This window comes from Marinigracilibium pacificum (assembly GCF_012926615.1).
GTDB classification, from domain to species: domain Bacteria; phylum Bacteroidota; class Bacteroidia; order Cytophagales; family Cyclobacteriaceae; genus Mangrovivirga; species Mangrovivirga pacifica.
Window position 1 is genome coordinate 230,687 of sequence record NZ_JABBNU010000007.1, and the last position, 57,671, is coordinate 288,357.

Sequence of the window (57,671 nt, forward strand, 5' to 3'; positions counted from 1 at the left end):
ATGATTCCTGGTGGGGAAGGATTGTATATTGGGTGAGCATTATTTCAATCAGAATTTTTGTGATATTCTTCTTTATTAAATTCTATAAGTATTTAATGCTGATTCTTTATGCGCCTATTTTAGTATGGTTGAGTGATTCATTTCAAGAATACATGACCGGTTATAAGAAGCCTTTTTCTTGGAATGTGTTTTTTTCAGATGTATGGCGAGGAATTAGTATAGCTTTTGTAAACCTTCTTATTGAATTTGGCCTTTATTTTATTTTGTTTTTTATAACGATATTGTTTCCAATATTATCAGTTATCACACCCGTACTATCATTTTTAATTAGTTCCTATTTTTTGGCATTTGCTTTTATAGACTACCGAAATGAATACTTTGACGTTTCAGCTAAGCAAAGCAGAAGGTTCGTCTGGACAAACAACATATTTGCACTTGGTATAGGTCTGGTATTCAATTTAATGTTATTTGTGCCAGTTATCGGTATAATGACAGCCCCTTCGGTATCTTTAGTTGCTTCCGGTTATGGTGCTAATCTAATTGATAGAAGGACTAGATATATCCAGTTAAAGAATATGCGAGGTAGCCAACCCATTCTTTAATAAGTTTACTCCATAAATAAAGACTATCAACACTTGGGATGATAAGATCATCCGGGTTCCAACCATTTTCACCTGTGTAGTAATCAACAGGGAAAATTGCTATATCAGGAGCTCCTGCTTTATTAAAACAGGCTTTTGCTCTTCTCATATGAAAAGCAGAAGTTATAAGGATTGAATTAGAATCTTTAATGTTATGCTTTTGAATAAATGAGACTGAGTTTATAGCATTTTCAGCTGTGTTGGCTGAAAGAGTATCAGTATAAATATGTGAATCTTCTATTCCGCAGTAAATCAGTACTTCTTTAAGTTTTGTTGCCTCTGGAATTTTACCACTTTCCAGACTACCAGCTCCTCCTGAAATTAGGATGTTTTTGATGATGCCTTTTTTATAAAGTTGAACCGTGTGTAACAATCTGTCCGCTCCTTTGTTAAAATATACTCGGTCTTCTGTATAGGTGTCATATTGGGTGATCCCTGTTAGTAAAATACCTACTTCGTATTGTTTTTCTATATCACTAAATTTTACAGGTGGAATTTCCCAGGCACTAAAGGTTGTATTAGCTAAAAAAGGGTTAGTAAATATTAAAAAAAGTGAAGAAAACGCAATGATCAACACCTTTTTGAGTTTCGCCCGTTTAACAACAAAAGAAGAAACTACGAAAATAGCCATAATTGTTACTGGCATTATGATGTAATAGAAAAGTTTGGAAAGTATGAAAAACATTCTTTCAATTAATTATCTTTAAAGAATAAGTTTTGCCGAAAAAACAAAGATGGTATATTTTTTGAATTGTTAAAATTGAAACAATAATTATAGTATGCGTGAGCTGAATAGATTGAAGAATTTTACAGTATTTATTTTAGTTGTCCTGCTGACAATTTCTACCGATCTGTATGCCGGAGGAATTAATGCTACGGATACTCTAACTAATATTGAGCCATCAAAAGATCAGTCTGAAGAAATTCAAATAATGACTGCCCTTTTGTTGCGTCACCATTATAGAAAAGAGCAATTAAATGATTCTCTTTCTTTGGAAATATATGAGAACTACCTGAACTCTTTAGATCCCAACAGACTTTATTTTACTGAAGCTGATCTGGAACCGTACAATTTATTCAGATTTAGTTTTGATGATTTTGTGATGCAAGGAAACCTGAACATGCCTTTTCAAATGTTTAATATGTTTAGAGAAAAGCTAGTTATTAGGGTTGATAAGAACATTGAAACTATTAGTAACGGATTTGATTTTAGCAAAGAGGAATATTACGATTCTGATAGAGAAAATGCTAAATGGGCGACATCCGAGACTGAACTTGATGAAAGTTGGAGGAAGTTGCTTAAAAGCCAGTATTTAAGTTTGAAGCTGGCAGAAAGTAATTCTCCTGACTCAATATTAATAAGCAGATACCAGCGATTAAAGAATATTTTCGTAAGGTATGACGGGCAGGATGTATTTCAGTATTTCGCTAATGCTTTTACTTCAACATTTGATCCACATACAAACTACTTTTCGCCAAGAGCTAAAGAGAATTTCGATATTGAAATGAGTCGAAGTCTTGAAGGAATCGGAGCTACCTTGGCTACAATTAATGATTACACAACTGTTATGTCAATAGTGCCTGGTGGTCCTGCGGATAAATCAGATGAGTTATATGCTAATGATAGAATTATTGCTGTCGGCCAGGGCAAATCAAAACCTTTTGTTGATGTTGTAGGATGGAGAGTTGAAGAAGTAGTCAAGTTGATAAGAGGGCCTAAAGGAACTCATGTTAGATTAAAAGTACTACCTGCCTCAGAAGGTGCTAATGCAATAGCCAAAACTATTGTAATTGAAAGAGACAAGGTTAAGCTGAAAGATCAATCAGCTAAATTGGAAATGATACCTTATAAGGTGAATGGTAAAAGCTATAACTACGCATTGATTGATATTCCAGCTTTTTATTTTGACTTCAAAGCATATCAAAATAATGAAAAGGACGTAAGTAGTACAACCAATGATGTTAAGAAGCTGATTTTGGAAGCCAAGAGTAAAAACGTTGATGGTATTGTAATTGATCTTCGAAGAAATGGAGGAGGAGCATTACAAGAAGCAATTAATCTGACAGGCTTATTTATTGATAAAGGACCAGTTGTTCAGGTTAAAAACAGCTATGGCTCTATTGAAGTAGGAATGGATACCGATGAAGAGTTGGTTTATGATGGTCCATTAGCAGTTCTTACAAGCAGAGAAAGTGCTTCTGCTTCTGAAATCTTTGCTGGAGCAATTCAGGACTACAAAAGAGGAGCCATAATCGGAGAGGTGACTTATGGAAAAGGTACCGTTCAGAGTGTAGTAGACCTGGCTAGATTTATTAAAAACCCTGATGGTAAGTTAGGAGAGTTGAAATTAACTCAAGCTAAGTATTATAGAATTTCCGGAAACAGTACTCAAAACAAGGGTGTTATTCCTGATATTGAATTCCCTAGTGTTTATGATTATTCTAAATTCGGGGAAAGTTCATTGGATAATTCATTGCCTTGGGATGAAATTAAATCTGCTGACTATAATCAGGTGTCGATGATTAATGATGAGTTTTTGAAAAAATACCGATCTGATTTTAAATCAAGATTATCTACAGAATCAAATCTTAAAAATTATGTAGATGATGTAAATGAGGCACGAAATATTAGAAGTAGTACAACAATTTCTTTAAATGAAGCAGAAAGGTTAAAAGAAATTGAGGAACATGATAAGAAACGAGCTAAGTCAGATAACTTAGATCAGAAGTTAGAAGCAGATGAGGTTAAAACTGGGAAAGACGAAACTGAGATTGATGATGTCATGGTAGATGAGGCATTCAAATTTATTTCAGCATATATTACTGCTAAACTAGGTTGATATAACTTTAAAATAAGATCATAATGAAAGAGGCTACATCCATAAAGGGTGTAGCCTCTTTCTATTAGTAGCAGAACAATAAGATAACTATTTAATTTGGTTGAAATGTTAATTCATGACCTTACTAAAGTACAGGTTTGCACTAAAGGATGTCAAATTTTACTTTGTACCATAATCAAGACAAGTTCATTTTTGTCCCTGCATCAATTATGTTTAGTTAAAAATCAATACATCGTAAATAATGGTACTAATAAATCCTGATGATATTTAGGATGTATAATTTCATTTAGCTATACAATGGAAAAGGTATTGAACATAAAAAAAGCTGTCTCATCTGAAACAGCTTTATAGATATGAAAATATTCTTATTATTTACATGGTCTCTGAAACCATGATATCTCCTAGTAAAACATCCCAAAAACTAACAATATCACCACCAATTTGTGTTTCTTTTTTCTTTACATAGACAGTGATATCCTTTTTAGTTGTATCCTTATAGACAATATTATCACCTGAGATACCTTCAAACTTTTGATAAATAGTAATTACACCAACGTATTCACCATTTGGAAGTGGTTGAAGATCAGATATATATTGTATATCATACCAAGAGATATTTACCTGATCATAATTTAATGCCATTAATCTTCCAAAATACTCTTTTATAGCATAGTAGATAGTTTCATCACTATTTACAGAACTTACACCAACTTCACTACCTTCTGCGAATAATTCTAAAGCTCTATCAATTACCCTGTTTGCTTCACTAAATGGGGTGGCTTTACTTCCTATAATGGAAATATATTTACTAAGATCTCTGATTTTTTCAAGAGCAAGTGAGTCAATTGCCTCTAGATTATCGTCATCAGGACCTCCCTGTGCATTTGCATTAAAGGATACTGATGTAAATAGAATAAATAGTATGATTATATAATTTTTCAGCATTTTCTCTTTATTATTTGGATAACACAAGTTTAGTTATCTTACCATCTTTATTTACTGTGATCTCATAAATACTAAGATTGAAAACCTTTTTATCTTTAAGGTAATTCAAATATTGATCGATGGTCATTGGCCTGTCAAAAATAGGGCGCTCGCCCGAAAAACTCACAACAGTTAAAACAGGTGTATTTTTACTTTCATAGTAAGAAAAAATCTCATCTATTTTATCATTAATTTTATCGTAATAAAAGGTCTTACTTAGCTCAGCAAGTTCGTTAAAATCCTTTTTAACTTTGGTGTAAGTTTCTTTAGGAACTACAAAGGTTTCTTCCACAACTGCATTATTCTCTTCAGGTTCGGTAGAATTAGTCATCTCAATATCTTCCTCGACCTGAGTAGTAGAGGCAACTGTTTGTCCTGATTTACAAGAAGAAAATGAAATTGTTATGAAACCAATCATTAACAATAGTAATCCTGAGGTCCTTTTCACGATAAAAAAATCTAAAATGAAAAAATATAACTGCTTTTATCTGACATCAAATATCAATATTAAAAATTATTTTTTACAATTAAAATCACAAAATTTCATTTGATGTGATATTTGTGTTCAAATTGTAACTTCAAAAACTTTGCCAATTCAATTCAGGGCTAAACTTACAAGCTGAAAGTGATGCAATTTTTAATAATATTTGAACTTTTATACTTATTTATATAATTTAGTCGAATTATTTTTAGAATAAATGTTTTTTAACTTATTAATTGTTCATTTAAAGGACTTGCAAATTTTTTAAGAACGATTAATAACCAGCTATCATCAAATACTTTCGGAAGTATGGGGAATGCCACGAGGCTATTTATTTTTGTGCTAATATTTTTGAGTCTGCCTAGTTTTGAAGCAGCAGCCCAGCGAGTGCCTGCATGGTCTAACTTTTATATGAATCCATATATGGTTAATCCGGCGATGGGGGGTATTTATGGCAGAGGGGTTGTTTCTGCAAATTATAAACGACAGTGGGTCAAAGTAAATGAAGCACCAGCCATTGCTAATATTGCCGTTCAGTTACCTTTTGAAAATAGGGTGACTTTTGGCATGAACATCTATAACAAGAAATATAGTTTGTTCAGTAACACATCTGTTAACATGTCAATGGGGTATACTGTACCTTTTGAAAGAGATCACTATGTGAGCTTTGGATTGGGTGCAGGGGCAAATTTTAATAGTGTTGATTTTAGTTCATTGGATGATGCTCAGTTGGCTGATCCAATGTTAGCTTCATTAGGTGAAAATGGAGTTTCGTTCCAGGCACAATTTGGAGTACACTATTATATTAAAGGGTTAAATCTTTCATTAACACTTCCCGGGCTCTTTCAAGATAATCAATTCAATAGTGAAAATGTTGATCAATTTAATTTACAACCTGTAGATAGACTTCATGGTATGGCATACTATAATTTTAAATTGCCTGCTAATGATATTACTATTACTCCTTATGCTATTTATCGATATGGATATACCGGACAAAGTTATTATGAAGGTGCACTGATTGTTGATTTAAGAGAGATCTTGTGGTTTGGGGGTAGTTACAGACAAGATTATGGCCCTTCATTACTTTTGGGGTTTGGGCAACCTGATAAATTTAAAATTGGGTATGCATATGAATTTGCAGGAGAGCTCGGAGTAGGTATTCCGGGAGGAACTCATGAAATTCAAATTCAACTTCTTTTTGGAAATAATATTGATATTTTCAAAGGAATGGCTAAAAAAGACAAGCAAAAGAGAAATGATAAGCCTCAATCTGATTGGTTGAATGAATATTATACTAAGAGAAATGATGTTCAGACTAAGTCAAATCAGGCACCAATAGTCAAAGTCGAACCAGAACCAGAGCCTGTTCAGCCAACACCTGAACCAGAACCGGAGCCAGTTATACCTACTCCTGAACCGGAGCCTGTGGTAGAGCCGGAGCCAGAACCAGTTGTAGTTACTCCGGAACCGGAGCCAGTGGTTGCAGTGGTAGAACCAGAGCCAGAACCTGTAGTTGTTGAACCAGAGCCAGAACCTGTTGTTCCTGAACCAGAACCTGAGCCTGTGTTACCAGAACCTGAGCCAGAGCCAATAGCTCCTGAGCCTGAGCCTGAACCAACAGTAGCTGTTGAAGCACCTAAAGTTCAGCCTGATAAGGTGTACAAGGAGAGTGATTCTCCGAACGGTCTTAAGCCAGGGCACTATGTGGTAGTTGCTCAGTATGAAAGTGAAGCAGAAGTAGAAGCTTATATTGAAAAAATGAGGCAAAGAGGGTTTTATGGCCAATATGGCTATAGTTCTACTTTGAAGAAGTATGTCATTTACACATTTAAGACAGAAAGTTCAGATGATGTATTGACCGAAAAAGACAGGGTTAAGCGTATCAGTTATTATAAAGATGCTTATTATCTATACGTTGAATAATTGAGCAGATGAAAAAGATTCAGATATTAATATTATTGTTTATTATTTCAGGAATTAGCATTTATGCTCAAATTCCAGTTATTAATACTATTTCTCCAACTGATACTACCGTAAATGGAGTGGTAACTATTCAGGGATCAGGATTTGGAAATTCAGCTGGTGACCTTGAAGTTTCGTTTGGAGGAGTAAACGGAAACATTGTTGATGTAACAGAAAATGTTATCAGAGTTAAGGTTCCGGCAGGAGCTCATCATGCGCCCATTTCAGTATTAAGGCAATCAAGTTCAAATATTGCCTACTCAAAGGAATATTTTCTTTTAAGTTATTCAGGTGTTCCATTGTCTGCAGCAAGTTTTACTGCAGTTACTAATGTGCCTGCTTTGGGGCCTCAAAATGATATTTTGTCTGCGGATTTTAATAATGATGGTTATAATGATGTTTTTGTTCTTTATGGAGATACTGAAACTAGATTTTCGATTTTCTTGAATAATGGTTCTGGTAGTTTTACCAAAACGGATGTTACTGTACCAGCGGCAATAAAATTTGCAGAGAAAGGTGATTTTAATGGTGATGGAAATATTGATTTAGCTATTTCTGAGAGTACTAATGGGGGAAACAAGGTTTTCATTATGAAAAATAATGGAGCTGGTGGCTTTACATTAACTCAAACACTAAATATAGCAGGTACAAACCCTAACAGAGTTAGAGCTGCAGATCTTGATAACGATGGTAGAATTGATTTAGCTGTTGTTAATAATACAAATTCTACCCTTGTAAGTATTTTTAGAAATTTGAGTTCCGGAGGGAATATTCAATTTGATAATTCACCTTCAACTTTCCCTATATCTATTGATAATGCACGTGGTTTAGTAATTGCTGATTTCAATAAAGATGGAAAAAATGACCTTGCGGCTAATGCTAATTTAGGTTCGGAGGTTTTTGTAATTAAAAATAATAGTACTCCTGGGAACTTTTCTTTTGGAGCTCTTCAAACATTTGTTATTGGTGGTGACCTTACTTCATTAGTTGTGGGTGATTATGATATTGATGGACTTGAAGATATAGCCGTAGCTAAAAACCAAAATGAAATTTCTGTATTGCGTAATACTTCGTCTATTGGTGGAAATATTAATTTTGCATCTCAGGTATCGTTTACGTCAATGGGAAGATCTTTTGATATTGGATCAGGTGATATTAATGGTGATGGAAAATCGGATTTATTTGTTAATACCGCAGTAAATGGACAGATAAGAATTTTTACAAATACAAGTACGCCTGGAACTTTATCTTTTACTTACTATGATTTAACTGCACCCTCAGGAGGTATTGGTATTAAGGCAGCAGACCTAACAAATAATGCAAAGCCTGACATATTTTTTACTTCACGTACTTTAAATACATGGTCTTATTTTAAGAATATTAATTGTATTCTTCCGGAAACCAGCCCAGCACCTGTTATGTCGATATGCCTGGGTGATGTGCGAAGGGTTTATGCTACTCCAACAATAACAGGACAATATGCCTGGTATAAAGATAATGTGCTTCAAAAGCAAGGGACTGATAATTTTATAGATGTCTCTTTGGGAGGAAATTATACAGTTAGGCATATAGAGGGGAGTTGTAATACTTCCTCACAGGTATTAGGCGTTGTTTTAAATAATTCAACTTCACCTGGAGAACCTGCAGCTTCAAGTAATGGGCCTGTTTGTCCTGATGGTTCTTTAACATTATCAGCAGGTACAGTTTCAGGAGCAACATATCATTGGACAGGACCAAATGGTTTTGAATCAAATGTTCAAAACCCTGTTATTTCCCCATTCAGTGTTGATAATGCGGGTTACTATTATGTTAAAACTGTTTCAGGAAGTTGTGAAAGTAAACCTGTTGAGGTATATGCCGGTTTGGCCACAATTCCGTCTTCTTCTATTATACCTGATGGACCTACCACATTTTGTGAAGGCAATGACGTTGTATTAGAAGTTCCTGCATCTGCAGAAATAACTGGATATACCTGGAAAAAAGGAGGGACAGTAATTTCTGGTGCCTCAACTGGAAGTTTGACTGTATCTGAATCAGGTTCTTACTCTGTTGTAGTTGAAAATACTGCTGGGTGTACTCAGGAGTCTGATGCAGTTTCGGTTAGCGTTTCTGCAGCTCCTCAGGCAGGATTTGCGATTAGTGGGAATTTATGTCGTGGTTCTCAGCTTTCTGTTGATAATACTTCAACAGTGGATGGAAGCCAATCTGTTTCCTATTTATGGAATTTTGGTGATGGCAATTCTTCAACCCAGTTTGAGCCAACAAAATCATATAATACAGCGGGGACATATAATGTAAGCTTAACCGTATCATATGGTCCGGCATGTCAGGATGTAACTACGCAGTCTATTGTTGTAGAGGATGCACCAGTTGCTAATATAGAAATCATTTCGGGTTCAATGCCTTTCTGTGAAGGAGATTCAATTCTATTACAGACTGTAGATACTTATAGTTCATATGACTGGTCTAATGGAACAACAGGAAGACAAGCATATTATACATCAGGCACACAAGCTACTGTTTCTGTTAGCAGTGGGGCAGGTTGTCCGGGAAGTGGTAGTTTAACACTAAATACATTATCAAAACCAGTAATAGATATTTTTGCAGATCAAACAGAAATATCAAGAGGGGATACCATAGAAATTTCTGCTAGTGGTGGGTTAACTTATTATTGGCAACCAGAAGAATTTGTGGATTATCCTGATATTTCCAGTCCATTTGTATTTCCAACCGAAACAACAACATTTACAGTGACAGCTACCGGATCTAATGGATGTGTTAGTCAAGCAGAAATTACCATATCAGTAGATGGTGAGTTTGAATTTAGAAGTAATAAAATCATTTCACCAAACGGCGATGGAATAAATGATACCTGGGTGATTCAGAGTATTGATCAGTTTGCAGGGTGTGGAGTGAAGATATTTGATGAATTAGGAAGGATGTTATATGAAGCAAATCCATATAATAATGACTGGGATGGTACATATAATGGTGATTATCTAAATAAAGGAGCTTATTACTATGTTATTGAATGTGAGGATGATAACATAGGAGGAAGTGGTAGCATCGTAATAGTTCGATAATTGAATTATTTTAATTTTATATAGAATTATTGGTTACCTTTGCTAGATAAACCGGATATATTAGTGGATTAATATCTGGAATTTTTAGATAAAAGACTTTTTGACATTAACTATATTTTTACTCCTATGAATAGACACTTGCAACCAAAAGGAGATTTATTTCGAACCGGAGACATAAAAAAGCTATTTGCTTTAGTTGTCTTATTGTTCATATCATTTAATACTTATGCTCAATTTGATACCAAATTATGGTTTCCACCAGTATGGAATGCCGACAGGAATAATCTGAATGCACGATCAGAGTTTTTAATTACTACTAAATTTCCTGTAGCGAATGTCAGAGTATATACAGTTGATGGTGCCGTAGACCAAAATTTTGTTGTTCGACGTGGGGAACCGGCAAACATGCCTTTAAGTACGACTTTGGGGATGACTCTGAATTTCAATCAAAAGGAAACTTCAAAGGGGTTAATTGTTGAATCTGATTATCCTGTTCAGGTTACTTACAGGCTTGCTGCTGTAAATAATCAGAATATTGTAACACTTAAAGGTAAGCAAGCTTTAGGTACTTTATTCTATGCCGGGTCTCAAACCAGAAATAAGGATGCACAATATTATCCTGGTAAAGAAAACCATTTCATCTCTGTTATGGCAACAGAAAATAATACAGTGGTTAATTTTGAAATGCCAGCATCCTATACATATGGTTTTGATGGATTAGGAACAAAGAATCATTCAGTTACTCTTAATGAGGGGGAAACTTACCTTGTTAAATGTCAGGGGCCATTAGAGCATATTACAGGTACAAAAATATCCACAAATGGTAAAAATATAGTAGTTAATTCCGGTTCACAGCATACTAGAATTGAAGGAGCTTCAGCTTCTTCTGCAGAAGGTGGAGCGGATCAGTTAGTTCCGATTGGTAGAATAGGAAGTGACTATATAGTTATGAGAGGTGAAAATGATAATGGCTTTGAATATAGCATTATTGTTGCAACCGAAGATAATACTAATGTTTACGTTGATGGTGCCACTACTCCTGTAGCTACCTTAAATGAAGGAGAGTTTTATAACTTTATGCTGCCAGGTGCCTATACAGATGTTGGACGTGGTCATTATATTACTTCAGATAACCCGATATATGTTTATCAGGTTAGTGGATCTGATCCAGGAGGAATTAAAGATGAAGTTGGGATGGCAATTGTTCCTCCATTATACTGTGCGGGAAGTAAATATATTGAGTTTGTACCATTTAAGAACTACTCTCAAAAGCAACGTATAAACATTGTATTACCGCAAGAGGGTTTGGCTTCATTAAGGTATAATAATTTACCATATACAAGTTATTCAGGAGTTTCAATCTTCCCTGTAAATGGTAGACCAGATTATTATGCTGTATCTTTCCCTACTGAACATGTTAGAAATCAGGATAACCTGGTAATTACTTCCGAGGAATTTTTACAAGTTGGTTATATGACTGGAGCCAGTGGTACTGGTACTTATGGATTCTTGTCAGGATTTGGAAGTAAAATTGAGCCACTTGATCCTTATCACTATGCAAATACTGGTGAAAAGATTTATACTACAATTTATGATTTTGATTCTGATTTAGGTACCCCAGGATATCAAGGCGTTGTTCAGGGAAGTACTGTTGATCTTTGTATTTGGGGAGAAAGTTGTGCTCCGCCAAACCTGGTAAATAATGTAATTACTTCAGGAAATGGAGAGGAAGTTCAATATACTCCAAAATCAGACTCATGTTTTTCTTATACTGCTTCTAAGACATATTATGGTAAAGATACTGTTGAGATACAGATTATAAATGAATATGATGCTGTAGAAACAGTTTTTATCATCGTAGATGTTATTACTGCACTTGACCTGGCAATTGATGAAAGTTCAATTGTTTATAACGCACCAACATGTCCTGAAACAGATTTTACAGTTTCTTTTGATGTTACTAACTTATCTGATATTGTTTTTAATGATAATCTAAATATAACCTTTTACGATGGAGACCCCGGGACAACATCTGCCCGGCGTTTAAATACGATATCGGTACCAATAAATAATTTGGGTAATAACGATGTCTTTAGTGTTAATAATGCCCTGGTTGAAGGTACGGGAGAAGCTATAGTTGACTTACATATAGCAATTAACGATAATGGCACTAGTGGAATACCTATTGTATTTCCTTCAACAATCATTTTAGAAACTGACTATACTAATAATATTGGTGCGACTCCTGTTCAAGCGTTACCATTTCCATTAGAAGCTGAAAAGCTAAGAGATAATATAAATTGTGATCCTGCATATCCTGATAATGGAGCAGCAAGAGCAAATGTAATTATTAATGGAAATGTTCAAACTACAGGTTATAGCTACCGTTGGTATGATTCTCCAACTCCTGTAACAGGAAATGCAGACTTTACTCAAAGAACATATCCAGGACTTGCAGAAGGTACTTATAGTGTATATGCTATAAATGATCGCTTTGGATGTTTTTCTGATACCGTTGAAGTTCAGATTAATAGACAAACGGAATATTTTTCTGCTGAAATTGAAGAGATTTCACCACTTACCAGCTGTTTAACACCAAATGGTGCTTTAAGAGCTACTGTTCCTACTGCTGACGATAATGATTTCTATTTCTACTGGTATAATGATGAGTTTGTACAGGATAACTCAACTTTTGTTGGGATTGGACAACTTTTAGAAAATATCGATGAAAGTCAGTATACAGTTAAAGTTATTAGTAAAACTTCAGGCTGTTATGAGATTACTAGTGCATCAGTGTCTGATTTAAGAAGAGACCCAATTTTGACTTTGGATTCTTCACCTCAAACAAGATGTGAGCCAGCTGATGGAAGGCTAATAGCTTCAATAGACATGAGTCCGGCTGATTTTGACTTTACCTGGACTGATACAACTAATACATTGATTGGAACTACTCCAAATGTAAATGGTGTTGTAGCAGGAAAATATTATTTCAATGCAATTCATAAAACTACAGGGTGTTCAGCAATTGATTCTGTAATTGTTGATAGTCAAATTCCTGAAATTGATGTTATCCCTAATAAGGGAGCCGCCAATGATTGTTTCTTGTCTCCAGTTTCAGTAAGTGCACAATTTGCTAATGGGCAGACAGTTCCTGGAGCTCAATTTACATGGTATTATGGTTCAACTGTACCAGTATCAGATGATAGATTTTTTGCTGATGGAGCTTCTGTAGACAATGTTTCTCCTGGAGATTATATTATTGAGGTATTAAATCCTGCAAATAATTGTAAGGCTTATGAAACTTTACCGATTGAAGCAACAGCTTTGACTCCAGAAATCGATTTAGACCCTATAGCTTCTGACAACTGTGTTCCTGTTAATGGTGAAGTTTCAGGAAGAGTTATAAATATCCCTCCAGGATATAACCAGAGTGATTATACATATTATGTATTTATCGGCCAGAATGCAAAAGATCTAGGTAACGCAGACTATGTTGTTGATGGACAACCTACTGGATTAAGTTTACCTGACTTAGGTCCGCAATATTATACAGTAATTGCGAAGCAAGATTTTGAAAATGAATGTCTTTCTGCACCTCAATCTGTTCAAATTGATGATGATGCTGAATATCCAACTGCTATCAGTGAAACTATATTAAATGCTAACTGTTTGGATGCTGAAGGAAGAATTACTCTTAATTCAACACAAGCTTATAATTTCCAGTGGTTCAGAGGAGATATTGAAAACGACGATACGGTTGAAGACCTAAATCTAAATGATAATAGTACAACTCAGAGTGTATTAAATAATCAACCTTCAGGATACTATTCAGCAATTGTAACTAATCCTTCTACTGGATGTCAGGATAGTGTAGTTTCATTTATTGATATTCCTACATTAGATGAATATATATTGAGAACAGCAAAAGAAGATGATCCGTTCTGTTTTGTAGATAGTGGAAGAGTAACTGTGGCCTTGGCTAATACAAACTTTAATTATCCATTCGAATATACATTCAGGTTGGAAAGAATAGATGAGTCAAATAACTCAATACTAGTTCCATACACAGGAGACCCATCGAATATAGCTTATAATTATGGGCAACTTCCTCCATCGAACTATAGAGTTTCTTTAATTCAATTAGATGAAAATGGATTACCAGCTTACAATTGTAAATCTGAAGATATTGAAGTTTTAAATACTGAAGTGCCTCCAATTATTGAAGCAGAAGGAACAAACGCGCTGACAATTTGTAGCCCTCGTGATCCAGATGGTCAAGCTGAAGTGCGAGTGTTGAATGGAGATATTTACCTTCATGCATTTGAATGGACGGATGCGGGATCAAACCTTGTAGCTACTGGTTCGGAGGTTTATAACTTGTTGAATGGAACTTATACAGTTATTGCTACTAATCTAAACAATTACTGTAAAGCTGAAACAACAGCTGTGGTAGCTGATGCAAGGGTTTATCCAGAAGTAATACCTGAGTTATTAAAAGGACGTGAAGATTGTATTGAGCCAGATGGAATAATGACTTCGTATGTTCCAGGTGTTGATGATCAGTCTAACTACAAATTTGAATGGTATGATATGGTGGATGGGTCTACAGATTTAGATACATTAGACCATTATTATACAGGGCAAACTTTTGATGGATTTGATATTGGTGATTACACTGTAGTATCTATAAACAGGGCAACATCATGTCGAAGTGAGGCTGTATATGCAGTTGTTCCTGATCTAAGAGTTTATCCGGAATTTTATGTAAGAACTCAACCAGCAGCTTGCGAATACAGTAATGGTTTTGCCAGAGCTGTGGTAACCAATGATGTAGTAGTTGAGACTATCAGATGGGACATGGGTGGTGTATATAGTTTTGGATCAGATCTGATCAATATTCCATCAGGAATGTATGATGTTGAAGTAACAACTGTATTCGGTTGTATGAGTACCAAAGAAGTCGAGATTACTCCGGATATATTTATCTACAATGGTGTTTCAGCAAACGAAGATGGTAAAAACGATCATTTCATAATTGATTGTATTGGTTTCTTCCCTGATAACAATGTGAAGATTTTCAATCGATACGGTGATATGGTATATGAAACGGATGGTTATACTAATGATTCACCAAAACCAGGACAGGAAGCAGGTGTGATTCAAGGAAATAACTTCCGTGGATTTGGAAATAGAGGTATATATGCTGGTGGTAAGAAATTACCAGTGGGTACGTACTTTTATGTAGTGGATAAGGGAGATGGTTCTGAGCCTAAGAGTGGCTATTTGGAACTTGTGAGATAACAAAGCCAGCTAATTATAATGAAACAGACAACTTTAACAGCGATCATTTTAATTGTGCTTTCAATTACAGGGTTGAAGGCACAACAAAGACCGGTTTTTTCGCAATACATGTTTAATGGAATGGCGATAAACCCGGCATATTCCGGAGTTCATGAAACGGTTCATGGAATTGCTTCATACAGAGATCAATGGATAAATCTAGAGGGGGCTCCTAAATCACTTGCATTTGCAGTTGATACTAAGCTTTCGAAGAAGAACATTGGCCTTGGTTTGATGATTACCAATGATCGAATAGGAATACATTCGGATATAGGTGTTTATGCAGCATATTCATATAAAGTCAGAACTCTGGGAGGAACTCTTTCTATGGGACTGCAAGCTGGTTTTAATAATCTGAATTCGGATTATTCAAGATTGACTCTTGATGATATTACTGATCCGAATTTACAAGGTGTTAATAATTCATTTAATCCTAATTTTGGTGTAGGAGCATACTGGAATAATAGTTCATCTTATGTTGGGTTGTCGATTCCGTATATTCTACATAATAACACCTTCGATAAAAATGATATCAGTACAGTTACCGAATCAATTGAAAGGAGATATTACTTTCTAACAGGTGGTCATGTATTTCCGGTATCTAATAACCTGTTATTCAGACCTAGCACCTTGTTAAAAATTCAGGAAGGAGCTCCTGTCGATGTTGATATTAATTTGAATTTCATTTTATATGGACGTCTAAACCTTGGAGCTTCATATAGAACCGGAAGATCATTAGTTGGTATGTTCCAGATCCAAGCTACACAAGAATGGAGTTTTGGTTATTCATATGACTATGTATTTAGCGATTTGAATCAATTTAACAGGGGTACACACGAGTTTATTATACAATATGGAGTCAACATTGATAATAGTCACAAATCAATGCCATGCCCTTCATATTTCTTAAGATAAAATTTATTCAATAATTAATGGCTGGGGGCTAAAGCTGATAATGAAAATTATTATAGCTACCCAGCCAATAATTTTTCTACCCATCGATAGTTCATTATTAATTATTGCAGGAGGATGATATATTCCAATAAATCTTCCAATAATCAAGCTAAAGAAAAGCCATCCTGTATATCCTGTAACGTTAGGGAAATAGAAGTTAACAAAGTATTGAATAGCATAAATACTTAGTGCCAAAAGAATCTTTGTTAAAGGGTCTTTAGTTACTCTTCCAAGAATAAAATACAGAAAAAGCAGGTATAATGGGATAGCGATCAACAAATCCTTTATTGGTTGTCTACTACTGATGAAGCCTGTTCCGGCATAAAGTATAAACAGGATAAAAAAGACCAGAGAAATCCTTCCTTGCCATTTTCTTCCAAATAATCCAAAGAGAACATGGCCACCATCAAGTTGGCCAATTGGTAATAGGTTTAAAGCAGTAAATATAAGCGCAAGGTATCCTACAAATAAAAATGGATAGTGAATGATTTCAGCCTTACTTGGTAATAAGCTATAGTCTTCAACTACATATTTTTCAAAGAATAATGTCAATAGATTATCTCCGACAAAAATTTCTATTGTATTCTCGTCTTTAGGAGGTGAGTAGTTAAAACCTTTTCCTGCTTCATTGTATTCGGGGTGTATCTCGTATTGATATTCCTGGGGGGGTAAATGAGTATATCCGTACCAGAGTAATCCAAACGCAATAATAAATCCAGCCAAAGGTCCTGCTACACCAATATCAAAGTATTCTTTTCTGCTTTTTACTAAACCTTTTAACCTTATAACTGCACCCATTGTACCTATAGTAATAGGGAATATTGGCAGGGGAGGAAAAGGGATATAATATGGAAGAGTTGTTTTAACCTTATATTTTATTGCAGTAAAGAAATGACCGAATTCATGAAAAGTAAGAAATAGTAAAAATGGCCATGCATACATAAAACCGGAATACCAGTCTTTTTGTGTCCATTTATTAATCATGTCTACAGGCTTTCCTTTAATCCAGAAAACACCTGCAATCACAGTTGAGACAAATGTTAATACAAATAATAAAAGATGTTTGAGAATGTCTTTTAAAGTGAATTTATTATCTGTCATTATTAAAGAAATTGATTAAAACTTCTGGTCCATCTACTAAGATTGCTTTAATACCTAATTGTTTAGCAGAATTAACATTTTGTACTAGGTCATCAAAAAGTAAAGTTTCTGAAGGGATAAGGTCATTTTCTTCAAGTATTTGTTGAAATACTTCCGGGTTTGGTTTTCTTTTTCTCATAGAAAACGAATAATAAGAGCGGTCAAAATATGATCCAATATCTTTATTCCCGTTAGTTCTTTCAAGAATATTATTTACTCCATCAAGGTGAATAGGAGAAGTATTACTCATTAAATAAGTAGAATAATTTTCTCTTAAATTTTCTAATAAGGTAATTCGTTGAAGTGGAATATCTAGCAGCATTGCATTCCAGGCTTCATCTAATTCTTCATCTGAAAGGTTGTGATTTAGGATCTCTCTCATCTCTTCGCGAAACTCTTCGTTATTGATTTCGCCTAATTCATACCTTTCAGTAATTTTTGATTCAAAAATTTTCGCCTTGGCAACATCGACGTCACTATTGCAATAAGATACTAGTTTTGAGTATGTTAAATCAGTGTTTAGGTTGATGATTACACCACCAAGATCAAATATTATGTTTTGATACATAAATTTTTCTTTAATCAGTTTGGGATTTTATTCTGCAAATATGTAACATTGCAATCCCAAATCAAAGCTGAAACGAAAAGGCTTTTGGGGCCCTTAGCTCAGTTGGTTAGAGCACCTGACTCATAATCAGGTGGCCGCTGGTTCGAGCCCAGCAGGGCCCACAGTAAAAAAGAAGCTTCACAGAGATGTGAGGCTTTTTTTATACCCAATATTATGTTGCATAAATGCTGGGTGAGAAGTTTATGCTGATATTGATGTCATATCTGAAAAATAAATAAGGGTTTAAAATACCTTAATTAGGAGCAATCATAAATTTTATTTCATTGACATCAATCGTCAGTAAGCCCAGCAGGGCCCACAGTAAAAAAGAAGCTTCACAGAGATGTGAGGCTTTTAAATGATTCAAACTGTTATAAATATATCAATCCAATTAACGACCATAACCAAGGGTAAATATTTCAATATCTGCAATAATTTTCTCATTAGATTTTTGTGAAAATCACCCTCTCAAATTGTGAAAATGCTCTTTGTATTGTGATTTGATATGATTGTATAATTGTCATATCAGTTATTTAATACAAATGAAAGACATTAAAAAAAGACCTGAACATTCAGAAGTGCCCAATAGGAGAAAGTTGAGAAAACTTCTGTTACTGGAATTACTAATAATAGGCCTAAGTCTTGTCATTGCCTTGATTGCTTACATTAATTACCTATAAACATGAGAGTAAATTTTACTGTTTTTATTGTCCTGATGATATTTCAAATTCAATTGGTCTTTGCCCAACGATCAATTTCAGGAACCATAAGGGATTCTGATGGATTTGGACTGACTGGTGCAACCATATATATTGAAGGAACCCAAATAGGAACAACTGCCGGCATTGATGGAGAATTTTCTCTAGAGGTACCTTCTGATGAGACAATTCTAATAGTCACCTATATTGGTTTTAATCCACAAAAAATTATAGTAGGAGATCGCTCAATCTTCAATATTATCCTTGAAGAAAATATAGAATTACTTAATGAAATTATTGTTGTAGGGTATGGAGAAATTAAGAAAAGTGATCTTACTGGTTCTGTAGGTTCGGTTGATACTGAACAAATTCAAAAAATAGCTACAGTTGATATTGGTAGAGCTATACAAGGGAAAGTTGCCGGGGTACAGGTTACTACCAATTCCGGAGCACCTGGATCTGGAACTAGTGTTAGAGTGCGTGGTATCGGATCATTTTCTAATTCAAATCCTCTATATGTAGTTGACGGCTTTCTAACTGATGATATTAGTAATGTATCTCCAAATGATATTGAAAATATAGAGGTATTAAAAGATGCTTCAGCCACTGCAATTTACGGATCAAGAGGAGCTAATGGTGTAGTTATTGTTACCACGAAAAAAGGATTGTCAAATGGTGTTCAGGTTGAATTTAACGGTTACTACGGTACTCAATCAGCATGGAAGACCATTGATTTGTTAAATGCAAATGACTATGCCCAGACCTATCTGGATTTAAAAGGAGGGCAATTAAGTGGAATAGAATCTGAGGATTTAAGGCAATGGATTCAGCAAACTTTAGCTGGAAATAACTCAGGGACAGAATGGCAATCGGAAGTACTACAAAATGCTCCGATTCAATCTTATGATATAAGTGTAAGAGGAGGTTTTAAAAAGTTAAGATATAGTTTCGGCGGAACTCATTTTAAGCAAGATGGCGTTGTTATAAATTCTTATGGTAAACGATCACAAGGAAATGTTGATTTGGAATTTAAGGTAACAGATAAACTCTCCTTATCGGGTGGTTTGAAGTATTCAATAAACGAAAATACTGTTTATGATCAGGGTACTTATTCAAGTGTTTTGGGTACTGCAGTGCGAAAAGATCCTGTTAATCCTGTTCTGGATCCTGTAACCGGAAATTGGGACCGTACAAATTTAACAGACATAGAAAATCCAGCCAGATTGGGTTATATTAGCCAATTCAGAATTCAAGAATCAGAGAGGTTACAGCCCACTTTTGGAATTACCTATAAAATTACTAATGCACTTACTTTCAGAAGTAATGTAATATGGGATAAAAGGGACATTACCGGTAACTACTTAAGACCAATTTATACCACTGTTGAAAGTAAGAATCTAGGTAATAATGGACAGCCAATAATTAATCCCCAAGAAACAAATACTACTGAAGAGCTACAGGTTCAGACAAATAAATTAAATGTTCTTCAAAATTCAAATACCATATCCTATGATAAATCTATAAATGATCATAGTATCAATGCCGTATTAGGATTTGAAACGTATCAAAGTGACATCAGCAATATTACAGAACAAGTTTTTACTGACTCAATAGGTGTATCTGATCCGTTAAGAGAAAGAGCATTTAATTTGATGTCTTATTTTGCTCGTGCGGTTTATTCATACAAGAGCAAATATTTATTAACCGCTACTGTTCGTAGAGATGGATCAAGTAAATTTCCTGAAGAAAATAGATGGGGTACTTTTCCTTCATTTTCAGCTGGATGGAATGTTGACAGGGAATCATTTTTTCCTGAATCGAAAATCATTTCAGGATTAAAAATAAGAGGAGGCTGGGGAGAAGTTGGTAATCAGGAGCCAATACAGCCTTATGCTTTTTATTCTGTTTTAAGTCCAGGTTGGCAATATGCATTTGATAATAATTCACCCTCTCAGGGCTATGCTCCGACTTTTATTCCGTCAGAGAGTATTACCTGGGAGGTTTCCCGGATGTCAAATGTAGGTCTGGACTTTTATTTTCTAGACAATAGGCTTTCATTATCTACAGAGTATTATATAAAAGATACTAAAGATTTATTAGTTGATTCGCGATTTGTGCCAGCTCCGGTTTTTGCCGGAGCCCAGGCACCTACTTCTAATGCAGGGGCAATGACTAATAAAGGTCTTGAAATCACATTGGATTTTAAGCAAAAGTTTAAATCATTTTCTTTTAACGTTGGAGGGAATATAGCCTTTATAACCAACGAAGTTACGGCTATTGGAGCTGCAAATAACATCCAAGGTGCTGCATATGAAGCAAAAACACAGATTCCAGCTACCCGTACTGTAGTTGGTGGAGAGTTTGGAGCGTTTTATGGGCTGAAGTCCCAAGGAATATTTCAATCTGCTGAAGAAGTTGATGCACATGGTGCTCAACCAACTGCCCAACCTGGAGATGTGAAATGGCTGGATCATAACAATGATGGAGAAATTACTATTGAGGACGCGGTTTTACTTGGAAGTCCAATTCCGGATTTTACTTACGGATTTTACCTAAATGTTGAGTTTAAGAATTTTGATTTTAGCGCATCTTTTCTGGGTAGTCAAGGTAATGAAATTGCTAATATCATGACCTACTACTATAGGGGCTCAGATGTAATTGATAATAATCTTTTGAAGTCACGAGTTGAAAATGCCTGGACGGGGCCAGGTTCAACTAATACTGAACCAAGATTAACTGAGTCTGTCACACAAAATGATTGGTTTAGTGATAGATATATAGAAGATGGTTCATTTCTGAGGTTAAGAAATGTTCAATTAGGATATACTTTGCCTTCTCAAGTCACTAGCAAGATAAAACTTAGCAGGGTAAGATTTTACCTTTCCGCAGATAACTTATTGACCTTTACAGATTATTCAGGCTTTGACCCAGAAGTAGGTCTTGCATTTAATGGAGACCCTTTTGGAAATGGGGTAGATCTGGGAAATTATCCACAACCGAGAACAATCATTTTTGGTACAAACATCAAATTTTAAATCCATGAAATCATCAATTTCACTTTTAATATTTCTGGTATTATTTATTTCATGTAGCGATTTTCTAGTAGAAGAGCCAACTACTGAAATTACTGAGTCAGATTTCTTTACATCCGAAGAAAATGCAATCACTGCATTAAATGCCGTTTATGATCCACTTGGGTGGGGTGAATCCTCAATACTTGGGAGTAGAGGCCATTCATATGAGTTTATTATTGGGGATATCTGTACTGATGATTCAGAAAAAGGCTCAACTACTGGTGATCAATCTAGCATCAATTTTTTAAAGAATTTCACCTCTGGTGCAGGATCCAGTAATTTGTCTGTATTATGGAGTAAGCATTATATCGCAATAGCCAGAGCAAATTTTGTTTTGAAAAATCTGGAAGATGCTCCTTTTAATGATTTAGTTAAAGAGGAGCTTCAGGCAGAAGTAAGATTCGTTAGAGCTTATAGTTATTTTTTACTTGTTCGAATTTTTGGGCCTGTGCCATTATTTGATAAACCTGTTAGTCCGGAAGATATTAATACAAAAGATTTTACGAATGCTGCAATTAATGAGATATATCTCCAAATAGAGGAGGATTTAAACTTCGCAATTGAAAAACTTCCGGTCAAAGGTGTTAGAGAAATTGGAAGAGCAAATAAAGGAGCAGCTGCGGCCTATTTATCAAGAGTTATAATGTATCAGTTAGGTACTGATAATACAAACCAACATACATGGCAGGAAGTTTTTGATTTAACAAACAACTTTATTGATGGTTTGTATGGAAATTATTCTCTAGCTGTCAATTATGCTGAGTTATTTGATCCGATTGGAGAAAATAACAATGAATCAATTTTTGAAATTCAATCTATAGATAATGATATAGATCCATTTAATGAAGGTGCTTATGTTGGATCTGAATGGTCAATTTTTCAGCATCCTCAATTCATGGGAGGGTGGGGTTTTAATACGCCAACCCAGGATTTAGCGAATTCTTTTGAAGCAAATGACCCGCGAAGGCAAAATACAGCTTTAACCAATGGAGAATTTGCCTATGGTATTGAAATGATTGAAAACATCAGAAATCAAACAGGTTTTTATTCAAGGAAAGCAATATTATCTCCTGATTTTTGGGGATCGGGAGGTGATGGCAAGAGAAAAGGCTCGGGATATAACATAAGAAAATTCAGATATGCTGATATTCTTTTAATGAACGCCGAGGCTGCTTATCACATAGGTAATAATCCTCAAGCCATCCTACGCCTTTCTGAAATAAGAAACAGAGCAAGTCAGAGTACATATCCACGTGGATTTGATTCAAGTGATCCTGAAGGATTTACTCAAACAGGTTTTCCCCCTTTAGATAATTCTATTATCCCTACTTCAGGACAGGCACTACTAGATTTTATTTATCTGGAAAGAAGAAGAGAATTTGGCATGGAGCAACTGAGGTATTGGGATTTAGTACGTACCGGAAGGTATGTGTCAACTATGGAAATGAAATATGGGACTTCCGGTTCTGTAATTCTTAATCATTCATTTGTTGCCGGAGGTGATAGAACAGCTGGAAAGACAATTGTAAATCCAATTCCGGTATTTCCAATTCCTGCCTTCGAGGTAGCAGATTGGGGAATCCTGCAAAACCCTGGATATAATTAATAACCAAATTAATAAACCTATAAATCATGAATAATAAATTTAAAACACTATTAATGAGTATGACAATCGTTCTAGGAACAATGGTTATGCTAAACTCTTGTGATGAGGATGATCCCATCACTTTCGAATCAAATCCAGAGCAATTTTGCCTTGAAAATCCAAAAGATTCAAGATGTTTCGATATAGATCCGGATGCGTTTTGCGATGCAAACCCTTTTGATGAACAGTGCTGTATACCAAGCCAAGATCTTGACTGCTATTGTTCTACAGGGGATAATGGAACCACCGACACAGAAAACTGTTGTTTATTTGATTATAACCCTAACTGCTTCTGTGAAGCTAATCCGGATGACCCACAATGTGCGCAAGATTTTGGAGTAGGTAACGGAATTGGTTTGGTGATTGATTTTGAGTCCGGACTAGAGTCATTTGCACCTGACTTTTATAATCCATCAGGGAAAGTTGAGTTTAATGGTAGTTCTACAATAATGGCTGTAGAAGGAGATAATTATCTTTCTCTGGTAATGGCAGCTGACGATCCTGCCAAAGACTGGCATGACTTCAAATACTGGCCTTCTGCTATGGACAATGATCCTGATAATGACGATGATGCACTGATAGATTTTACCACAATGTCAGACCCTCATTTGAATTTCTGGTTAAATACCGGTGCTGATAGCGCTGCTTTAACTATAGATTTTCAGACTTTGTTTGATGATGGTTCAACCGGCGAATGGGCATTCCATACTTTTCTTCAGGACGCTACTCAAGGAGAATGGAGACTATATAGCATAAGTTTATCTAGATTGTTTAGTAACGATGAAACCTTAGCTGCAGAAATACCTGGTCTGGCATTGCCAAATCAATCATGGGGAGGAACTGACAAGGAGTTTTCATTAACAAGTTATAATCACCAGATGATCAAATTTGCCTTAATGGCTCAGGATTGGGCAATATTGGGCAATTATGAAGCTCACTTAGATGCAATTTCGATTACTGATGGTCCTTTGGAACAGCTTCCTTGGATTAAATAAAATAAATAATTGCCTCATACTTAAATAAAATAAAAGCCGGCTCATCCGAGCTGGCTTTTACACCCAATCTCATGAAAAGTATATTTTTCTTTATAGCCGGATTTTTACTTAGTGTGCAATTGAATGCTCAAACCTCAATTGCTAACCTTTCAGATCAGAAGGCTACAAAAAAGACGAGGAATCTATATGCATTTCTTAGCTCTGTCAAGGCAGGACAAACAATGTTTGGACATCAGGATGACTTTTTATACGGTCTCGACTGGAAGTATAATCTTAAATCTGATGTTGAAATAATTTCAGGAAACCGACCTGCTATTGTTGGCTGGGATATCGGTAATCTAGGACATGAGGTTAATATTGATAGTTTTCGTTTTGATCAGATTATCAAGGGAATAAAATATGTTTATAGAAAAGGGGGAATAAATACAATCTCCTGGCATATGATTAACCCGTTAACCGGAGGCTCTTCGTGGGATAAAGAAATAAATATTAGTAAAATCTTACCAGGTGGGTCTGCACATAATGCTTATACCAAAAAGCTGGATGAATTTGCCAATTTCATTAATAAGTGCAGGGTGGGATTATTTACAAATATTCCAATTATTTTCAGACCATTTCATGAACATAATGGTGATTGGTTTTGGTGGGGTAAGTCACATGCTAAGGAAGAAGAATATATTTCTCTGTGGAGGTTCACTGTTGATTATCTAAGAAATGAAAAGAATTTACATAATCTGATTTTTGTTTTTAGTCCTGATAGAAGCAGAATGAACCTGACAATGGAAAGTTATCATTATGGATATCCTGGTGATGATTATGTTGATATCATAGGTTTGGATAATTATTGGGACATGGGACATCCTGTAAATACTAAATCCCCTGAAGAGCAATTATTAGATTTCATAAACAGCATAAAGCTTATTTCTCAGATAGCTAGAGACAAGAACAAGGTATCTGCATTAACAGAAACGGGAAATGACAGGATAACTATACCCAATTGGTATACAGAAAGATTACTAGAACCATTGAGAAGTAATGATACTGATCTTGCCTGGGTATTGGTATGGAGAAATGCTAGTAAGCAGCACTATTTTGTTCCTGATAAAGGGCATGTTAATGAACAGGATTTTATTGTTTTTGAACAGGATAGTAGCACATTATTTCTGAATGATATTCAAAATCCATATAAGAAGAACAAATGAGAAAGGTACTGATTTTTGTTCTTACTTTGCTTATTCCTGATTTGATCGCTCAGAATGCAGATGCAGGTTCAGATACTGTTGTTATGGCCGAAATATTTCCCGCTAGTTATACTTTAAATGCTTCAGGAAGTACCTCAGAAAGCCCTATAGTAAATTATTTCTGGGTATATCAAAATGATACTCTTGGAAATGATATTTCTCTGGAGGTTTCATTAGTAGAAAACCAAAATCGATTTACACTTATAATAGAAGACGAACTTGGAAATACAGACTCTGATGCTGTGAATATATTTCTGGGACATTCTACAAATTATAATAAAAACAGGCTTCCTCTTAGAGGCAATACTTTACCACGATTTATATCAGGAATGAATATTGCCTGGAAGGATTACTCGAATGATTTAAATGAATTTACTCCAGAAGATAGGGAGTATTATCAGGAGATTTTTGATTCGATTAGTGTAAATGGAGGAAATGCTGTCCGATGGTGGCTTCATACCAATGGAGCAAACACACCTCAAATTAATGAATATGGATTTGTAGAAGGTATTGATCTGGAAACTATTCAAGGAATGAAACAAGTACTTGATATGGCTTATGACAATGGAATAGTAATAAGTATGTGCTTGTGGTCATTTGATATGTTACAAAATCAAAATCAGGATAGGAATGCATTGAATTTGCTTCTTACTAATACAGATAATATTCAGTCCTATATAGATAATGCATTGATTCCAGTATTAGAGTTAATTGGGGACCATCCTGCTGTTATGACCTGGGAAATTTTTAATGAGCCAGAAGGCATGACAACTAAATATGGTTGGACACCGGAACGTGTAACAATGGTTGATATTCAGCGATTTGTTAATATGTGTGCTGGAGCAATTCACAGGAATACCTCACAAGCTTTGGTTTCAAATGGTTCATGGAATATAAAAGCTAGTTCTGATGTAGATGGTTTTAAAAACTATTATACTAAAGAAAACTTAATTGCGATAGGTGGAGATCAGGATGGCTATATGGATTTTTATCAGGTTCATTATTATCCAAAGAATCACCCGGTAGATCAATCGCCATTTCACCGACCAGCGTCATATTGGGAACTTGATGCGCCTATTGTTATTGGTGAGTTTCCAGCCGATACTTTAGCAGGACGGATAAATCCCGGATTCTCGGTTAAAAGAGCTTATGAATTGGCTGTTTATTATGGTTATGCAGGAATAATGTCATGGTCATGGTCTTCTACCAATGATTTTAATAAAGATTTTAGTACAACGTCTAGAGGTTTAAGGGCAGTTTCTGAATTGATTCCTAATGATCTGATAATACCAAATGGACAGGATATTGACAGGATACCAAAAGTCGTTAAAAATGTCCCACCGTTTAGAGCTATCATAGAAGATATTAGTGGTGATTTGGTCTTCCTGGATTTAAAAAGCTTTTTTTATGATGAGGAACAAGGAACAGATCTAAATTATGAACTTCTGGAACTTACTAATGAAACTGGAGCTACACCTATAATTCAAAACAATTCAGAAGTAATACTGGAATTTAATAATCCTGTTCCAGGAACTAACCATCTTTCCTTTAGAGCTTCAGACAAGATAGGTTGGTATGCTGATGCCAAAACTATAGTGATGTTAGGTTCCTATGAAGGGAATGAACAAAATCTGGCATATTTTAAGCCAATTTACACTGCTACAGAAGCAACTGAGAAATTCAGTATTTATGCAAATGATGGGAATTTGGCTACGGTATGGGAGAGTACATCAAATTTTAATGACACGTTAGTCATTGATCTTGAAGCTAATTTACTTCAAAATTTCTATGCCTTACATTGGGATAATTTATCAGTTTCATCCTATGAGTTTCAGATTTCTGATGACAGTTTGAATTGGGAAACTGTCTTTGATGAAAATTATGAGCTCATATCAAAAGTTGTATTTACAAGGAATAACCCTTACTCAGGTCGCTATCTTCGATTGATAATGTCGAATAGTGATCAGAATAGAAATTTTAAAGTAAAGGAAATTGTTGCTGAGTATGTTGAGGAAAATCAATCACCGGAAGTAATTAAATCTATCGATGATCTGAATTATAAATTGAGTGATGTTAAGAATATTAATAATTACATCAAGTTTGAAGGTATTTTTACAGATGCAGAACATCGTAAATATTTAACATATCAAATCGAAAACTCCAATAGTAATCTGGTTAGACCTGAGTTTTCTATCGGTGGAATGGGGCTCAGTTTGATTTTTGAGAAAGAACAGACTGGTTCTTCATTAATAACCCTAACTGCAATTGATCCATTTGGAGCATCTGTTTCAACTTCTTTTAATGTAAATGTTGAGCAGGATATTCTTGGAATTCCGGAGGTAGAAAACTCGGTTTTAGTATATCCAAATCCGGTATCTGACAAGTTGATCATGGATATGAGAAATCAACTAATAATCCCATACCAAATAGTTGTTTACAATTCAGAAGGTCAATTAATGGATAGTTTTCAAAATAATAAGGCTATTAAAACAATTGACATTGGACATTATGCCGGTGGAATATATGTAATACAATTCCTATCCGAAAATGAAAGATTTTATAAAAGGTTTATAAAAAGATGAGTGAACTAATAATCAATATCTCAGGTTTTACTGGACTGTATTACAAGATTGGAATTACTCCAGAAAGAAATAATGGTGATGATAAAGTGTTTGATAGTCAATTTTTTGTGGAGTTAATAAGTCAATTGTTGCCCCATTTTATAAGGATATATTATTCAATCGGACAAAGGATCTATATCCTTTCAAATTTCAATGCAATTATATGAAATCAATCGCCAATCATATGGATCGAATAAAAATACTCTTTGATAGTCAGGAAGAACTATTGTCTGGAAAGAACAAGGTTGCTCAAGATAACGGGATTATTAAAAGATTTAAGCATCCGATAATTACTACTGATCATGTCCCTTTGTTTTGGAAATATGATCTTAACCCTGAGTCCAATCCATTAATGTTAGAAAGGCAGGGAATCAATGCAACGTTTAATGCAGGGGCGATGCTCTTTGAAGACAAATACACTTTGGTGGTTAGATTGGAGGGGAATGACAGGAAGTCATTTTTCGCTGTTGCACAAAGTGAAAATGGAATTGATAATTTTCGATTTTGGGATCACCCCGTCAACCTGCCACAGACAACAGAACCTGATACCAATGTATACGATATGAGGCTTACCTATCATGAAGACGGTTGGATATATGGATTGTTTTGTACAGAACGAAGGCCAAAAGATGCCCCTGGCTTTGATCAATCAATAGCAGAGGCTAAATGTGGTATTGCAAGGACAAAAAATTTAATTGATTGGCAAAGGTTACCCGATCTTGACTCAGGAAAAGACCAACAGCGTAATGTTGTACTTCATCCGGAGTTTGTGGAAGGTAAATATGCCTTATATACAAGGCCTCAAGATGGATTTATTGATGCGGGAACAGGTGGAGGAATAGGCTGGGCACTTATTGATAGAATGGAAAACCCAATAGTAAGAGATCAAAAGGTAATAGACCCAAAAGTTTATCATACAATAAAAGAAGTAAAAAATGGTCAGGGACCACCCCCTTTAAGAACAAATGAAGGATGGCTGCACTTAGCACATGGAGTTAGGAATACTGCAGCAGGATTAAGGTATGTCTTGTATATGTTTATGACATCTTTAGAAGATCCTTCAGAGGTAATTTTCTCTCCTGGTGGTCACTTAATGGCTCCTCAAGGAGAGGAAAGAGTTGGTGATGTATCTAATGTTCTTTTCTCAAATGGTTGGATAGAAAAGGAAGGAGTGGTTTATATCTACTATGCTTCTTCAGATACCAGGATGCATGTTGCCACAAGTACATTAGAAAGATTGATTGATTATTGCAAAAATACCCCGGCAGATGGACTGAACTCATATGCATCAGTAAAAAGTCGGAATAATCTGATAAATAAGAACTTAGATTTTATGAAGAATGCAAAGCTTAGAAAATAATCTTACAATTGAGAGATTGCCAATTTCCGAAAAAGTAGCTTATGGTCTTGGTGATTTTGCATCTTCTATGTTCTGGAAGTTATTTTCAATGTTCATGCTGTTTTTTTATACTGATGTATTTGGGATATCTGCAGCTGCTGTTGGAACTATGTTTCTGGTTACAAGGGTTTGGGATGCAGCCAATGATCCAATAATGGGAGTTATAAGTGACCGGACTACAACTAAATGGGGGAGATTCAGGCCTTTTCTCCTTTGGGTGGCTGTGCCATTTGGGATAATAGGTGTATTAACGTTTACCACTCCTGATTTTAATGAGACAGGTAAACTGGTTTATGCATATGTTACTTACACCTTAATGATGATGGTTTATACAGCTATTAATGTCCCTTATGGTTCACTAATGGGGGTAATGTCAAGTGATGGAGAACAACGAACATCACTGGCATCATGGAGGTTTATTGGAGCTTTCTCTGGTGGTCTGTTTGTTACTTCCACAGCTAACTCATTGATAGAACATTTCAGCGAGGGGAGAACTGAAGCCGTTGGATTTCAGATTACAATAGCAATTTATGCGATAGTTGCAGCTATACTTTTCATTTTGGTATTTCTTGGTACAAAAGAGCGTGTTATTCCTGAAAAGGAAAAAACCGGATCATTAAAAGAGGATATAAAAGATCTTTGGAAAAATAAGCCGTGGTTTATTATGTTAGGAGCTAATATTTCGACGCTTATTTTTATTTCAATGCGCGATGGGTCTATTCTTTTCTATTTTAAATATGTAGTTGGAGATCAAGTTGTCAGTCTTTTTGGAAATACATATGTTTGGTCATCAACCAGTCTTTCTTCAGCTTATATGTCTATTTGGCTGGCTACAAATATCATAGGTGTTATTCTTGCAAAGCCACTATCATCACGGCTGGGAAAGAAAAATACATTTATTCTCTCTGCTTTAACATCTGCAGTATTTAGCTTCATATTCTTTTTTATTGCCCCTGATCAGATTATCGCCATTTATGGACTTAATATTCTTCTTGGTATAAGCTCAGGAATTGTATTGCCACTTGGTTGGTCCATGTATGCTGATATTGCAGACTACTCCGAATGGAAAACAGGAAGACGTGCCACAGGTCTGGTTTTTTCATCAGGATCAATGTCACAGAAATTTGGATGGACAATCGGAGGGGCTTTATCTGGCTGGATGCTTGGGGCATTTGGATTTGAACCGAATGTTGAACAGACAGAAATTGCAATTCTTGGTATAAGGTTAATGATAAGTGTAATTGCGGGGATAGGTGCATTAATGGCATTTATTTTTATAAGGTCTTATAATTTGGATGAGGAAATGATGAGAATAGTGAAAAATGACCTTACGAAGGAAAAGGAAGAGGAATTAATTACAGTATAATAATGGATCACCATATTAATTTAAAAAGTAACGGATTTATTCGGAAGGAACTTATAGTTGAATTGATCAATATAATGGATTATTGGTCTCAAAATATGGTTGATGAGTTAAATGGAGGGTTTTATGGCCGGATAGACGGAAGGAACATTCTACAAAAAGATGCTGAGAAAGGAGTTGTTCTAAATTCAAGAATATTATGGACATTTTCAGCCGCATTTAATCTTTTTAAGGATCCGAAATATAAAAAAATAGCAGAAAGAGCCTACCTCTATATAATTGAACATTTCCTTGATAAACAATTTGGAGGTGTTTATTGGATGTTGGATGTAAAAGGGACACCATTAGTCACAAAAAAGCAGATTTATGCTCAAGCCTTTGCAATATATGGTTTGTCTGAATATTACAAAATTAATGAAGACCCAAGTGTACTATCCAAAGCTGTGAATCTATTTGATTTAATAGAAAAACATGCTTTTGATCCTATTGAGAATGGATATTTTGAAGCGTTTAGCTGTGAATGGAGCCCTTTGAAAGATGTGAGATTAAGTGAAAAGGATTTGAATGCTCAAAAAACTATGAATACCCATCTTCATATTCTTGAAGCCTATACAAATTTATATAGTGTTTGGAAAGATGAAAATCTAAAAGGAAGACTAAGGAATCTTATAGATGTATTGATAGAATATTTTGTTTCTCCCAGCAACCATTTTAATTTATTTTTTGATGAGACTTGGAGGTCTCTAAGTAATGATTTTTCATACGGTCATGATATTGAGGGAAGTTGGTTATTGGTTGAAGCTGCAGAAGCTATTGAAGATAAAAATGTCATTAAAAAGATAAAACCAATTGCAGTTGAGATGGTAGACGCCTCTTTGGAAGGAATGGATAATGATGGAGGGTTAATGAACGAGGGTAATTCCAAAGGAATAATAGATACAGATAAACACTGGTGGCCTCAGGCAGAAGCACTTGTAGGATTGATCAATGCCTGGCAAATGACAAATAATAAATTTTATTTGGATCAAGTATTTAAAACCTGGATATTTATTAAGGACAGTTTGATAGACCGGGAGCATGGAGAATGGTTTTGGAAAGTCTCAAAGGAAGGTGTTATTAGCTTTGAAGAAGATAAAGCCGGACCCTGGAAATGTCCATATCATAATGGAAGGGCTATGATGGAATGTTTAAAGAGGTTGGGATATTAGTGTCAATTTTATAAATATATGAGAATCAATTATTTGATTTATTTTTTATCATTTTTTAGCTCTTTAGGGGGTCTTTTTGGTCAAACTGAAATCAGGTTTGAAAACATGGGAATGGAGCGAGGCCTATCTAACATGAATACATCCTGTATTATACAAGATTCACTCGGGTACATTTGGGTTGGCACTGATGATGGTCTAAACAGGTTTGACGGATATGAGTTTACCACTTTTACATACGGTTCAAATGAAAAGGAAAATTTAAATATCAGTAACAATAGAATATTTGAATTGATAGAAGGAGATTCAAGCAACCTTTGGATAGGAACTTATGATGGATTAAATAAATATGATAGACGTTTAGGCCGTTTTTTTACCTATCGGCCTCTTTCAGGGCAAAATAATTCTGACGCTAACATAATTTATTCTCTTTTTATTTCAGATAATCATACTCTATGGGTTGGTACAGGAGCTGGGCTTTATGCCTTTGATACCCAAAAGAATAATTTTATTGAGTTACCAGATAGTTTTGGGTCATTAAGAAATCAAATTATACATTGTATTGTAAAAGGACCAGGTGGATCCTTGTTTATTGGAGCAGAACAAGGAATTTACACAGTTAAAAACAATCAAATAAAATTATTAAATATAGAGTTATATAGTTCGAGAGAAGTAATATCGCTTTTGTTTGATAGTGGCAATAAGTTATGGGCAGGGCATTTTAATTCAGGGATAAGTATCATCGATCTAAATGATTCAACAAGTAATTTCATAAGAAAAGGACAAGAAAGTTATCTCCCTGATAATTATGTTTATGATATAACACAAAATAAGGCTGGTGAAATTTGGGTAGCAACAGACAATGGGTTAGCACGATATAAAGGAAAGGGTGTTTTTGAAGCTTTTACAAGTATAGAAGGTGATGTTTATAGTCTTTCAAGTGATATTATAACAAGTATTCTTATAGATGATAAAGAGAGAATGTGGGTTTCTACCCGACTTGGAGGTATTTGTCTTTATGATCCTTATCGACATCAGTTTAATCACATTAAAAAAAATGGATATAAACCCGAAAGCCTGTCCAGTGATAAAATAACAGGTTTTGCAGAAACCAGAAATGGGGATTTAATTATTGGAACAGATGGCGGAGGTATTAATATTTTTAATGAGGAAGACCGGACATTTAGAAAGATAACCAAGGAGCAAAATGGCATAGCCAGTAATAAAACTTTATCCTTAAAATATGATTCCAAAGGAAATTTATGGATAGGTACATGGGGCAATGGGTTGAATAAAATTTCTCCGGAAGGTCAAATAAGTCATTATGTTCATGATGATAACGATAAACATTCTTTGACAGACGATAATGTTTATGTGATATTTGAAGATTCAAAAAATAATATCTGGATCGGAACCTGGGGGAATGGAATCAGTAAATATGACCCGGAAAATGATAGTTTTATAAATTACACTCACAATCCTGATAACCCTGATTCATTTGCTGGTTCTGCAATAAATCAAATTGTTGAAGACTATAATGGTGATTTATTAATTGTTACTGAATTTAAAGGGTTTGATAGATTTGATCCTGAGTCTGGGAAATTTAAGCATTATAAAGCTGGTGAAAATAAATCTATATCTCTAAATGCACTGAATAGTGTTTTGGTGGATAGTAAAAATAGAATCTGGATTGGTACAAATGGGGCAGGTCTTAATTTATATGACAGAGAGACTGATTCTTTTGAAGTATTTACAACTAAAGACGGATTGCCAAATAATGTAATTGTAGGTCTTCTCGAAGATGATAAGAGTAATATATGGATCAGTACTAACAGAGGGATCTGTAAGTTCGATCCGGTTTTAAAAACATTTCAAAATTTTGATGTAGATGACGGATTACAAGGCTATCAATTTATGCCTAGAAGTGCTTTGAAACTATCTGATGGTAGGTTAGTATTCGGTGGGAATAGTGGGCTTAACCTTTTTGATCCTTACAACATAAAAGTCGATAATAATTCTACAAATATTTTTTTGTCAGGTATAAGTTTATTTCATGAGCCTCTAAAGGTAGGTGATGAACATGGAATTCTTGAAAATAGCCTGCTTTATACTAAGAAAATTACTCTAGATAATGATCAGAATTTTTTCACAATCCACTTTACAGGAATAAATTTCACTTCTCAAAATGATATTGTATATGCCTATCAAATGTCTAATTTGAATGATGATTGGGTGTTATTAGGTAAAGAAAGAGTTGTGTCATTTACAACTTTAAAACCTGGAGATTATACTTTTCGAATAAAAGCTTCAATTAATGGTGTCGACTGGTCTGAAAATCCGGCGGAATTATCCATAACTATTTTGCCTCCGTGGTGGAAAACGACCTGGGCTTACATCTTGTTTAGTACAGTTTTTATTATGCTTTTATTAGGATTTAGATACCTTGTTGTTGCTAGAACTAACTATGAAAATAATCTAAAGCTTGTTAGACTCGAAAGAGAGAACCTTGAAAATACCAATAAAGCTAAGCTTCAGTTTTTTACAAATGTTTCACACGAATTCAGAACACCACTTACCTTGATTTTAGGTCCTATAGAAAACCTAATAGAAAAAACTACTGATAAGTATACCAAGCAACAACTTAATATTGTTAAAGGCAATGCCTCTCGTCTTCTTAATCTGATTAACCAGCTTTTAGATTTTCGTAAAGCTGAGTCAGGAAACTTAAAAATTCGTGTTGCTGAAGGGAACTTTGTAAACTTTGTGAAAGAGATCAAATTGTCCTTTGATTCAAGAGCCGAAGAATTAGGGATTAGCTTTAATATATTTTACTCATCAAACATTATTAATCTATTTTTCGATCGTGATCAGTTTGAAAAAATATTATACAATCTGCTTTCTAATTCTTTCAAAAACACTCCAAAAGGTGGTGAAGTGGTAATCAAAATAATTGAAAAGACAGATACTGTTGATTTAATAGTTGAAGACAATGGGAAAGGCATACCTGAGGAAAATTTTGATAAAATATTCACCAGATTTTATTCAAGTGAAAAATCTATTGGTGGCACAGGTATAGGCCTTGCATTGGTCAATAATCTGGTTCGACTGCACCATGCTGATATCACTTTTAATAGTATAGAAAATGAATTGACCGAGTTTAAAATCTCTATAAAGAAAGGTAGGGAACATTTTAAAGATGAACAGATAATTGATGATTTTAAAAATAGTGAACAAATCGAAAAATATTTGGATGATGCATTGAGTTTAGAAGGAGATTTAACTAATGGTGAAGTCAATTATTCAGATATAAAAGATTTAGACAAAATTCTGGTTGTGGAAGACAACGCGGATGTAAGATCATTTATCAAGTCAACATTTTTAAAGAATTATGTTGTTTTGGAAGCATCGAATGGAGAAGAGGCATTAGAACTTGCTATTGATGAGGTTCCTGACTTGGTAATTAGTGATGTTATGATGCCTGTAATGGATGGAATCTCATTGTGTAAAAATTTAAAAACTAATACAAAAACTTCTCATATCCCGGTCATTTTACTAACTGCAAGGACTTCGTTGATTTTTGAAACTGAAGGTTATGAAAGTGGTGCCGATGGTTATATTTCAAAGCCTTTTTCCAGTAACCTTCTAAAAGTAAGAGTAAATAATTTAATTAGACAAAGAAAACAATTAAGGGAGATTTTCAATGAGAGAAGTGAACTTCAATTAGAACCAAGTATGTTTTCATTCACTTCTTCAGACGAAATATTTATTAAGTCAGCACTCGAAAGTATCGAAAGAAACATGTCAAATTCTGACTATTCTGTAGAAGATCTAGGCAAGGATGTTGGATTGAGTAGAATGCAATTGTATAGAAAATTAAAATCCATGCTGGGTCTTTCCGGAAATGAATTTATCAGAAATATACGCCTAAAAAGAGCTGCCCAATTACTAAAAACCGGTCAATATACTGTTTCAGAAACAACTTATTTATGTGGTTTTTCAGACCTTCAATATTTTAGAAAGTGTTTTAAAAAGCAATTTAAAATTAACCCTTCAAGTTATAAAGATGAGGCATTTGATGATGTTGAGGAGGGAAATAATGGGTTGTAGTTCCCTATTCCTGGATAATACTTTTGTTCATTATGAATATATAATAGTAAATGAAATTTAGTCTTTTTTTCTTTTTCATTTTGTTATCTGTACCAGCTTATTCTCAGGGTGGTGACTTTGTAAGAATTGAGTCTGGTCATTTTTATAAAGGGGATATGATGTATAAGTTCATTGGTGCAAACTATTGGTATGGAATGTATTTAGGAATGGATTCGACACCAGGTGACAGGAATAGACTTATACGAGAGTTGGATTACTTGAAGTCATTGGGAATCAAAAATCTGCGAATATTGGGGTCGTCAGAGGGGAGTGGAAAGTATCAAATATCTCCACCATTACTAGTTTCAGAAGAGGAGTATAATGAAAATGTATTCAAGGGGTTGGATTTCTTTTTAAATGAGTTGAGAAAACGTGATATGACTGCCGTGGTGGTTTTAAATAATTTTTGGATGTGGAGTGGCGGCATGCCTCAATATGTATCATGGGTGGAAGGTTCTGAAATCCCTATGCCTGATATAGAGAATGGAGGTAATTGGGATAACTTCATAAACTATTCACTATCATTTTATGAAAACAATAAAGCTCAAAGGCTTTTTAAAGAACATTTAAAAATGATGGTCAATCGTGTAAATACTTTTAATAATCTGAAGTATAGAGATGATCCTACCATACTTTCGTGGCAGCTTGCAAATGAACCAAGAGGGTATGATAAACAAAAAAAGTATCAAAAATGGATTAAGAAAACCTCCGGTTTTTTGAAACGAATTGATAATAATCACATGGTTTCACTTGGTGCTGAAGGAGATGGGGGATATGAAAGAGATGGAATTGATTTATATAGAGATAATAGATATGATGCAATAGATTACGCTACAATTCATCTCTGGATTCAAAATTGGGGGTGGTTTAACCCAGAAAATCCGGAGACATTTAATGAAGCATTATTAAGGTCTAATAAATATTTTGAAAAACAACTTCATAAGGCAATTAAGCTTAAAAAACCGGTGGTAATTGAGGAGTTTGGGGTTAGTAGAGACCATGGAGATTTTTCAATTAATTCGACCACTAAGTTTAGAGATCAATTTTATAAATATGTATTTGATTTTGCAATCCAAAATATAAATGAAAATGGTCCGATTCAGGGGTGCAATTTTTGGTCTTGGGGAGGCGAAGGTAAACCATCTGAACCTGGTGGAATGTGGAATATTAATAGTGAATTGATAGGTGACCCACCTCATGAGAGACAGGGATGGTATTCTGTGTATAACCATGATTCCACAACTATCAATTTAATAAAAGAGTCAGCATATAAATTAAATGGAATTTTGAAATGAAAAGCAATTTAAAACTAGGTATTATAATACTATTTGGTGTTGCAATTCTTTATCAAGTATATATATTCTTTCTTACTGAGAAAATTAATAGACCATCAATACCTGATATTTCATTGATTCTTCTTAATAATACTAAAACCTCTGTTTCTCAGATTGGAGAAGGCAAACAAACTGTTGTATTTCTTGTAAACTCAAATTGTGACTATTGTAAAAGAGAAATAGGTCAAGTTAGAAGCAACTTAGATAAACTAGTGGATACTGAGATAGTATTTGTTTTGTTCGAAAACCTTAATAAAATAAAAGAATTTAAAGAATCTTTCCTGCCTGAAGAGAGAGCATTTATAACTTTTGCTCAGGCTAAAAGAGAAAACGTAGATCCATTTTTAGAAAATGAATTGGTTTATCCCTATATGTTATGGTATGATGAAAATGGTATGCAAAAAGTACAGCATAGAGGGTTGTATCCGATTAGTAAAATTATAGATCTATAGCATAATTCGAATCAATTTTGTGTCATCTAAATTTCATGAATTTTAAGCCCAAAATAGTCACAATTGTACTCTAGTTAAATATCGTTGTCCCTTATTTAGAAGAATAAATAATAGATTAACTGGTATATTGATTATTCCCAGCTCATATTTAATGCTGAAGCAGTTAATGGGCCAATTATTCCATCATCTGAGTCTTTACCAAAATTTGCTTCCTGAAATTCCAATACAGACCTGAGTGTTCTCGAACCAAAATCTCCATCTATTTTTCCTTCATAAAAATTCTTCGCTTTCAAAGCTTTTTGAGCTTCTGATACAAGATTACCTGTAGACCCATATCTTAATCTTGACGACATCTTTTTATTTCCTGAAGCAGAAACTCTTTTTGCATCCCAGCCTGTTAAAAGCATATAATTAAATGAATCCTGATCAATATTGTATGCATTCTCTCTAAAATACTTCCAAGGCCCTGTCTCTGGTAGTGGTTTTAAATTGCTGTCATGTCTGCTTTGACATTTTGGGTAACCAACAATAACCTGGCATCCAGCACTTGCATATTTACTATCTCTGGAGCTCATACACCAGGCTGCATGTAGATTATCATAGGGTCTGGTATATTCTACTCTGTCATCGTTATCGTAATCTAGGTCATCCATAGTTCTTCTTACAGGTAGCTTGTTGTCCTGTCTGAATGCTTCATGTCCGGTGGGTTTACCTGCTTTATGCCATCCTTTTCGATAATCATGATAAAACCCGGTTAATAACATGTTTGTTCCAAAGCCTCCTTTGTTAACTGACACCTTTATATGATTTAGATGAGGAACTGTACTGCCGGGAAATAAAGCAATGCCTTTGTCCGGATGATATTGCCCAATGATACAGTTAGGATGAATATTATCTGTATTACTAATTTCAATTTCATGCTCATCTTTAAACTCCATTGATTCATCAAATACAGGAAGACATCCTCTTAGTCCGAAGAACATCATTTTTCTTTCATCAATGTTAAAGTGATTAATTTTAGCAAGCTTCTCAAGATGGGCAACTTTGAAATTAAACATATCATTTTTGTTTAGGGTATCATTTAGTTAAATGGCCTATTAATAGGCAGATTATAATAGATTAATTTCAAAAAATATTTAGCACTAATAAATACCTAACCTTGGGTATTTTGTATTCGAAATAGCAGTTTTTAATATAATTATTTCAAATAAAAATATGGTTATGTCGTGATGTTGACGTTTTTTATTTTGTGTTATGTGTTGTTAGTCAAACAATTAAATACTAAATTAAGTTAATACCGTAAATAGTTATTAAATACCTTACTACCATGAATAAAAACTTCATCAACCGACTACCAATATTTGTACTATCACTTACCATCTTAATGGGATGTTCAAATTATAATGAGTATATCATCGATTCAGATTATTCTTATAAAGGATTTTTTAAAAATTACAGGACATTTGCTTTTGTGGAAATGTATTCTGATGATCCTGTCGATTCAACTTTAGAGAATATGATTAAGGATGAAATATTTTATAGAATGAATGTAAGAGGATATAATTACAAAGAAAAAAATCCTAATATTCTGGTTTTCTATAAATTATATGAAGAAGATTTCAAATATACTGGTTATAATCAACCAGAGTTAGAATACTTTGTTAAGTATCAGCCTGATGAGGAAGAAGAAATTGATGAGGATGATAATAGATATGATCCTGTGAAAATCCCATTAGTAAAAGGAACAATGCTTATACAGTTAATGGACAGGAAAAAAGGCGCTACTATTTGGCAAGGATATGCCAGTGGCCTATATGCGGGAACGTATACTGATAATCAAAAAATTGTAAAGAATGCTGTAAGATCTATTTTTGATCGATACAGACTCTTTGTAGAGGAGCAACAAAGAGCTTCTGGGACATATTAATGTCTAATTTGAGGATTTTTATTACTCATTTAAAGAAAAATACGATTGATTTTATATATTTGAACTCAATCGTATTTTTTTATGGAAAGGAATTTTTGTTTAACTTTTTTACTTGCTGTAATTTCTGTTTTTAATTCATTTTCACAGTTATACATGGGGGCGGAAGCCGGATTTAGTCATGGATATACTCGGATTGGAAGTAAAACAGAAAGAGAATTGTCTGATTTTGGTTTTAAACCAGGATTTTCTGCAGGACTTGGGGTTCATTATGATATCTCAGATCATTTCGCTATTTCAAGTGGGGCTTTATTCACAATTGAGGGTAAAGATCAAACTCAAAATGAACTGAAATATAAAAACAAAGCTAGCTATAGGTATCTTGATTTCCCTTTAAATTTAAGAGTCTTATTGCCCGCTGGAAATGGAAATTTTTATTTAAGTGTTGGCCCCTCTATGAACTTGTTTTTAGGAGGCAATGGAACAATTACTCCACAGGTTGGAAGTCCATTAACATTTGAAGAATTAAGTTACAATTTTGAAGAGGGTCCTGTTGACGGTAATCGTTCAACCTTTAATCCAACCGATATGAATAAGGTAGGATGGAGTATGAATTTTGGTTTTGGTTACTTTTATAGGCTTGAACAAGGTTATCTAATAGGTTTTGAGGCTCAGTATAGACAGGGGCATTCAAATATTGGTAGGTACGATGAAATATTTGTAGATCCATATGGTGAGTTCATAAATGTCAAGCATGACATCGAAAGCTCACCGCAATCTTTATATTTTGGAGTATCTCTTCTAAAGCAAGTGAAATTCTTTAAAATATCTAGGAAAAGTCACAGTAGAAGATCAAAAGGACCAAATAAGAGGTGATTTAGAAAAAGGTATAATAAAATTAAAAGAGCTGACAATGTTTTTAACTAATTGTCAGCTCTTTTAATTCGTTTAATGCTGTAATTCCTCCTGATAGGTTCTTTACCGATTTGAAGCCATTTGCTCTTAAGATTTTCATGGCAATCAGTCCTCTTTTACCGGTTTTACAACAAACTACAATATCATTGTTTTTGTATTGATCAACCTGAGATAAAATATTAGGCAGCTCATATACGCTAATGTTCAAATCTCCAAAAGGAAGTTCTTCATGTTCCCACTTTTCTCTTACATCAAAAGTTATTAATTGAGAATTATTTTCAACTAAATCCAAATACTCACGGGGTGAAAGGTGGTTGTTCATTGAATTATAAATTTAAGTTTTATTGGGTTGTTGTTGTTATCAAATCCCTGAAAAATATAAATACCTTCAGTAGCGTTTTGCAAAATTATTTCATTTCCCTTTTTATATTCATCATTTCCACTAATAAACTGTCCGTTGATGTTATATATAGACCAATTATAAACATTTTCAGTTAGTTTGATAGAGCCTTTTGATGGAATTGGGTAAATACTAACCTCATTTTTTAGCTTGTCATTAATTCCGGTTATTATATCTATTTTTCCAAATACAGGTCTTATCATTATGCTACCTGTTATATTAGAATTTTTTATCCAGAACCCATCAATATTATAAAATAGCTTATCACCAGAATCTATATCTTTATCTAGCCCAACAGGAATACCTGCATCAATAAATTTCTGAAAACCTATATATACAGTATCTTCAATTAATATAGGATCAATCTTATATCTTGCTGGAGAACCATCAATAGGAAGTCTAACAGCGTCAGATCGGCTGTTTTTATTGTTACCTAGATCTTTTGAGATGTAAGGAACAACCAACTGCCCTGGTCGTCCCAGAAAGTAAATATCAATTGCAGTAAGTGTGTCTGGTTGATCTATAACATATTGGATTGCAACCTGTGATCCACTTCCAATAGTTTCAGCTCCATTTTCCGGGCTGTGATCATCATAAGCGTAGTAATCAATGAAAGGGTAAATAATGCTTGTTGTATCATTAATTCTATAATCCAAAGATCCCTCTACAAAAAAATCATCAGGTTGAGAATAGAAAAAACCTTCAAGAAAAAGACTGTCACCTTCGTAAGCAGATATATAATCAGTGATTTTTGATGCTGGTTTTGCTTGAACTGAATAATATAGCTTCTGACCTAATTGAGAAAATAATGTGTCTTTTACTATTTGTTGTTGTAGAGTTTCAATTAAACTTCCGGATTTTGCATCAAGGATATTCATTCCATATTCGACAACCCTGATTGATGATGATAGATTTTTCCCAAAGACCCCATTAGGAGCACTATTTGAGGGTAAATCTTTTTTTATGTGATCTAAGGGATAAGAGAAATATCCTTCAAATAAATTTTTAGGCGTACTCACTAATGTTCTGTCAGGATAATCTCCTTCCATTCCATCCTGACTACTCATAAGGGTTACATAATCAATATTCCACACATCATAAGGTCCGGAAAGATTCCCGTAATTTATGAATCTAAACATGAATTTTTCATGGAATAAAGAATCCGGAATTTTGACTGAGGCATATATAAATGTATCAATTTCATTAATATCCGCTCCTGAAAAACCCAGAACATTATGCCAAATCATATTTTGAGATAACATTTGAACGATAAGTGAGTCTTCGTTATCTGGAATTTCACCTAGTCCTTTTTTCTGGAAATAAAAACCTAAATAAGTAGAGTCTCTTTGATTTAAAGGGACAATACTTAGATCTATAATATTCGATGTTATTACATCTGCATAGCCATCAATGTTTGCATTTGAATATGCTATTCCTCCGGCCTTAGTGCCGTCTAGTCTAACAGCTCCAAGAGAAGGAATATTTGACCCTGCATTTTTGTCAAGATTTACATTTTCATAGTTATACCATAATTCTTTTTTAAATCCTTCTTTATGATCAGAGAAATCATCAAAGAAGGGTATTGTAGTGACCAATGTGTCATTGTTAATTCTGCTTGATCTATTAGTTTCATAATCAGCATAATAGTCAATAGGTTTTTCTATTATCTGAGCTTTTACAGAATATCCACAAAAAAGAATTAATATGGTTAATGCTTTCAATTTCATATTATTGATCATTACCTGAACCATCGTCTAAATTTTGACCTGAGTTCATGATCTTCATTTCTTCTATTGTTGCACTGTCTATCTCTACTATCCACAAGTCAATTGTTGTACCTGTATATACTTTTTGTCCTGAAGGAGGCATTTGTCTTAATACAGTTCCAGGTCCTGCAGAATCTGCTGGAATGGATTGCTGAAAAACTTCTCCTATCTTAAGTCCGGAACCTAACAAAATAGTTTCTGCTTCAAAATAATTAAGCCCCTTTATATTAGGATTATCCAAAGGAGCCCCTTGGTCTCCAACTACTAAATCAATAGCTGTGCCCTTATAAATTTTGGTGCCTGGTTGAATAGTCTTGCCTTTTACCTGTTGATCTAATACCAAATTAGCCATTCCTGGCTCATATATTATTTCTCCTACTTCAAGACCATAACTTTTTAGTTCTCTCATAGCACTTTTTACACCTGAGTCAATCAATTTAGGCATTGTGATTTCAGGAGGGTGTGAAGCATTTAAAGTTAAAGATACTACTCTTCCTTTTTTTACCTTAGTTCCAGCTTCAGGGTATTGCTTTAATACAACTTCAGCAGGGAAATTTTTATTGTAATCTGAGTCTGCTTTTATTTCATATTCCAGATTTCTCGTTGTTAATTCTTCTTCAAGTTCATCAACTGACTTTAATGTTACATTTGGTACAGTTATGACCTCTCCATGAAGAGTTATTTTGGGAAGAATAACATAGAAAACAATGTATAATAAAATAAATGCTGCAACAAAAATTAGTCCGATGTTTGTAAGCAGACCTTGCAGTGTATTTGATTTAGGGAAAAAATTTTTTAGATCCATAGTTTACTCTAATCCTGAATTAAAGTTAGTTTTTAAACGTGTTTTTCTTTCAAATCTGTATATAGCTTCATCTAAAATAGTATCGATAAGTCCTTCGAAACTATATCCATCATGTTTCCACATCATTGGAAACATTGATGAATTAGTGAAACCTGGTATAGTATTTATCTCATTTATGTAACAGATACCTCGATCTTCCAAATAGAATACATCCACTCTTGCAAATCCCTGACATCCCACAGCCTTAAATGCATTTATTGACAGATCCTTAATTGCTTCTTCAATATGGGTAGGGACTTTTGCTGGAATTTCCAGTTTTGCGGCGTTTCCATCAACATATTTTGCTTCAAATGTATAGAATTCATAGTTTTTATCGACAACTATTTCTCCAGGTACTGAAGCTTTTATTTGGTCTCCATCAACCAAAACACTACATTCTAATTCTCTCGAAGTTACGAATTCTTCAATGATGATTTCATTATCGTATTTAAAGGCTTCATCTAGAGCTTTTTGAAAATCTTCTTTAGATTTGACTTTTGAAACTCCTACCGAAGATCCAAGGTTAATTGGTTTTACAATAAACGGAAGCCCTAGATTTTTCTCGATTTGGTCGAAATCCGGTTGATGAGTGTAATCAAAATATAAATATTTACATACGGGAATGCCTTGTTTTTCTAAAACTTGCTTAGTGTAATACTTGTTCATTGCAATGGAAGATCCCATAACATCTGAACCAGCATAAGGAATACCCGCAACTTCAAGTAACCCTTGAATATTTCCATCTTCTCCATCTGTACCATGCAGAGCAGGAAATGCTACATCAAAATTTAAGGCTTTGCCATTTTCAGTTTTAAAAATCATTTTGCCAAACTCAAGAGATAATGATAATTCTTCTCCTGTTGACATTTCTGAAATGATTCCTTCAGTTAAAAACCAACCGCCTTTTTTATCAATGCCAATACAATACAAATCATATTTTTCCTTACTTGCGGCCTCAAAAATATTTTTTGCAGATCGAATAGAAATGTCATGCTCCACAGACTTTCCACCATATAATAAAGCTACCTTCTTTTTTTGCATCGCAGATAATAGATTCTGAATGGCTAAAATATTAAAAATTTATGGATAAGTATTACTGCCTGATGATTCTTTTAGTCAGCGTGAAAGTTTCTCCTTGAATTTGAATAAAATATATACCAGAACTTAAACTTCTTAGGTTTTGAGTATATGTTTGATTCAAAACATTACTGATTTTGGTCTCTTCCATAACTTGACCATTAGCATTTAGAAGTGTTATTTCAATATCCTGAGTTTGATCAAGGTAAAAAGCAATATTTGTTTCATTGATAGATGGGTTTGGATATACTCTGATATCAGGATCATTAAGAAATAATGGATTGGAATTATTGTTTAGGAATAGCTCAATGTTATCGAAATAGAAATTATTGCCTTGAAAATTGTTGCCTTGAAATGCTAACCTCACATTTTCATTTCCAGTATATTCTGATAAATCTACAAATATTCTTTTCCAGTCATTTTGATTAACAGGTTCCCAGTCTCCTCTGAATGGTTCAGCATTTAGTGTTGATGCTGAAATTGTTGCTGCATCGAAGTCAAATGATTTCCCCCCGTTTGTAGAGATTAATACGGAAAGTCCATCACTGACTCTACTTGATGAAGGTCTATAACTCACATCAATAAAAATAGATGCATTTTCAGTTCTTGTTAAGTCAAAAACCGGTGTCACAATTAGTGGGTTTCCTATCGTATTAGAAGCAAATGTCCCGACAAGGGATGATTCTCCTGAAATTGTGAAAACTGAATTAGTATATTTCCATTCTTGATTATTGTCTGAAATATTCAGCCAGTTTGTAGGCCCTTCAAAACGTTCTCTAAATGGTACTTCTATTTTGTAAGGGTGGAAATAAAATGATTTACTTTTTGAATTATTACTGGTATTCTGATCAGCATCATATTTGATGTTGATTGAGATTTCCTGAAGATAATCAGTGGATTGTTGTAATTCAATTTCAAACCCGGAAAGTATTTTCGTTTCGCCTGAGTTTATAGGTTCTTCAGGAATAAATGTAGCTATATTATTCCCGACTTTTACTTCAATAGTGAAATCGGAAGCTGCATTCGTTCCGCTATTAGTAATTTCAATTTCAGGAACTAAAATAGTTTCAGAATGAATTAATCCGGGATAATTGATATTGCCTGCCCGGAGATCGTGATCATAAATTTGTGGCGGAATAAGTCCTGGAGAATTAATTAGACTTTTTCTTCTGGGACTTTCATTTAATACCAACTGCATCCTTGATGCTTGTTCCGCAGTGAAGATATTCATGCATGCATCACTGGTGTAATCCATGTAGTTTTCAAACATGTCTTCACTATTACAACTGAAACTATTTGGTGGACACCCATTGGTAGATGAACTTTGTGAAGGGGTATCAGAAATATAGTCGGTAGCTGAGCAGTCGCCATCTCCCCATATGTGTCTGAGGCCAAAAAAATGTCCAACTTCATGGGTTAATGTTCTTCCTTTACTGGCTGTTTCAGTATTAAATCCGGTACCGAAATACTCATAATCAATTACCACACCGTCTGTAAGTCTTTCGTTTTTTGCATCTTCAAGTCCAGGTAATGAGCTTACCGGAAATTGAGCATATCCAATTAAAGTGAAACTCAAATCTGTCACCCAGATGTTAAAATAATCCTCGGCTGGCCAGTAACTAGTGCTCTTTAGGCTTATTTCATCGCTAGAACTAAGGCTATATGAATCTTTTGGACCTTGAACTCTGTTTATGCCATCAGTTGGAAACCCATTAGGATCTTGCTTAGCCAACACAAACTCAATTCTTGTATCAGCAGCGACAGGTTTAAATTCATTTCGCGTAAAAACTGAATCGGGGTTTAATCTTCGAAAATCCTCATTTAATGTTTCTAATTGAGAAATTATTTGTTCTCTCGGGATATTTGAATTTACTCCTTCTAACTCACCCTTATGGACAATATGAATTACTACAGGTATCTGAATTATTTCAACTTCCGAGGTTGTAAATAACTGTTTGTTCTCTGATTTTTTAATTTTTATCCATTTTTCAAAACGGTTTATCTTTTCAGGATAATTAGAACCATATTTTTCTTTGGATAAAAAAACAGTTCCGCATTTTTCCTGAGGAAAAGCACGGAACTGTGTTAATACTATTAATATAATGTTTAAAAAAATATATTTTAACATTTTACATCATTGTATCAGGTAATTTTGCTTGAGGGTCACCAGGTTTAGTAATGTTGATTGCTTCAACACCATTAATTTCAGGTACAGCTCTTTTCACCGCTTCCTCAACACCAGCTTTTAAAGTCATGGTACTCATCGGGCAGCTTCCACAGGCACCTAATAATTCGATTTTAACAATGTTTTCATCATTGATATCCAAAACCTTAACATCACCACCATCTGCTTCAAGATATGGGCGAATATTATTAATTGCCTCTTCTACTTTTTGAATCAGTGTCATATATTGAGTTACTTGAGTTCAACTATTTTTGTTTTATCCTGTTTTGCATTTCTGATAGCAATTTCTTGTGCCAGACTTCTAGCCAATTTTCTGAAATCAGAAGCAACAGGGGTATCTTTCATTGTAACAGGGTATCCGCTATCTCCACTCTCTCTAATTCCCATTACTAAAGGTAGTTCGCCAATAAATGGTACTTCATTTAATTCTGCAAACTTTTTTCCTCCACCATTACCAAATATGTAATATTTATTATCTGGCAGTTCTTCCGGAGTAAAATAAGCCATATTTTCAACAATTCCCAATATAGGTACATTGATTTGTGGTTGCTTAAACATAGCCAGACCTTTTTGTGCATCTGCTATTGCTACTTTTTGTGGAGTAGTTACGATTACTGCTCCGGTTACCGGTACTGTTTGCACTAATGTTAAATGGATATCACTAGTTCCAGGAGGTAGGTCAATCAGTAGATAATCAAGTTCATCCCACTCAGTATCTGTGAAAAACTGTCTGAAAGCTGAAGATGCCATAGGACCTCTCCAAACAACAGCCTGATCAGGTGGCGCAAGAAATCCAATTGACATCAGTTGAATACCATATTGCTCTAAAGGCTGAAGCATATTTTTGCCGTTTACCTCTCTAACAGTAGGTTGTTCTTTTTCACAATTAAACATTGTAGGAATAGATGGTCCAAAGATATCAGCATCAATAATACCGACTTTAGCACCTTCATTTTTTAATGCTACAGCAAGGTTTGCCGTAACTGTAGATTTTCCTACGCCCCCTTTTCCGGAAGCAATTGCTATAATATTTTTTACCTGTGGTAAGACAGGAGAGTCATTTCTTATGGTTGTAACTCTTGAAGTCATTTCGATATCTACCTTAACATCAGAGCCAAAATGTCTTTCAATAGCTTTTAAACAATCATTTTTGATCAATTCTTTTAATGGACAGGCAGGAGTTGTTAGTACAACTTTAAAGCTGATGTTATTTCCATCGATATTAATATCTTCGATCATGCCTAGCGTCACTAGATCCTTCTTTAAATCCGGATCGTCAACCTCTCTCAGGGCATTAAGTACCTTGTCTTTTGTAATCGCCATATTAAATGTAGGTCTTTTACCTTTGGTAACGTTTGTATGTTTATTTAGTTTAAACAAATTTGGCGCAAGTTAATCATAATTTTTTTCACTACGACACGAAATTAATTTCAATCGAATAACATATTATTTAATTTTGTATTTTATGGATATTTCCATACACATTAAAGTTTAAGGAATTGAAAATTTCTGATGATTCAATAGAGAAGGTAAAATCATATGTCGATATAGTCGACGTGATCGGTGAATATGTACAGCTTAAAAAAGTTGGTCAGAATTATCGTGGTTTAAGTCCTTTCACAAATGAAAAATCCCCATCATTTTATGTGTCTCCTTCCAAAGAGATATTTAAATGCTTTAGCTCAGGAAAAGGAGGGGATGCTATCAAATTCATTACTGAGTTTGAAGGCGTAGGGTATCTTGAGGCAATTAAAATTCTTGCCGATAAGTATGGTATCGAGTTGGAAATGGAAGAACTGTCTGAAGAGGCTGTTTTAAAACAATCAACTAGTGAAAGCCTTCTTATCGTTCTAAATCATGCAGCTGAATATTTTCATCATACTTTATTAGAGTCTGATGAGGGCAGGAGTATAGGTCTGTCTTATTTCAAGGAGCGAGGTTTTAACGAAAAGATTATCAAAGAATTTGATCTGGGTTATAGTCTTGAGAAATGGGATGGTCTTTATAAAGAGGCGCTTTCAAAAGGGTATAAGGAAGAGTTTCTTGAGAAGGCAGGCTTAATTATAAAAAAAGAGGATAAAGCCTACGATCGTTTTAGAGGTCGTGTGATATTTCCAATTCATAGCGTTAGCGGAAAAGTAATTGCTTTTGGTGGTCGGGTATTAAAACTTGACCCAACTAAAAAGCAACCAAAGTATGTTAATTCACCTGAAACTGAGGTTTACCATAAAAGTAAGGTCCTTTATGGTATTTATCAGGCAAAGCAGGCAATCAGACAATTTGATGAATGTTATCTGGTTGAAGGTTACACGGATGTTATTTCCATGCATATGTCTGATGTGGCAAACGTTGTTGCATCAAGCGGAACTTCACTTACTGATGATCAAATCAGATTAATATCTCGATACACCAAAAACATAACCGTTCTATTTGACGGAGATGCTGCCGGAATTAAAGCAGCAATGCGAGGTATAGATATGATTTTGGAGAAAGGCCTGAATGTTAAGGTCTTGGTTTTTCCTGAGGGAGAAGATCCTGATAGTTATAGCCAGAAATTAGGAGCTGATGAATTCAAAAAGTTTCTAAAGGAGAATGCAACTGACTTTGTTTCATATAAGCTGAAAATCTATTCCGAAGAAGCCAAGACTAGTCCGCAGGCAAAAGCTGAATCGATAAAAGCAATTGTTGAGAGTATATCAAAAATACCTGATCCTATCAAAAGAACAGTGTATACTCAACAGGCATCCACCCATTTGAATGTTGATGAAGATCTTCTGATTGCCGAAGAGAATAAACTGATCATTCAGAAAAGGAGAAATGAGCAAAAGCAAGCTGCCAGGGATAAATTTAAAGGTGATGAGCCTCTTCCTCCTGAGCCACCTGAAGTTTTGCCTGCAGAAGAAGATCAGCCGGTCTTAGCTTCACATGTTGATAATTATATTGAATCCCAGGAATCTGAGTTAATCAGAGTGTTGCTTTCTTATGGACATCATGAGATGGATGAAGACGGCACACTAATTGGCCATTTTATTCTTGAAGAAATAGATGGAATGGAGATGATAACCGCAGAGTATAACACTGTACTGACTCATTATAGGGAAATAGCGGCAGAAGGTGGTGCGCCTGATATTGGTTACTTCATGACCTTCGGTGATGAAATATTACAGCAAAAACTGGTCAATATGTTTATCAAACCACATGAAGTAAGTGAAAACTGGGAAAAAAAGCACTTAATTTTTGTGCCCTCGGAAGAAGATCATTTACATAATGTTATTAATGGAGTTATAATTAGGCTCAAACTGGCATATGTTAAAAAAATGCTTCATGAGAATAAGGAAAAGTTAAAAGAACTTACTGATAGCGAGGAAATTATTCAGTGTATGCGTATTCAGAAAGAATTGAAAAATCTTGAAAAGGAGTATGCTCAGGCATTGGGTAATGTAATTATTTTTAAGTAAAAAGCACAATAGTAACAGTATTATCATACAATCGTATGATATAGATATGATTCTGAATTAACTTTGGAAAGAAATATCAGTTATATATAATAGAATAAGAACTCAATAAACAATGTTAGATAGAATTGAAGATGCCATTGAGGCAATAAAAAGGGGAGAGGTTGTTATCGTTGTAGATGATGAAGATAGAGAAAACGAAGGAGACTTTGTTTGTGCAGCTGAGAAGATAACCCCTGAAATAGTAAATTTCATGGCAACTCATGGCCGAGGACTAATTTGTGCTCCTTTGATTGAAGAGAGATGTGAGGAGTTAGGTCTTGAGTTAATGGTAGGTAAAAATACAGCAGCTTATGAGACGCCATTTACCGTATCAGTAGATTTAGTTGGTCATGGTTGTACTACTGGTATTTCTGCTTCAGATAGAGCCAAGACAATTAGAGCACTTGTTGATCCTGATATAAACCCTGAGGAATTGGGTAAGCCTGGTCATATTTTTCCTTTGAAAGCAAAAAAAGGTGGTGTGTTAAGACGCGCTGGTCATACTGAGGCTTCAATTGATTTAGCGAGATTAGCTGGTTTACAACCTGCAGGTGTACTGGTTGAAATTTTGAATGAAGATGGTTCAATGGCAAGACTTCCCGATCTTAGGAAAGTTGCTGATAAATTTGGCTTGCTGTTAGTTTCAATTGAAGATTTGATAAGATACAGACTGCAAAAAGACAGCTTAATAAAGAAAGAAGAAGTTGTAAGCATGCCAACTGAATATGGTGATTTTATGCTTCACCCATATGTTCAGACAAATACCGGAGATATCCATATGGCCCTTGTTAAAGGTACATGGGAACCGGGAGAGCCTGTTATGGTTAGAGTTCATTCAAGCTGTGTAACAGGAGATATCTTTGGGAGCTGCAGATGTGATTGTGGTCCTCAATTACACAAGGCTATGGAACTTGTGGAAAAAGAAGGTAAAGGAGTTATTATTTATATGAATCAGGAAGGTAGAGGTATCGGACTGATTAACAAATTGAAGACTTATAAACTTCAGGAAGAGGGGATGGATACTGTTGAAGCTAACTTACATCTTGGATTTAAAATGGATGAAAGAGATTATGGAGTTGGAGCACAGATTATCAGAGATTTAGGTATAAGTAAAATCAAACTAATCAGTAATAATCCGAAAAAAAGGACCGGATTGATCGGTTATGGCCTGGAAATTGTGGATACTGTACCATTAGAAGTAAAACCAAACGAGCACAATGAAAAATACCTCAAGACCAAGCGAGATAAAATGGGACATACAATACTTAAGAACCATTAAATTCGTAGCGGTACTTTTTAGTTTTTTTTTAATTAACAATTATGTTTCTGCTCAAGAGTTTCCTTCAGAAGTTTTTCATCCGGGAACAGCAATTCTTGAAGGAGATAAAAGAGTAAGTGGTAAATTAAAATATGACCTGGATAATAATATTATTCAGGTTATAAATAATGGTGTAGTCCATACATATACTGCTCAAAAAGTTATTTTCTTTATTATTGAAGATCAGGTTTTGGGGATTACGCGAAAGTTTTATTCCCTTCCTTATGCTGAGACCAATTATCAGACGATGATGTTTTTTGAGCTTTTGGTAGAAGGAGATCTTACTTTATTAGGTAGAGAATATATCGATACTAGAACTACTAGTGCCAATAATTATTATTATTACAGAAATTATTGGGTTGAAAGTTATGTATTAAGAACAAGTTTTTATTTTCTAAAAAAGGGTGGGGAAATTAAGTTTTTTACTCCAAAGAAAAGAGAATTACTTGATTTGGTTATGGCAGACAGGTCAAATGAGATTAAACAGTTTATTAAGAAAAGAAGGTTTGATATTGAAAAACCAGATGATTTAATTGCTGTTACAAAGTTTTATAATTCATTAAATGAACAGTAAAAACGAAAATAATAAACCTTTAATTCTAGTTTCAAATGATGATGGGATTACGGCTTTTGGTATAAGAAAGTTGGTAGATCTTATGAAGCAAGTTGGTGAAGTTGTAGTAGTTGCACCAGATAGTCCTCAGTCTGGAATGGGACATGCAATAACTATTGGTAATACATTAAGGCTATCAAGAGAAAGGATTTTTGAGGAGGTTGAAGCCTATAAATGTAGTGGGACTCCTGCTGATTGTGTCAAACTGGGAAAACATCATGTTTTAAAAGATCGTAAGATCGACCTTGTTGTAAGTGGTATAAATCATGGTGCAAATACATCAATAAGTGTGTTGTATAGCGGAACAATGAGTGCTGCAATTGAAGGAGCGATAGAAGGCACCCCTGCAATAGGGTTTTCATTATGTGATTTTGATCCCGAGGCTGATTTTAGTCATGTAGACGAATGGGTATTAAAAATCACAAAGGAAACACTTAAAAAAGGGTTGCCGAAGTTTACAGCATTGAATGTTAATATTCCTCCAAAGAGAAATGAATCAGTTAAAGGAGTGAAGATATGCAGACAGGCAAATGCAAAGTGGGAAGAAACATTTGATAAGCGAAGAGACCCTATGGGTAAACCATATTTTTGGTTAGGTGGTAACTTCGTGAATTTTGATAAAGGTGAAGATAATGATGAATGGGCAATAGCAAACAATTACATTTCTGTAGTGCCATGTCAATTTGATTTAACCGCACATCATGCTATAAATTACATGAACGAAGAGTGGGAATTGTAGCAATAAATTACATTATGTTTCTATTATTAAGATATAATAGTATTTTTGCTAGGTCATTTTGATACGGAATTGATTTTTAATGGGTAGAATATAATAATCGCTAGTTTTTTTTAGTTAGCATATAAAGGCATCGGAATTGAATGAGACCATATAGTTTGGTTATTTTTTTTGTTTTAACAGCGTCGTTATTACAGAGTTGTCAGGAGAAAATGACATGTGCGGCTTTTCAGAGTTACTATATACTCGATGAAGAAGCTCGTCAGGAGCGTTTTTCCTATTTTAGTGATAGCACCTCTCCAAAGATGACTGCATCCGTTAGAAAAACTGACTATGGTTTGATCTCGCCATCCATGTATCTCAACATAGTTAAGCGTAACGAGTACAAAAAGCGTAGTGCTGATATGCGTACTATTCCGATGGAAGTAGTTTACCCTAAAGAGCATGAAGAAGATTCTGTATTTGAGTTTGATGAGGGTGATGTGCCTAAGACTCAAAGAGAGAATAGATATGAAATGGATGCTGATCCTGATAGACAGTTAATTGATACAGCCTCATATTATACCCCTAAAGAAGAAAAGCCAATAGTGGCTAACGGTAATCAGGAGAAGAATAAGTATAATATTGATCAGATGAGTTATATGTGGCTTATCGGAAATGATATACTTGAAGAAAGACAAAGTAAAATTGATTCTGTTTGGACAGATTATCTTGATTCTCAAAATAACGAAAAAAAGAAGTTTGATGAAGGCGGTGCTTTTGATGAAGTAGATGAATTGGGTGAACCAATGGGTGATGCTGTAGACGAAGAAGCTGCTCCTAAAAAGAAATGGTGGCAATTCTGGAAGAAGTCTGGAAATAAAGAGAAGAAAAAGAAGGAGAAGAAAAAGAAGAAATCCGATGAGGAGGTAGAAGAAGAGTCAGAAGCGGTACCTTTTGAACAAGAAGAGCAGGTTGATGATGATGACGGATTTAAGTAAAGGACATATTTAACCCTGAAATCCCATCGTTTATCTGATAAAATTCTACGTTTGTATATTATTTACCCTAACTTTCTCTCTTAATAGATAATATTTATATCTTTCAGTTGAAAATAATTCATCAACGACTGAATGAACAATTTGCAACTTAATATTACTCCATCTCAGAGAACTCCATCAGTAGATTATAAAGTTGAAGATGATAGAATTTCAATTTCGGGTAGACTTATACCTGAAAATGCAATTGAATTCTTTCATCCGCTATTTGAATGGGCAGATCAGTTTTTTAATAATCAGGATAAAAAGCGATTGGAAATAAATATCAACCTTGATTATTTCAATACCAGTAGCAGTAAATGCCTCATTGAGTTCTTTAGGAAAATGGAAATTTGTCAGAATAATGGCAAGTCTATAAATGTTAATTGGATATATGATAAACAGGATGAAAGCATGTTTGAAACTGCAGAAGATTTCATGAATGTAATCGATCTTCCTTTTGAATTAAAACCTATTTGATCAGATACATAAAAAAAGGCTACCATTTGGTAGCCTTTCTAATTAATATGGAATTTTCAATTACATCATTCCTGGCATTCCACCACCCATTCCTGCTGGCATTCCACCACCTTTTTCATCTTCCGGATCATCAGCAACTACACATTCAGTAGTTAATAGAAGTGAAGCAATAGAAGCAGCATTTTCAAGTGCTAATCTGGTTACTTTAGTAGGGTCAATAATTCCGGCTGCAAATAAGTTTTCGAATTTATCTTCTCTTGCATTATAACCGAAGTCACCTTTACCTTCTTTAACTTTCTGTACGATCACAGATCCTTCACCACCAGCATTAAATACTATAGTTCTTAAAGGTGCTTCAAGTGCAGAAAGTACAATGTTAACACCAGTAGTTTCGTCTTCGTTATCTCCAGTTAAGTCCTTAATAGTCTCAACAGCTCTGATTAGTGCAATACCACCACCAGGAACAATACCTTCCTGAACAGCAGCTCTTGTTGCATGAAGAGCATCATCTACACGGTCTTTTTTCTCCTTCATTTCAACTTCAGTAGCTGCACCAATATAAAGGATTGCAACACCACCAGAAAGCTTAGCAAGTCTTTCTTGAAGTTTTTCTTTATCATAGTCAGATGTTGTATTCTCCATCTGAGCTTTGATTTGATTTACTCTTGCATCGATTTGCTCTTTATCACCAGCGCCGTTAACAATAGTAGTATTGTCTTTGTCGATGTTTACCTTCTCTGCATGACCAAGCATATCAATTGTTGCTGCGTCAAGCTTGTATCCTCTTTCTTCAGAGATAACTGTACCACCTGTTAATACTGCGATATCCTCAAGCATTGCTTTTCTTCTATCACCGAAACCAGGAGCTTTAACAGCAGCAATTTTAAGCGATCCTCTGATCTTGTTAACTACAAGAGTTGCAAGAGCTTCTCCTTCTACATCTTCAGAAATGATCAATAAAGGCTTGCCAGTCTGAGCTACCTGCTCTAAAACAGGAAGTAAATCCTTCATTGAAGAAATTTTCTTGTCATAGATAAGGATATATGGACTCTCTAGCTCAGCTTCCATTTTTTCAGTGTTAGTCACGAAGTAAGGAGACAAGTAACCTCTGTCAAACTGCATACCTTCAACAGTTTTAACTTCAGTTTCAGTTCCTTTAGCTTCTTCAACTGTGATAACACCATCTTTACCAACTTTATCCATCGCATCAGCAATCATTTTACCGATTTCTGAATCGTTGTTAGCAGAAATAGTACCTACCTGAGCAATTTCGTTTGAGTCATTAATGTTTTTTGAGATATTTTTAAGCTCAGCAACAACTTTTGCTACTGCTTTATCAATACCTCTTTTAAGATCCATTGGGTTTGCACCTGCTGCTACGTTTTTGATACCAGCATTAAAGATTGCCTGAGCAAGAACTGTAGCTGTTGTTGTACCATCACCTGCATCATCAGCAGTTTTTGATGCTACTTCTTTTACAAGCTGAGCTCCCATGTTTTCTACAGGGTCTTTAACTTCTATTTCCCTTGCAACAGAAACACCATCTTTAGTGATAGTAGGAGCTCCAAATTTTTTGTCAAGGATTACATTTCTACCTTTTGGACCTAATGTAACTTTTACTGCGTCAGCAAGAGTGTCAACACCCTTTTTAAGTTTTTCTCTAGCAGCAGTGTTAAATAATATTTCCTTAGCCATATCTTTTTAATATTTTTTTTAAACCTTTAAATTAAAGAATTGCAAAAATATCTGATTCTCTCATGATCAGATAGTCACCTCCATCAACAGAGATTTCAGTACCGGCATATTTTCCGTATAATACTGTATCACCTACTTTGACAGTCATAGGCTCATCTTTTTTACCATTACCTACAGCTACAATTGTACCTCGTTGTGGCTTTTCCTTTGCAGTGTCAGGAATGATAATACCAGATGCTGTTTTTTCTTCCGCTGCAGCAGGTTCTACCAGAACTCTGTCTGCCAAAGGCTTAATGTTAAGTTGTGACATATGTTTGTTGATTTTAAGCGTTGTTATTGCTAAATTTTACAAGGTCGATTATACACAATATGTGCCAATTTGATTTTTTAGATTAGATCAGTCATTTTTTCACTTTTTAGCACGATTTATGTCAGATTTAAATTATAGATAATGACAAAAGTGACATATAGACAGGGCGAGTTAGTGAAAAATTGTCAGTATCAGGTTATATGTACTATTTAAATTTTTAATGTTATGAGAACTTTAAACCCTAATTGGATAACTGAAAGTCCGATCGATTTTGAGTTTAAGAAGTATACTCTTTTAGCATATCTTCAACGAATTGAGCGGTCGTTTGATGAGTATAAATTATACCCTGCTTTTTCTGATTTAATTTTTCATTACAAGAACCTATATCAATTAAAGGAAAATAAAGATCTATTGAAGGATTCATTTCCAAAGGAGATTTCTAAGGAAGATTTTATTAAACTCAAATTGGTTTATAAGCAATTGCTTGAAGATGATGATTTGATTAATGCCATTGAAGAGTTAATACATTTTTCTATTCCACAAATGAAAATATGGCTTGAAAGAGGAAGAGAAATATATTTGTCAGTACAGGATTCAATTAAAATGGAGCCAATTGGAATTTTACCTCTCTATAAGGATGAAGGGTTTTTGATAATTCAAGTAATAGAGGGTTCATTTAAAGTTTTT

At 34.6% G+C, this 57,671-nt stretch carries 42 protein-coding genes and 1 tRNA gene (2 of these 43 running past the window's edge); 28 read left to right on the top strand and 15 right to left on the bottom strand.

What is annotated here, in order from left to right; translation table 11 throughout:
* A protein-coding gene (locus tag HH304_RS12735) for an EI24 domain-containing protein (protein ID WP_169682228.1) crosses the window boundary here: on the top strand, positions 1-602 show its 3' portion. Its footprint begins 205 nt before the window's first position; 602 of the gene's 807 nt are visible here — the last part of the coding sequence; its start codon lies off the left edge, out of view; its stop codon occupies positions 600-602.
* Here HH304_RS12735 and HH304_RS12740 read toward each other — a convergent pair.
* On the bottom strand, positions 553-1,287 hold the full coding sequence (locus HH304_RS12740; protein ID WP_169682230.1) for a YdcF family protein: 735 nt from the start codon (positions 1,285-1,287) through the stop codon (positions 553-555). The genes HH304_RS12735 and HH304_RS12740 overlap by 50 nt on opposite strands.
* A 133-nt stretch (positions 1,288-1,420) precedes the next feature.
* On the opposite strand from HH304_RS12740, the gene HH304_RS12745 reads away from it, so the two are divergent.
* Positions 1,421-3,481, top strand: a complete 2,061-nt coding sequence (locus tag HH304_RS12745) for a carboxy terminal-processing peptidase (RefSeq protein ID WP_169682232.1) — start codon at positions 1,421-1,423, stop codon at positions 3,479-3,481.
* A gap of 372 nt (positions 3,482-3,853) precedes the next feature.
* Here HH304_RS12745 and HH304_RS12750 read toward each other — a convergent pair whose 3' ends face one another.
* Together HH304_RS12750 and HH304_RS12755 are read right to left on the bottom strand one after the other, a co-directional pair.
* Entirely contained in the window at positions 3,854-4,423 is a 570-nt protein-coding gene (locus tag HH304_RS12750) for a hypothetical protein (protein ID WP_169682360.1), read from the bottom strand.
* 13 nt (positions 4,424-4,436) lie between these two features.
* Positions 4,437-4,913, bottom strand: coding sequence for a hypothetical protein (locus HH304_RS12755; RefSeq protein ID WP_169682234.1), 477 nt, complete (start codon positions 4,911-4,913; stop codon positions 4,437-4,439).
* Between the two features lie 342 nt (positions 4,914-5,255).
* Between HH304_RS12755 and HH304_RS12760 the strand changes: the two genes are divergently transcribed.
* The 4 genes from HH304_RS12760 to HH304_RS12775 all read left to right on the top strand — a co-directional run bounded on the left by HH304_RS12760 (position 5,256) and on the right by HH304_RS12775 (position 16,249).
* A complete protein-coding gene (locus HH304_RS12760; protein WP_169682236.1) occupies positions 5,256-6,872 on the top strand; it encodes a PorP/SprF family type IX secretion system membrane protein in 1,617 nt (538 codons plus the stop codon).
* Between the two features lie 8 nt (positions 6,873-6,880).
* A complete protein-coding gene (locus HH304_RS12765) occupies positions 6,881-9,994 on the top strand; it encodes an FG-GAP-like repeat-containing protein (RefSeq protein WP_169682238.1) in 3,114 nt (1,037 codons plus the stop codon).
* 126 nt (positions 9,995-10,120) lie between these two features.
* A complete protein-coding gene (locus tag HH304_RS12770) occupies positions 10,121-15,295 on the top strand; it encodes a gliding motility-associated C-terminal domain-containing protein (protein WP_169682239.1) in 5,175 nt (1,724 codons plus the stop codon).
* Between the two features lie 18 nt (positions 15,296-15,313).
* Positions 15,314-16,249, top strand: a complete 936-nt coding sequence (locus HH304_RS12775) for a PorP/SprF family type IX secretion system membrane protein (RefSeq protein WP_169682241.1) — start codon at positions 15,314-15,316, stop codon at positions 16,247-16,249.
* 3 nt (positions 16,250-16,252) lie between these two features.
* On the opposite strand, the gene HH304_RS12780 is transcribed toward HH304_RS12775, so the two are convergent.
* Both HH304_RS12780 and HH304_RS12785 read right to left on the bottom strand, forming a co-directional pair.
* A complete protein-coding gene (locus HH304_RS12780; RefSeq protein WP_169682243.1) occupies positions 16,253-17,389 on the bottom strand; it encodes a site-2 protease family protein in 1,137 nt (378 codons plus the stop codon).
* Positions 17,379-17,996, bottom strand: a complete 618-nt coding sequence (locus HH304_RS12785) for an HAD family hydrolase (protein WP_169682245.1) — start codon at positions 17,994-17,996, stop codon at positions 17,379-17,381. The genes HH304_RS12780 and HH304_RS12785 overlap by 11 nt, the downstream gene beginning before the upstream one ends.
* Before the next feature lie 87 nt (positions 17,997-18,083).
* On the opposite strand from HH304_RS12785, the gene HH304_RS12790 reads away from it, so the two are divergent.
* The 13 genes from HH304_RS12790 (at position 18,084) to HH304_RS12850 (ending at position 38,208) form a co-directional block, all read left to right on the top strand.
* Positions 18,084-18,157: transfer RNA gene (locus HH304_RS12790), tRNA-Ile, on the top strand.
* 560 nt (positions 18,158-18,717) lie between these two features.
* On the top strand, positions 18,718-21,768 hold the full coding sequence (locus tag HH304_RS12795; protein ID WP_169682247.1) for a SusC/RagA family TonB-linked outer membrane protein: 3,051 nt from the start codon (positions 18,718-18,720) through the stop codon (positions 21,766-21,768).
* Positions 21,769-21,772: 4 nt separating this feature from the next.
* Positions 21,773-23,413: a RagB/SusD family nutrient uptake outer membrane protein gene (locus HH304_RS12800; protein WP_169682250.1), complete on the top strand. Its 1,641-nt coding sequence runs from the start codon at positions 21,773-21,775 to the stop codon at positions 23,411-23,413.
* Positions 23,414-23,439: 26 nt separating this feature from the next.
* Positions 23,440-24,447, top strand: a complete 1,008-nt coding sequence (locus HH304_RS12805) for a hypothetical protein (RefSeq protein WP_169682252.1) — start codon at positions 23,440-23,442, stop codon at positions 24,445-24,447.
* A gap of 71 nt (positions 24,448-24,518) precedes the next feature.
* On the top strand, positions 24,519-25,649 hold the full coding sequence (locus HH304_RS12810; RefSeq protein WP_169682253.1) for a glycoside hydrolase family 26 protein: 1,131 nt from the start codon (positions 24,519-24,521) through the stop codon (positions 25,647-25,649).
* The gene (locus HH304_RS12815; protein WP_169682256.1) at positions 25,646-28,270 is read left to right on the top strand and encodes a T9SS type A sorting domain-containing protein; all 2,625 of its coding nucleotides are present in this window, start codon (positions 25,646-25,648) and stop codon (positions 28,268-28,270) included. Before HH304_RS12810 ends, HH304_RS12815 begins: the two co-directional genes overlap by 4 nt.
* Positions 28,267-28,476 (top strand): hypothetical protein, encoded by a 210-nt coding sequence (locus HH304_RS12820; RefSeq protein WP_169682258.1) that lies wholly within the window; start codon positions 28,267-28,269, stop codon positions 28,474-28,476. The genes HH304_RS12815 and HH304_RS12820 overlap by 4 nt, the downstream gene beginning before the upstream one ends.
* A gap of 17 nt (positions 28,477-28,493) precedes the next feature.
* Complete coding sequence (locus tag HH304_RS12825) at positions 28,494-29,669, top strand: glycoside hydrolase family 130 protein (protein WP_169682260.1); 1,176 nt, start codon at positions 28,494-28,496, stop codon at positions 29,667-29,669.
* On the top strand, positions 29,650-31,074 hold the full coding sequence (locus tag HH304_RS12830) for an MFS transporter (protein WP_169682262.1): 1,425 nt from the start codon (positions 29,650-29,652) through the stop codon (positions 31,072-31,074). Before HH304_RS12825 ends, HH304_RS12830 begins: the two co-directional genes overlap by 20 nt.
* A gap of 2 nt (positions 31,075-31,076) precedes the next feature.
* A complete protein-coding gene (locus tag HH304_RS12835; protein ID WP_169682264.1) occupies positions 31,077-32,279 on the top strand; it encodes an AGE family epimerase/isomerase in 1,203 nt (400 codons plus the stop codon).
* A gap of 18 nt (positions 32,280-32,297) precedes the next feature.
* Positions 32,298-36,383, top strand: coding sequence for a hybrid sensor histidine kinase/response regulator transcription factor (locus HH304_RS12840; protein WP_169682266.1), 4,086 nt, complete (start codon positions 32,298-32,300; stop codon positions 36,381-36,383).
* Between the two features lie 50 nt (positions 36,384-36,433).
* The gene (locus tag HH304_RS12845; RefSeq protein WP_169682268.1) at positions 36,434-37,717 is read left to right on the top strand and encodes a glycoside hydrolase 5 family protein; all 1,284 of its coding nucleotides are present in this window, start codon (positions 36,434-36,436) and stop codon (positions 37,715-37,717) included.
* Positions 37,714-38,208, top strand: a complete 495-nt coding sequence (locus tag HH304_RS12850) for a peroxiredoxin family protein (protein WP_169682269.1) — start codon at positions 37,714-37,716, stop codon at positions 38,206-38,208. The genes HH304_RS12845 and HH304_RS12850 overlap by 4 nt, the downstream gene beginning before the upstream one ends.
* Positions 38,209-38,339: 131 nt before the next feature.
* Here the strand turns inward: HH304_RS12850 and HH304_RS12855 are convergent, their stop codons facing one another.
* Complete coding sequence (locus HH304_RS12855) at positions 38,340-39,266, bottom strand: peptidoglycan-binding domain-containing protein (protein WP_271711608.1); 927 nt, start codon at positions 39,264-39,266, stop codon at positions 38,340-38,342.
* Positions 39,267-39,535: 269 nt separating this feature from the next.
* Between HH304_RS12855 and HH304_RS12860 the strand changes: the two genes are divergently transcribed.
* Both HH304_RS12860 and HH304_RS12865 read left to right on the top strand, forming a co-directional pair.
* Positions 39,536-40,135: a DUF4136 domain-containing protein gene (locus HH304_RS12860; RefSeq protein ID WP_169682271.1), complete on the top strand. Its 600-nt coding sequence runs from the start codon at positions 39,536-39,538 to the stop codon at positions 40,133-40,135.
* 81 nt (positions 40,136-40,216) lie between these two features.
* The gene (locus HH304_RS12865) at positions 40,217-41,008 is read left to right on the top strand and encodes a porin family protein (RefSeq protein WP_169682273.1); all 792 of its coding nucleotides are present in this window, start codon (positions 40,217-40,219) and stop codon (positions 41,006-41,008) included.
* A 43-nt stretch (positions 41,009-41,051) separates the two neighbouring features.
* On the opposite strand, the gene HH304_RS12870 is transcribed toward HH304_RS12865, so the two are convergent.
* From HH304_RS12870 to HH304_RS12900, 7 genes are read right to left on the bottom strand one after another with little or no spacing between them, the layout of a single operon-like run.
* Entirely contained in the window at positions 41,052-41,369 is a 318-nt protein-coding gene (locus HH304_RS12870; protein ID WP_169682275.1) for a rhodanese-like domain-containing protein, read from the bottom strand.
* Positions 41,366-43,174, bottom strand: coding sequence for a T9SS type A sorting domain-containing protein (locus HH304_RS12875; protein WP_169682277.1), 1,809 nt, complete (start codon positions 43,172-43,174; stop codon positions 41,366-41,368). The genes HH304_RS12870 and HH304_RS12875 overlap by 4 nt, the downstream gene beginning before the upstream one ends.
* A gap of 1 nt (position 43,175) precedes the next feature.
* Complete coding sequence (locus HH304_RS12880; RefSeq protein ID WP_169682279.1) at positions 43,176-44,018, bottom strand: PASTA domain-containing protein; 843 nt, start codon at positions 44,016-44,018, stop codon at positions 43,176-43,178.
* A gap of 3 nt (positions 44,019-44,021) precedes the next feature.
* Positions 44,022-45,098, bottom strand: coding sequence for a D-alanine--D-alanine ligase family protein (locus HH304_RS12885; protein WP_169682281.1), 1,077 nt, complete (start codon positions 45,096-45,098; stop codon positions 44,022-44,024).
* A 52-nt stretch (positions 45,099-45,150) separates the two neighbouring features.
* On the bottom strand, positions 45,151-47,262 hold the full coding sequence (locus tag HH304_RS12890; protein ID WP_169682283.1) for a M43 family zinc metalloprotease: 2,112 nt from the start codon (positions 47,260-47,262) through the stop codon (positions 45,151-45,153).
* Position 47,263: 1 nt separating this feature from the next.
* Complete coding sequence (locus HH304_RS12895) at positions 47,264-47,542, bottom strand: NifU family protein (protein ID WP_169682285.1); 279 nt, start codon at positions 47,540-47,542, stop codon at positions 47,264-47,266.
* Between the two features lie 8 nt (positions 47,543-47,550).
* Positions 47,551-48,642, bottom strand: coding sequence for an Mrp/NBP35 family ATP-binding protein (locus tag HH304_RS12900; protein WP_169682363.1), 1,092 nt, complete (start codon positions 48,640-48,642; stop codon positions 47,551-47,553).
* Between the two features lie 176 nt (positions 48,643-48,818).
* On the opposite strand from HH304_RS12900, the gene dnaG reads away from it, so the two are divergent.
* From dnaG to HH304_RS12930, 6 genes are all read left to right on the top strand, one after another.
* Entirely contained in the window at positions 48,819-50,777 is a 1,959-nt protein-coding gene (gene dnaG, locus HH304_RS12905) for a DNA primase (RefSeq protein WP_169682287.1), read from the top strand.
* 112 nt (positions 50,778-50,889) lie between these two features.
* Positions 50,890-52,095 (top strand): bifunctional 3,4-dihydroxy-2-butanone-4-phosphate synthase/GTP cyclohydrolase II, encoded by a 1,206-nt coding sequence (locus tag HH304_RS12910; RefSeq protein WP_169682289.1) that lies wholly within the window; start codon positions 50,890-50,892, stop codon positions 52,093-52,095.
* Complete coding sequence (locus HH304_RS12915; protein ID WP_169682291.1) at positions 52,034-52,708, top strand: hypothetical protein; 675 nt, start codon at positions 52,034-52,036, stop codon at positions 52,706-52,708. Before HH304_RS12910 ends, HH304_RS12915 begins: the two co-directional genes overlap by 62 nt.
* Positions 52,698-53,486, top strand: coding sequence for a 5'/3'-nucleotidase SurE (surE, locus tag HH304_RS12920; RefSeq protein ID WP_169682293.1), 789 nt, complete (start codon positions 52,698-52,700; stop codon positions 53,484-53,486). The genes HH304_RS12915 and surE overlap by 11 nt, the downstream gene beginning before the upstream one ends.
* A gap of 140 nt (positions 53,487-53,626) precedes the next feature.
* Positions 53,627-54,463, top strand: coding sequence for a hypothetical protein (locus HH304_RS12925; protein WP_169682295.1), 837 nt, complete (start codon positions 53,627-53,629; stop codon positions 54,461-54,463).
* A 132-nt stretch (positions 54,464-54,595) separates the two neighbouring features.
* Positions 54,596-54,979, top strand: a complete 384-nt coding sequence (locus HH304_RS12930) for a DUF1987 domain-containing protein (protein WP_169682297.1) — start codon at positions 54,596-54,598, stop codon at positions 54,977-54,979.
* A 60-nt stretch (positions 54,980-55,039) separates the two neighbouring features.
* Here HH304_RS12930 and groL read toward each other — a convergent pair whose 3' ends face one another.
* Together groL and HH304_RS12940 are read right to left on the bottom strand one after the other, a co-directional pair.
* Positions 55,040-56,674, bottom strand: a complete 1,635-nt coding sequence (groL, locus tag HH304_RS12935) for a chaperonin GroEL (protein ID WP_169682298.1) — start codon at positions 56,672-56,674, stop codon at positions 55,040-55,042.
* Positions 56,675-56,705: 31 nt separating this feature from the next.
* Entirely contained in the window at positions 56,706-56,984 is a 279-nt protein-coding gene (locus HH304_RS12940) for a co-chaperone GroES (protein ID WP_169682300.1), read from the bottom strand.
* A gap of 225 nt (positions 56,985-57,209) precedes the next feature.
* Between HH304_RS12940 and HH304_RS12945 the strand changes: the two genes are divergently transcribed.
* A protein-coding gene (locus HH304_RS12945; protein WP_169682302.1) for a hypothetical protein crosses the window boundary here: on the top strand, positions 57,210-57,671 show its 5' portion. Its footprint extends 252 nt past the window's final position; 462 of the gene's 714 nt are visible here — the first part of the coding sequence; the start codon lies at positions 57,210-57,212; its stop codon lies off the right edge, out of view.

Coding starts and splice junctions, on each gene's coding strand:
- HH304_RS12820 (WP_169682258.1), top strand. CDS start 28,267: ATGAGTGAACTAATAATCAATATCTCAGGTTTTACTGGACTGTATTAC.
- HH304_RS12845 (WP_169682268.1), top strand. CDS start 36,434: ATGAAATTTAGTCTTTTTTTCTTTTTCATTTTGTTATCTGTACCAGCT.
- HH304_RS12785 (WP_169682245.1), bottom strand. CDS start 17,996: ATGTATCAAAACATAATATTTGATCTTGGTGGTGTAATCATCAACCTA.
- HH304_RS12940 (WP_169682300.1), bottom strand. CDS start 56,984: ATGTCACAACTTAACATTAAGCCTTTGGCAGACAGAGTTCTGGTAGAA.
- HH304_RS12835 (WP_169682264.1), top strand. CDS start 31,077: ATGGATCACCATATTAATTTAAAAAGTAACGGATTTATTCGGAAGGAA.
- HH304_RS12840 (WP_169682266.1), top strand. CDS start 32,298: ATGAGAATCAATTATTTGATTTATTTTTTATCATTTTTTAGCTCTTTA.
- surE (WP_169682293.1), top strand. CDS start 52,698: ATGAACAGTAAAAACGAAAATAATAAACCTTTAATTCTAGTTTCAAAT.
- HH304_RS12745 (WP_169682232.1), top strand. CDS start 1,421: ATGCGTGAGCTGAATAGATTGAAGAATTTTACAGTATTTATTTTAGTT.
- HH304_RS12765 (WP_169682238.1), top strand. CDS start 6,881: ATGAAAAAGATTCAGATATTAATATTATTGTTTATTATTTCAGGAATT.
- HH304_RS12740 (WP_169682230.1), bottom strand. CDS start 1,287: ATGCCAGTAACAATTATGGCTATTTTCGTAGTTTCTTCTTTTGTTGTT.
- HH304_RS12800 (WP_169682250.1), top strand. CDS start 21,773: ATGAAATCATCAATTTCACTTTTAATATTTCTGGTATTATTTATTTCA.
- HH304_RS12855 (WP_271711608.1), bottom strand. CDS start 39,266: ATGTTTAATTTCAAAGTTGCCCATCTTGAGAAGCTTGCTAAAATTAAT.
- HH304_RS12780 (WP_169682243.1), bottom strand. CDS start 17,389: ATGACAGATAATAAATTCACTTTAAAAGACATTCTCAAACATCTTTTA.
- HH304_RS12805 (WP_169682252.1), top strand. CDS start 23,440: ATGAATAATAAATTTAAAACACTATTAATGAGTATGACAATCGTTCTA.
- HH304_RS12890 (WP_169682283.1), bottom strand. CDS start 47,262: ATGTTAAAATATATTTTTTTAAACATTATATTAATAGTATTAACACAG.
- HH304_RS12895 (WP_169682285.1), bottom strand. CDS start 47,542: ATGACACTGATTCAAAAAGTAGAAGAGGCAATTAATAATATTCGCCCA.
- HH304_RS12775 (WP_169682241.1), top strand. CDS start 15,314: ATGAAACAGACAACTTTAACAGCGATCATTTTAATTGTGCTTTCAATT.
- groL (WP_169682298.1), bottom strand. CDS start 56,674: ATGGCTAAGGAAATATTATTTAACACTGCTGCTAGAGAAAAACTTAAA.
- HH304_RS12910 (WP_169682289.1), top strand. CDS start 50,890: ATGTTAGATAGAATTGAAGATGCCATTGAGGCAATAAAAAGGGGAGAG.
- HH304_RS12760 (WP_169682236.1), top strand. CDS start 5,256: ATGGGGAATGCCACGAGGCTATTTATTTTTGTGCTAATATTTTTGAGT.
- HH304_RS12885 (WP_169682281.1), bottom strand. CDS start 45,098: ATGCAAAAAAAGAAGGTAGCTTTATTATATGGTGGAAAGTCTGTGGAG.
- HH304_RS12860 (WP_169682271.1), top strand. CDS start 39,536: ATGAATAAAAACTTCATCAACCGACTACCAATATTTGTACTATCACTT.
- HH304_RS12850 (WP_169682269.1), top strand. CDS start 37,714: ATGAAAAGCAATTTAAAACTAGGTATTATAATACTATTTGGTGTTGCA.
- HH304_RS12925 (WP_169682295.1), top strand. CDS start 53,627: ATGAGACCATATAGTTTGGTTATTTTTTTTGTTTTAACAGCGTCGTTA.
- HH304_RS12825 (WP_169682260.1), top strand. CDS start 28,494: ATGGATCGAATAAAAATACTCTTTGATAGTCAGGAAGAACTATTGTCT.
- HH304_RS12795 (WP_169682247.1), top strand. CDS start 18,718: ATGAGAGTAAATTTTACTGTTTTTATTGTCCTGATGATATTTCAAATT.
- HH304_RS12865 (WP_169682273.1), top strand. CDS start 40,217: ATGGAAAGGAATTTTTGTTTAACTTTTTTACTTGCTGTAATTTCTGTT.
- HH304_RS12810 (WP_169682253.1), top strand. CDS start 24,519: ATGAAAAGTATATTTTTCTTTATAGCCGGATTTTTACTTAGTGTGCAA.
- HH304_RS12830 (WP_169682262.1), top strand. CDS start 29,650: ATGCAAAGCTTAGAAAATAATCTTACAATTGAGAGATTGCCAATTTCC.
- HH304_RS12880 (WP_169682279.1), bottom strand. CDS start 44,018: ATGGATCTAAAAAATTTTTTCCCTAAATCAAATACACTGCAAGGTCTG.
- HH304_RS12900 (WP_169682363.1), bottom strand. CDS start 48,642: ATGGCGATTACAAAAGACAAGGTACTTAATGCCCTGAGAGAGGTTGAC.
- HH304_RS12930 (WP_169682297.1), top strand. CDS start 54,596: ATGAACAATTTGCAACTTAATATTACTCCATCTCAGAGAACTCCATCA.
- HH304_RS12815 (WP_169682256.1), top strand. CDS start 25,646: ATGAGAAAGGTACTGATTTTTGTTCTTACTTTGCTTATTCCTGATTTG.
- HH304_RS12915 (WP_169682291.1), top strand. CDS start 52,034: ATGAAAAATACCTCAAGACCAAGCGAGATAAAATGGGACATACAATAC.
- HH304_RS12875 (WP_169682277.1), bottom strand. CDS start 43,174: ATGAAATTGAAAGCATTAACCATATTAATTCTTTTTTGTGGATATTCT.
- HH304_RS12770 (WP_169682239.1), top strand. CDS start 10,121: ATGAATAGACACTTGCAACCAAAAGGAGATTTATTTCGAACCGGAGAC.
- HH304_RS12870 (WP_169682275.1), bottom strand. CDS start 41,369: ATGAACAACCACCTTTCACCCCGTGAGTATTTGGATTTAGTTGAAAAT.